The organism is Photobacterium angustum (assembly GCF_003026365.1).
Lineage (GTDB): Bacteria > Pseudomonadota > Gammaproteobacteria > Enterobacterales > Vibrionaceae > Photobacterium > Photobacterium angustum.
Map to the genome: position 1 here is coordinate 57,672 of NZ_PYOM01000001.1, position 57,671 is coordinate 115,342.

At 40.8% G+C, this 57,671-nt stretch carries 50 protein-coding genes and 6 tRNA genes (2 of these 56 cut by a window edge); 40 read left to right on the forward strand and 16 right to left on the reverse strand.

The annotated features are described in order from the left end of the window. The 3 genes in view from CTN01_RS00355 to lolB are tightly spaced (at most 42 nt apart) and all read right to left on the reverse strand, a layout consistent with a single transcriptional unit that may run on beyond the window. Positions 1–804, reverse strand: the 5' portion of a protein-coding gene (locus CTN01_RS00355) for a ribose-phosphate pyrophosphokinase (protein WP_005370023.1). 144 nt of this gene lie to the left of the window's left edge; 804 of the gene's 948 nt are visible here — the first part of the coding sequence; the start codon lies at positions 802–804; its stop codon lies beyond the left edge, outside the window. A 32-nt stretch (positions 805–836) separates the two neighbouring features. Continuing rightward, positions 837–1,715, reverse strand: a complete 879-nt coding sequence (gene ispE, locus CTN01_RS00360; RefSeq protein ID WP_045150541.1) for a 4-(cytidine 5'-diphospho)-2-C-methyl-D-erythritol kinase — start codon at positions 1,713–1,715, stop codon at positions 837–839. A gap of 42 nt (positions 1,716–1,757) precedes the next feature. Further along, a complete protein-coding gene (lolB, locus tag CTN01_RS00365; RefSeq protein WP_045150542.1) occupies positions 1,758–2,348 on the reverse strand; it encodes a lipoprotein insertase outer membrane protein LolB in 591 nt (196 codons plus the stop codon). A 214-nt stretch (positions 2,349–2,562) separates the two neighbouring features. Here lolB and hemA point away from each other — a divergent pair, with 214 nt between their 5' ends. The 7 genes from hemA (at position 2,563) to CTN01_RS00400 (ending at position 9,461) form a co-directional block, all read left to right on the forward strand. Then, positions 2,563–3,825, forward strand: coding sequence for a glutamyl-tRNA reductase (hemA, locus tag CTN01_RS00370; protein ID WP_045150543.1), 1,263 nt, complete (start codon positions 2,563–2,565; stop codon positions 3,823–3,825). 43 nt (positions 3,826–3,868) lie between these two features. Beyond that, positions 3,869–4,957, forward strand: coding sequence for a peptide chain release factor 1 (prfA, locus tag CTN01_RS00375; RefSeq protein ID WP_045084655.1), 1,089 nt, complete (start codon positions 3,869–3,871; stop codon positions 4,955–4,957). After that, positions 4,957–5,811 carry a peptide chain release factor N(5)-glutamine methyltransferase gene (prmC, locus tag CTN01_RS00380; protein WP_045150544.1) on the forward strand — a complete coding sequence of 285 codons (855 nt, stop codon included), beginning with the start codon at positions 4,957–4,959 and terminating at the stop codon, positions 5,809–5,811. Before prfA ends, prmC begins: the two co-directional genes overlap by 1 nt. Positions 5,812–5,813: 2 nt before the next feature. Next, a complete protein-coding gene (locus CTN01_RS00385) occupies positions 5,814–6,194 on the forward strand; it encodes a SirB2 family protein (RefSeq protein ID WP_045150545.1) in 381 nt (126 codons plus the stop codon). A 13-nt stretch (positions 6,195–6,207) separates the two neighbouring features. Then, on the forward strand, positions 6,208–7,017 hold the full coding sequence (locus CTN01_RS00390; protein WP_039872581.1) for a SirB1 family protein: 810 nt from the start codon (positions 6,208–6,210) through the stop codon (positions 7,015–7,017). 15 nt (positions 7,018–7,032) lie between these two features. Next, a complete protein-coding gene (kdsA, locus tag CTN01_RS00395) occupies positions 7,033–7,887 on the forward strand; it encodes a 3-deoxy-8-phosphooctulonate synthase (RefSeq protein ID WP_005369997.1) in 855 nt (284 codons plus the stop codon). A gap of 311 nt (positions 7,888–8,198) precedes the next feature. After that, positions 8,199–9,461 carry an SLC5/6 family protein gene (locus CTN01_RS00400; protein WP_045150552.1) on the forward strand — a complete coding sequence of 421 codons (1,263 nt, stop codon included), beginning with the start codon at positions 8,199–8,201 and terminating at the stop codon, positions 9,459–9,461. An 82-nt stretch (positions 9,462–9,543) separates the two neighbouring features. Here CTN01_RS00400 and CTN01_RS00405 read toward each other — a convergent pair whose 3' ends face one another. Next, positions 9,544–11,427 carry a methyl-accepting chemotaxis protein gene (locus tag CTN01_RS00405; RefSeq protein WP_045084657.1) on the reverse strand — a complete coding sequence of 628 codons (1,884 nt, stop codon included), beginning with the start codon at positions 11,425–11,427 and terminating at the stop codon, positions 9,544–9,546. Between the two features lie 299 nt (positions 11,428–11,726). Between CTN01_RS00405 and CTN01_RS00410 the strand changes: the two genes are divergently transcribed. From CTN01_RS00410 to CTN01_RS00430, 5 genes are all read left to right on the forward strand, one after another. Then, positions 11,727–13,085: a Na+/H+ antiporter NhaC family protein gene (locus tag CTN01_RS00410; protein WP_045150546.1), complete on the forward strand. Its 1,359-nt coding sequence runs from the start codon at positions 11,727–11,729 to the stop codon at positions 13,083–13,085. A gap of 311 nt (positions 13,086–13,396) precedes the next feature. After that, complete coding sequence (gene ushA, locus CTN01_RS00415; RefSeq protein ID WP_045150547.1) at positions 13,397–15,070, forward strand: bifunctional UDP-sugar hydrolase/5'-nucleotidase UshA; 1,674 nt, start codon at positions 13,397–13,399, stop codon at positions 15,068–15,070. A 210-nt stretch (positions 15,071–15,280) separates the two neighbouring features. Then, on the forward strand, positions 15,281–15,760 hold the full coding sequence (ybaK, locus tag CTN01_RS00420; protein WP_045150548.1) for a Cys-tRNA(Pro) deacylase: 480 nt from the start codon (positions 15,281–15,283) through the stop codon (positions 15,758–15,760). Positions 15,761–15,784: 24 nt separating this feature from the next. Continuing rightward, positions 15,785–16,702 (forward strand): LysR family transcriptional regulator, encoded by a 918-nt coding sequence (locus CTN01_RS00425; protein ID WP_045150549.1) that lies wholly within the window; start codon positions 15,785–15,787, stop codon positions 16,700–16,702. Between the two features lie 133 nt (positions 16,703–16,835). Then, the gene (locus CTN01_RS00430; protein ID WP_005369984.1) at positions 16,836–17,450 is read left to right on the forward strand and encodes a LysE family translocator; all 615 of its coding nucleotides are present in this window, start codon (positions 16,836–16,838) and stop codon (positions 17,448–17,450) included. Between the two features lie 52 nt (positions 17,451–17,502). Here CTN01_RS00430 and smrA read toward each other — a convergent pair whose 3' ends face one another. Next, positions 17,503–18,087 carry a DNA endonuclease SmrA gene (gene smrA / locus CTN01_RS00435; RefSeq protein ID WP_045150550.1) on the reverse strand — a complete coding sequence of 195 codons (585 nt, stop codon included), beginning with the start codon at positions 18,085–18,087 and terminating at the stop codon, positions 17,503–17,505. Between the two features lie 144 nt (positions 18,088–18,231). Then, positions 18,232–18,372, reverse strand: a complete 141-nt coding sequence (locus CTN01_RS00440; RefSeq protein ID WP_045150551.1) for a DUF3149 domain-containing protein — start codon at positions 18,370–18,372, stop codon at positions 18,232–18,234. A 268-nt stretch (positions 18,373–18,640) separates the two neighbouring features. Here CTN01_RS00440 and CTN01_RS00445 point away from each other — a divergent pair. The 6 genes from CTN01_RS00445 (at position 18,641) to CTN01_RS00470 (ending at position 19,451) form a co-directional block, all read left to right on the forward strand. Beyond that, positions 18,641–18,717 (forward strand) — tRNA-Pro (locus CTN01_RS00445). Positions 18,718–18,760: 43 nt separating this feature from the next. After that, positions 18,761–18,837: transfer RNA gene (locus CTN01_RS00450), tRNA-Pro, on the forward strand. A 43-nt stretch (positions 18,838–18,880) separates the two neighbouring features. Continuing rightward, positions 18,881–18,957: transfer RNA gene (locus CTN01_RS00455), tRNA-Pro, on the forward strand. A 181-nt stretch (positions 18,958–19,138) separates the two neighbouring features. Then, positions 19,139–19,215 (forward strand) — tRNA-Pro (locus tag CTN01_RS00460). Positions 19,216–19,256: 41 nt separating this feature from the next. Then, positions 19,257–19,333: transfer RNA gene (locus tag CTN01_RS00465), tRNA-Pro, on the forward strand. 41 nt (positions 19,334–19,374) lie between these two features. Beyond that, positions 19,375–19,451: transfer RNA gene (locus CTN01_RS00470), tRNA-Pro, on the forward strand. Between the two features lie 118 nt (positions 19,452–19,569). Here CTN01_RS00470 and CTN01_RS00475 read toward each other — a convergent pair. Together CTN01_RS00475 and CTN01_RS00480 are read right to left on the reverse strand one after the other, a co-directional pair. Beyond that, positions 19,570–20,457, reverse strand: coding sequence for a TraB/GumN family protein (locus CTN01_RS00475; RefSeq protein ID WP_045147964.1), 888 nt, complete (start codon positions 20,455–20,457; stop codon positions 19,570–19,572). A gap of 179 nt (positions 20,458–20,636) precedes the next feature. Next, the gene (locus CTN01_RS00480) at positions 20,637–23,567 is read right to left on the reverse strand and encodes a cation transporter (RefSeq protein ID WP_045147965.1); all 2,931 of its coding nucleotides are present in this window, start codon (positions 23,565–23,567) and stop codon (positions 20,637–20,639) included. A 120-nt stretch (positions 23,568–23,687) separates the two neighbouring features. Between CTN01_RS00480 and cueR the strand changes: the two genes are divergently transcribed. Then, entirely contained in the window at positions 23,688–24,083 is a 396-nt protein-coding gene (gene cueR, locus CTN01_RS00485; RefSeq protein ID WP_105060795.1) for a Cu(I)-responsive transcriptional regulator, read from the forward strand. Between the two features lie 38 nt (positions 24,084–24,121). Here cueR and CTN01_RS00490 read toward each other — a convergent pair whose 3' ends face one another. Then, positions 24,122–24,559: a hypothetical protein gene (locus CTN01_RS00490; protein ID WP_005370038.1), complete on the reverse strand. Its 438-nt coding sequence runs from the start codon at positions 24,557–24,559 to the stop codon at positions 24,122–24,124. After that, the gene (locus CTN01_RS00495; protein ID WP_045147967.1) at positions 24,546–25,220 is read right to left on the reverse strand and encodes a winged helix-turn-helix domain-containing protein; all 675 of its coding nucleotides are present in this window, start codon (positions 25,218–25,220) and stop codon (positions 24,546–24,548) included. Before CTN01_RS00495 ends, CTN01_RS00490 begins: the two co-directional genes overlap by 14 nt. Before the next feature lie 691 nt (positions 25,221–25,911). On the opposite strand from CTN01_RS00495, the gene CTN01_RS00500 reads away from it, so the two are divergent. The 4 genes from CTN01_RS00500 (at position 25,912) to CTN01_RS00515 (ending at position 29,152) form a co-directional block, all read left to right on the forward strand. Next, positions 25,912–26,940, forward strand: coding sequence for an OmpA family protein (locus CTN01_RS00500; RefSeq protein ID WP_045147968.1), 1,029 nt, complete (start codon positions 25,912–25,914; stop codon positions 26,938–26,940). 195 nt (positions 26,941–27,135) lie between these two features. Further along, positions 27,136–27,543 carry an META domain-containing protein gene (locus CTN01_RS00505; RefSeq protein ID WP_045147970.1) on the forward strand — a complete coding sequence of 136 codons (408 nt, stop codon included), beginning with the start codon at positions 27,136–27,138 and terminating at the stop codon, positions 27,541–27,543. Between the two features lie 78 nt (positions 27,544–27,621). Next, positions 27,622–28,497: an alanyl-tRNA editing protein gene (locus CTN01_RS00510; RefSeq protein ID WP_045147971.1), complete on the forward strand. Its 876-nt coding sequence runs from the start codon at positions 27,622–27,624 to the stop codon at positions 28,495–28,497. Positions 28,498–28,906: 409 nt separating this feature from the next. Then, positions 28,907–29,152: a zinc ribbon domain-containing protein gene (locus CTN01_RS00515; RefSeq protein ID WP_045147973.1), complete on the forward strand. Its 246-nt coding sequence runs from the start codon at positions 28,907–28,909 to the stop codon at positions 29,150–29,152. Between the two features lie 57 nt (positions 29,153–29,209). On the opposite strand, the gene xseA is transcribed toward CTN01_RS00515, so the two are convergent. After that, positions 29,210–30,559 (reverse strand): exodeoxyribonuclease VII large subunit, encoded by a 1,350-nt coding sequence (gene xseA / locus CTN01_RS00520; RefSeq protein ID WP_045147975.1) that lies wholly within the window; start codon positions 30,557–30,559, stop codon positions 29,210–29,212. Positions 30,560–30,832: 273 nt separating this feature from the next. Here xseA and guaB point away from each other — a divergent pair, with 273 nt between their 5' ends. From guaB to CTN01_RS00535, 3 genes are all read left to right on the forward strand, one after another. Continuing rightward, complete coding sequence (gene guaB / locus CTN01_RS00525; protein WP_005370051.1) at positions 30,833–32,296, forward strand: IMP dehydrogenase; 1,464 nt, start codon at positions 30,833–30,835, stop codon at positions 32,294–32,296. A 111-nt stretch (positions 32,297–32,407) separates the two neighbouring features. Then, positions 32,408–33,985: a glutamine-hydrolyzing GMP synthase gene (gene guaA / locus CTN01_RS00530; RefSeq protein WP_005370052.1), complete on the forward strand. Its 1,578-nt coding sequence runs from the start codon at positions 32,408–32,410 to the stop codon at positions 33,983–33,985. A 436-nt stretch (positions 33,986–34,421) separates the two neighbouring features. After that, entirely contained in the window at positions 34,422–35,978 is a 1,557-nt protein-coding gene (locus tag CTN01_RS00535) for an AbgT family transporter (RefSeq protein WP_045131024.1), read from the forward strand. Positions 35,979–36,102: 124 nt separating this feature from the next. On the opposite strand, the gene fghA is transcribed toward CTN01_RS00535, so the two are convergent. Together fghA and CTN01_RS00545 are read right to left on the reverse strand one after the other, a co-directional pair. Beyond that, positions 36,103–36,951, reverse strand: a complete 849-nt coding sequence (gene fghA / locus CTN01_RS00540) for an S-formylglutathione hydrolase (RefSeq protein WP_005370057.1) — start codon at positions 36,949–36,951, stop codon at positions 36,103–36,105. An 83-nt stretch (positions 36,952–37,034) separates the two neighbouring features. Next, positions 37,035–38,165: an S-(hydroxymethyl)glutathione dehydrogenase/class III alcohol dehydrogenase gene (locus tag CTN01_RS00545; protein WP_005370059.1), complete on the reverse strand. Its 1,131-nt coding sequence runs from the start codon at positions 38,163–38,165 to the stop codon at positions 37,035–37,037. A gap of 198 nt (positions 38,166–38,363) precedes the next feature. On the opposite strand from CTN01_RS00545, the gene CTN01_RS00550 reads away from it, so the two are divergent. Together CTN01_RS00550 and tadA are read left to right on the forward strand one after the other, a co-directional pair. Beyond that, positions 38,364–39,254 (forward strand): LysR substrate-binding domain-containing protein, encoded by an 891-nt coding sequence (locus tag CTN01_RS00550; RefSeq protein ID WP_045147977.1) that lies wholly within the window; start codon positions 38,364–38,366, stop codon positions 39,252–39,254. A gap of 30 nt (positions 39,255–39,284) precedes the next feature. Beyond that, positions 39,285–39,812 carry a tRNA adenosine(34) deaminase TadA gene (gene tadA / locus CTN01_RS00555; RefSeq protein ID WP_045147978.1) on the forward strand — a complete coding sequence of 176 codons (528 nt, stop codon included), beginning with the start codon at positions 39,285–39,287 and terminating at the stop codon, positions 39,810–39,812. Positions 39,813–39,892: 80 nt separating this feature from the next. On the opposite strand, the gene mltF is transcribed toward tadA, so the two are convergent. Further along, entirely contained in the window at positions 39,893–41,380 is a 1,488-nt protein-coding gene (gene mltF / locus CTN01_RS00560) for a membrane-bound lytic murein transglycosylase MltF (RefSeq protein ID WP_045147980.1), read from the reverse strand. 445 nt (positions 41,381–41,825) lie between these two features. On the opposite strand from mltF, the gene purL reads away from it, so the two are divergent. The 3 genes from purL (at position 41,826) to glnB (ending at position 46,765) form a co-directional block, all read left to right on the forward strand. After that, positions 41,826–45,743 carry a phosphoribosylformylglycinamidine synthase gene (gene purL / locus CTN01_RS00565; RefSeq protein WP_045147981.1) on the forward strand — a complete coding sequence of 1,306 codons (3,918 nt, stop codon included), beginning with the start codon at positions 41,826–41,828 and terminating at the stop codon, positions 45,741–45,743. Between the two features lie 178 nt (positions 45,744–45,921). Next, positions 45,922–46,326: a hypothetical protein gene (locus CTN01_RS00570; RefSeq protein ID WP_107188421.1), complete on the forward strand. Its 405-nt coding sequence runs from the start codon at positions 45,922–45,924 to the stop codon at positions 46,324–46,326. 100 nt (positions 46,327–46,426) lie between these two features. After that, positions 46,427–46,765: a nitrogen regulatory protein P-II gene (gene glnB / locus CTN01_RS00575; RefSeq protein WP_005370068.1), complete on the forward strand. Its 339-nt coding sequence runs from the start codon at positions 46,427–46,429 to the stop codon at positions 46,763–46,765. A gap of 58 nt (positions 46,766–46,823) precedes the next feature. On the opposite strand, the gene CTN01_RS00580 is transcribed toward glnB, so the two are convergent. Continuing rightward, positions 46,824–47,438 carry a YitT family protein gene (locus CTN01_RS00580; RefSeq protein ID WP_045127339.1) on the reverse strand — a complete coding sequence of 205 codons (615 nt, stop codon included), beginning with the start codon at positions 47,436–47,438 and terminating at the stop codon, positions 46,824–46,826. A gap of 393 nt (positions 47,439–47,831) precedes the next feature. Here CTN01_RS00580 and glyA point away from each other — a divergent pair, with 393 nt between their 5' ends. The 9 genes from glyA (at position 47,832) to pgpA (ending at position 55,514) form a co-directional block, all read left to right on the forward strand. Further along, positions 47,832–49,082, forward strand: coding sequence for a serine hydroxymethyltransferase (gene glyA, locus CTN01_RS00585; RefSeq protein ID WP_045082821.1), 1,251 nt, complete (start codon positions 47,832–47,834; stop codon positions 49,080–49,082). 214 nt (positions 49,083–49,296) lie between these two features. Continuing rightward, positions 49,297–49,746 carry a transcriptional regulator NrdR gene (gene nrdR, locus CTN01_RS00590; protein WP_005370071.1) on the forward strand — a complete coding sequence of 150 codons (450 nt, stop codon included), beginning with the start codon at positions 49,297–49,299 and terminating at the stop codon, positions 49,744–49,746. Between the two features lie 10 nt (positions 49,747–49,756). Further along, positions 49,757–50,881, forward strand: a complete 1,125-nt coding sequence (gene ribD, locus CTN01_RS00595) for a bifunctional diaminohydroxyphosphoribosylaminopyrimidine deaminase/5-amino-6-(5-phosphoribosylamino)uracil reductase RibD (RefSeq protein WP_045147982.1) — start codon at positions 49,757–49,759, stop codon at positions 50,879–50,881. Positions 50,882–50,910: 29 nt separating this feature from the next. Beyond that, on the forward strand, positions 50,911–51,567 hold the full coding sequence (locus tag CTN01_RS00600) for a riboflavin synthase (protein WP_005370073.1): 657 nt from the start codon (positions 50,911–50,913) through the stop codon (positions 51,565–51,567). Positions 51,568–51,618: 51 nt separating this feature from the next. Next, a complete protein-coding gene (ribBA, locus tag CTN01_RS00605) occupies positions 51,619–52,722 on the forward strand; it encodes a bifunctional 3,4-dihydroxy-2-butanone-4-phosphate synthase/GTP cyclohydrolase II (protein ID WP_045147983.1) in 1,104 nt (367 codons plus the stop codon). Positions 52,723–52,956: 234 nt separating this feature from the next. Next, a complete protein-coding gene (gene ribH, locus CTN01_RS00610) occupies positions 52,957–53,427 on the forward strand; it encodes a 6,7-dimethyl-8-ribityllumazine synthase (RefSeq protein WP_006646664.1) in 471 nt (156 codons plus the stop codon). 2 nt (positions 53,428–53,429) lie between these two features. Continuing rightward, positions 53,430–53,900, forward strand: coding sequence for a transcription antitermination factor NusB (gene nusB, locus CTN01_RS00615; RefSeq protein WP_005370080.1), 471 nt, complete (start codon positions 53,430–53,432; stop codon positions 53,898–53,900). A 132-nt stretch (positions 53,901–54,032) separates the two neighbouring features. Further along, on the forward strand, positions 54,033–55,016 hold the full coding sequence (thiL, locus tag CTN01_RS00620; protein ID WP_045147984.1) for a thiamine-phosphate kinase: 984 nt from the start codon (positions 54,033–54,035) through the stop codon (positions 55,014–55,016). Between the two features lie 9 nt (positions 55,017–55,025). Continuing rightward, positions 55,026–55,514 (forward strand): phosphatidylglycerophosphatase A, encoded by a 489-nt coding sequence (gene pgpA, locus CTN01_RS00625; RefSeq protein ID WP_005370084.1) that lies wholly within the window; start codon positions 55,026–55,028, stop codon positions 55,512–55,514. Between the two features lie 162 nt (positions 55,515–55,676). Here pgpA and cadA read toward each other — a convergent pair whose 3' ends face one another. Next, positions 55,677–57,671 carry the 3' portion of a lysine decarboxylase gene (gene cadA / locus CTN01_RS00630; RefSeq protein WP_045147986.1) on the reverse strand. 138 nt of this gene lie beyond the right edge of the window, so 1,995 of the gene's 2,133 nt are visible here — the last part of the coding sequence; its start codon lies beyond the right edge, outside the window — the gene reads right to left on this strand; its stop codon occupies positions 55,677–55,679.

Below are 57,671 nucleotides of genomic sequence, written 5' to 3' on the forward strand. Positions count from 1 at the left end.
TTCATCGATAACAGATTCACGGATATTCTCTAGTGCACTACCTGAAAATACTGGGTGAGTTGCGTAAGCAAATACACGTTTAGCACCACGTTCTTTTAGTGCTTCAGCGGCTTTACACAATGTACCACCTGTATCGATCATATCATCAACGATGATACAGTCACGGCCTTCAACATCACCGATTAGATGCATAACCTGAGAAACGTTTGCACGAGGGCGACGCTTATCAATGATAGCAATGTCAGTGTCATCAAGCAGTTTAGCGATTGCACGAGCACGTACAACACCACCGATATCAGGAGAAACAACCACTGGATCTTGTAGATCTTTTGCTAGCATATCTTCAAGTAGGACAGGGCTACCAAATACGTTATCAACAGGTACGTCGAAGAAACCTTGGATTTGTTCTGCGTGTAGGTCAACAGTTAAGACACGGTCAACACCTACGTTAGAAAGGAAATCAGCAACAACTTTAGCAGTAATCGGCACACGAGCAGAGCGAACGCGGCGATCTTGGCGAGCATAACCAAAGTATGGAATTACAGCAGTAATACGGCCCGCTGAAGCGCGGCGTAGTGCATCGATCATAACAACCAGTTCCATTAGGTTGTCGTTCGTTGGTGCACAAGTTGATTGGATAATGAATACGTCGCTACCACGTACGTTTTCATTAATTTGTACACATACTTCACCATCGGAGAAACGGTTAACCGTAGCATCTCCCAAGGAAATATAAAGACGATCAGCGATGCGTTGGGCTAGTTCTGGTGTTGCGTTACCAGCAAACAGCTTCATATCAGGCACGGTGTAAACCTCAGGTTGCGTCCAAGTTGTAATTACTGACAATCCGTAGAATGTGCTGCTAAGGCTGCCATAAGAGGAGACGTGTTGACACCTTTTGCGACAAATCCGTGGAGCCAGTCAGGTAAAATGTTCAGGATTGCGTTGGCTTCTTGTTGAGTGTTAAATTCCGAAAACACACAAGCGCCAGTGCCAGTCAATCTTGACGGCGCGTATTCTAACAGCCACGAAAGCGCCTGATCAACCTCAGGATTAAGACTTCTTACAATTTTTTCGCAATCGTTTTCGTAAACTCCACGTAACAGTGCATCTAGGCTACGTTTTTTAGTATTACGCGGAAGTTCAGGATGGGTGAAAATATCGACAGTTGCAATGCTAATATCAGGCTTTGCGATTAAAAACCATTTTTCTTGTGGCTCTGCAGGTTGCAGTTTTTCACCAATACCTTCGGCAAATGCGCTTGTACCACGGACAAAAACAGGGACATCAGCACCTAATTTAAGACCAATATCTGCTAATTCATCAACCGATAGCTGGGTTTGCCAAAGATGATTGAGGGCGACTAATGCTGTTGCGGCATTAGAGGAACCACCACCAAGACCGCCTCCCATGGGAAGGATCTTATCAATATGAATATCGGCTCCTAAGTCACAATTTGCGGCTTGACGAAGTGCATTTGCAGCACGATAAATCAGGTTATCTTCAGTTTTAACCCCTTCAATTGCTGGCGTTAAATTAATTTGGTTATCACGACGTGGGGTGATGGTTAAAGTATCGCCATAATCGACAAACTGAAACAAGGTTTGTAAGTCATGGTAGCCATTTGGGCGTTGGCCTGTAATGTATAAAAACAAATTCAGTTTTGCTGGCGCAGGCCATTGGCTCGCGACACCAAAAGGGATGTATTGACTCATGCAATGCTCGTCTATTTTGAGTAATCGTAAATGCTTTGCTATTTAATTCGCTAACCAGTTAGAGATTTTAATTTTAATTTTGAGTTTGCCTTGGTTTAGTACCATTTGTGTCGGTAATGCAGGGCTTTGATCATTATACGTGTTGTAGTGCATTTCCCATACTTGACCATCAATCTCTTTGGCAAGATAAGCGACTTGATCATTTCTGTTTAGCTGATAAGTATCAGCAGCTGTCGGTAAACCAATTAGCCAATCACGCATTTGTGATAGGGGTAATTCGATTCCAGTTAGTTGCTTCACTAATTGTGCAGCATCAGCACCATGATAGGTTTTACCATCAGGATCGATTAGTGTGACGTTACCCGGCTTTGCATTGAGATTAAGGACGGTTTTGTACATTTTTGTTAAGATTAACTGGTATTCATCATCATGATTTTTCCAGTTAAAGGTGAGAGATATGCGTTGCTCAGGGCTTAAATAGCCAAACACACCTTTTGCTTGATAATCAGTTAGACGCTTTAATTGTGCTTGGTGCGTGTCCCAATCTACTTTTGCGGTGCTTTTGGGCGTTTGTGCACAGCCAGATAATAAGGCAAATGTAATAGCAATAAAGGCTAAATTACGTAATCTCATGATGAAAGCTCGTAATAAGAATGAGCAAAAACAATAACGATTATTTTAATTAAAGCCAAATATTAAGCAAAAATAAGGGGTAAATTAGGCAAATAAGGCAATAAAAATGCAGTCATTATTGATTGATTACGTCAGCTACCTTTTATTAAGTCAGGGCATCAAGTAAAATCCCTTCCTTAGATTTTTTCACCGGCGAAGTGGGTACACCGTCTCCATGACCTTGCTTGCATTAGGAATCAACCATAAAACAGCTTCTGTTGATTTACGCGAAAAAGTGGCTTTTTCTCCTGAAAAGCTTTCCTTAGCGTTGCAGCTGCTGAAAAACCACCCTGAGGTATTAAGTGGGGTTATAGTATCTACTTGTAACCGTACTGAAGTTTACTGTGAGATTTCACAGTCAGGGCCGGGTGTGATCATTGACTGGTTGACCAAATTTCATCAGATCACAGCCGAAGAACTGATGCCAAGCCTGTACTTTCATGAAGAGCAAGCGGCAGCACGTCATTTAATGCGTGTTGCTTGTGGCCTTGATTCGTTAGTATTGGGCGAGCCGCAAATCCTAGGACAGGTGAAGCAGTCTTATTCGGAATCAAAAGACAACGAAGCAGTAGGTGGCACCTTAGAAAAGCTGTTTCAAAAAACCTTTACAGTAGCGAAACGCGTACGTACTGAAACTGACATTGGCGGTAATGCCGTCTCTGTTGCTTATGCGGCGTGTTCTTTAGCGCGACAAATTTTTGAGTCTTTATCTGGTGCTACTATTTTACTGGTTGGTGCAGGCGAAACGATTGAACTTGTTTCTCGCCATGTCGTTGAACAAGGTTGTAATAGTTTGATTGTTGCTAACCGTACGCGTGAGAGAGCGGAAGGGATTGCACAAGAGTTTGGTGCTGAAGTGATCAGTCTTGAAGAAATTCCTGATCACCTCCATCGCGCTGATATTGTTATAAGTTCAACCGCAAGCCCATTACCGATTGTTGGTAAAGGGATGGTTGAAATGGCATTAAAGCAACGTCGTCATCAACCTATGCTGTTGGTGGATATTGCCGTGCCTCGAGATATAGAACAACAAGTTGGCGAATTGAACGATGCTTACTTATATTCTGTTGATGATCTTCACTCGATTGTAGAGAAGAACCGTGAGCAGCGTAAGGTAGCAGCGATTCAAGCTGAAGCGATTATAAGTGAAGAAAGCGCTGTATTTATGCAGTGGTTACGCTCACTTGAAGCCGTTGATAGTATTCGAGATTATCGTCAATTTGCGGAAGAAATTAAACAGGAGCTACTACAGCGTAGTCTCCAAGCCATTGCTAATGGTACCGAGCCTGAAAAGGCGTTAGCAGAGCTCAGTAATAAACTTACCAATAAGCTTATCCATGCACCAACCAAGGCTATGCAGCAGGTCGCAAAAAATGGCGAATCTGAAAAATTAGCAGTGATTCGTGAAGCACTCGGTCTGGATTCCTATAACGATTAGTAGTTGATCGCCTTTGGCTTTCGCTCAGCACTATTAGAAGATTATGAAGCAATCAATTTTAGTTAAATTAGAAACTCTTGTTGAACGTTACGAAGAAGTTCAACATCTCCTTGGTGATGCAAGTGTTCTTGCGGATCAAAATCGCTTTCGTGCGCTATCAAAAGAATATTCTCAGCTAGAAGAAGTGACGAAGTGTTTTCAAGCTTATCAACAAGCAAAAGAAGATTTAGTCGCTGCAGAAGAAATGGCGCAAGAAGATGACGCAGAAATGCGTGAAATGGCACAAGAAGAAATCAAAGAAGCCAAAGCTGAAATTGAACGCTTAGCTGATGAACTTCAAGTGCTATTGATTCCTAAAGATCCTAATGATGATCGTAACTGTTTTGTCGAAATCCGTGCAGGTGCAGGTGGTGATGAAGCGGGTATCTTTGCTGGTGATCTTTTCCGTATGTATAGCAAATATGCAGAAAGTCGTGGCTGGCGTATTGAGATCATCAATGAAAACCGTTCTGAACAAGGCGGTTATAAAGAGATGATCGCTAAAGTCAATGGTGATGGTGCTTACGGTATTTTGAAATTTGAGTCAGGTGGTCATCGTGTTCAGCGTGTTCCTGCAACTGAATCTCAAGGTCGCGTTCATACCTCTGCTTGTACTGTTGCGGTATTACCTGAAATTCCAGAAGCAGAGATTCCAGAAATCAATGCTGGTGATTTGAAAATTGATACATTCCGTGCCTCTGGTGCGGGTGGCCAGCACGTTAACACCACCGATTCTGCCATTCGTATTACTCACTTACCAACAGGTATTGTTGTTGAGTGTCAGGATGAGCGTTCACAACATAAGAACAAAGCGAAAGCGATGTCAGTCCTTGCTGCTCGTATTATTAAAGCAGAAGAAGAAAAGCGTCATGCTGAAGAAGCGAGCACACGTCGTAACCTACTAGGTTCTGGCGATCGTTCTGACCGTATCCGTACTTATAACTACCCACAAGGTCGTGTTTCTGATCACCGTATTACACTAACACTTTACCGCTTAAATGAAGTGATGGAAGGTGATTTAGATGCATTGATCCAACCTGTATTTACTGAATACCAAGCGGATCAACTAGCTGCGATGTCTGAGCAAAACTAATGCCTCAAAGCATTGAATATTTGCTAAAGCAAACTACTGAACAACTAGCAAGTGCGGGCTCTGAAAGTCCGCAACTTGATAGTGCTGTGTTGTTATGTCATGTGCTTGATAAGCCTCGTAGTTATTTATTAACGTGGCCTGAAAAGCAACTAGATAATGAGCAATATAATATTTTTCAGCAGCTACTTGCACGTCGCCTAAATGGTGAGCCTATTGCATATATTGTTGGTGAGCGTGAATTTTGGTCACTGCCATTAAAAGTCTCACCTTCAACCTTGATCCCTCGTCCTGATACTGAGCGTTTGGTTGAACTTGCATTAGATAAAATCACAAGCGCTACTACCAAAGTATTGGATTTAGGAACCGGAACCGGTGCGATTGCACTGGCGATTGCTTCTGAGTGTCCAAGTGTTCATGTTACCGGCATCGATTTACGTCAAGAAGCGGCTGAGCTTGCGCATGAAAATAGCCAACGTTTATCAATATTAAATACCCGATTTTTAGCGGGAAGCTGGTATTCACCACTACAAAACAATGATGTGTTTGAGCTTATTGTGAGTAACCCGCCTTATATTGATCACGCCGATCCCCATTTAGTTCAAGGTGATGTCCGTTTTGAACCAAAGAGTGCATTAGTTGCTGATGATAATGGCTTAGCTGATATACGTATTATTAGCGCGCAAGGACGTAAACACTTAACAGTAGGTGGTTGGTTGTTAATGGAGCATGGCTTCGAGCAAGGTTTGGCTGTAAGAACAATTTTAGAGCAGCTGGGTTATCAACAAGTATCTACCAGTCAAGACTATGCAGGGCTCGATCGTGTCACGATGGGCTGCTGGCAAGGAGAATTATAATTATGTATGTAGCAATGAAACATCTTCATTTAGTAGCAATCGCACTCAGTGTTTTACTGTTTGTGACTCGCTACATCATGATGATGGCAAACTCATCACTGTTAAATAAAAAGTTTTTCAAGATTACTCCCCATATTGTCGACACTGTGCTTTTAGCTAGTGGTGTAGCATTAATTTTCATTACAGGATTTATGCCTTTTACGGCTGGTAATGGTTGGTTAACTGAAAAGCTAACCTGTGTACTCGCTTACATCGCCCTTGGTTATGTCACGTTACACATGGGTAAAAATAAAGTCTTTAAGACATTTGCCTTTTTAGGCGCATTGGGCTGGGTATTTCTGGCTGCGCAATTGGCGGTAACGAAAACGCCAATTTTAGGTTAAGTTAGGTTAGATCATGATGCTGTTTAATGAAGACGAATTAAATTCGCGGCCATTAGTTTATGGTGCTATTGATATGATGAAGGACATCGTTCCTGAATTTCCAACCCAGTGGGTGGAGTTAAAGTTATCTCAATTAGCGCAGGAAGCTGAGCAAACATTAATGGAAGAAGTTAATCCTCGTTTACGGTTAGAGGGGCTTTTACGCCTTTTTTATCGAGAGTGGGGATTTCAAGGCGATCATCAGCAATACTTTTCGTCAGATAATGCATTCTTAGATAAAGTACTGGAGCGTAGAAAGGGGATTCCTGTAAGCCTTGGTGCTTTATTTCTTTATTTATCTCAGCACCTTGATCTGCCGATTGAAAGCGTAGGCTTTCCTACCCAGTTTTTATTAAAGGCGACATGGTCAGAAAGCGATGTTCAGTATATTAATCCGTTTGATGGTGAGTTTGTTAGCACACATATATTACGTAGCTGGTTGATTGGTCACCGTGGCCCATTTACTGAACTTAAACCTGAATATCTTAAAACGCAGCAGAATCATGAAATTTTAACGCGTTGGTTAACGGTTATGAAAAGTGCACTTCTTCGTGAAGAACATTTTACGGATGCTTTACGTTGTAGTGATCTTGCGCTGGTATTTAGTCCAGGCGATCCCCATGAGATCCGTGACCGAGGCTATATTTATCAACAGCTTGATTGTAATCACGCTGCAGCGATGGATTACTCATACTTTATTGAGCAATGCCCAGAAGATCCAGCCGCTGATTTACTCAAAACTCAAGTAGAGACGCTCTTTGATGAGCCTCTGATTCTACACTAGAAGAGAACAACAAATATGATGGAACAAAAAACTGTTCGCATAGGCGATATTGATGTTGCAAATGATAAGCCATTTGTTTTATTTGGTGGCATGAATGTGCTTGAGTCTCGCGACTTAGCGATGCAAATGTGTGAGCACTACGTGAAGGTCACTGAGAAATTAGGTATTCCTTACGTATTTAAAGCCTCTTTTGATAAAGCTAACCGTTCATCTGTTCATTCATACCGTGGTCCTGGTATGGAAGAAGGTTTAAAAATCTTTCAAGAACTAAAAGACACATTTGGTGTGAAAATCATCACTGATATTCATGAGAAAGAGCAGGCACAACCTGTTGCTGATGTGGTTGATGTGATTCAGCTTCCAGCGTTTCTGGCTCGTCAAACTGATCTTGTTGAAGCAATGGCAAAAACAGGCGCTGTGATTAATGTGAAAAAACCGCAGTTCATGAGCCCTGGCCAAGTGGGTAACATTGTTGAGAAATTCGCTGAATGTGATAATCACAATGTGATCTTATGTGAGCGTGGTGTATTGCACGGTTACGATAACCTAGTAGTTGATATGCTTGGTTTTGATGTAATGAAAAAAGCATCAAAGGGTAGTCCAATTATCTTTGACGTAACACATGCACTGCAGTGTCGTGATCCGCTAGGTGCGGCCTCTGGTGGTCGTCGTGAGCAAACCGTTGATCTCGCTCGCTCTGGTATTGCTACGGGTATTGCAGGCTTGTTTATGGAAGCGCACCCAACACCTGATCTTGCACTATGTGATGGTCCATCTGCGTTCCCATTAGATAAGCTTGAGCCATTCCTTGCGCAAATTAAGCAACTTGATGATCTCATTAAGAGCTTTGCCCCGATTGAAGTAAACTAAGTTTACCTGCTTCTATTTAAAGCCCAGTGATTCATAATCACTGGGCTTTTTTGTGCCAATAGAACGATAAAACGGTTGTTTTGTATAATAAGTGTTCGATTTATTAAAGTTCGAAAGATGTAAAAATACGATACTTTATCCTGTTTTTAATGGTGTTTTTTGAAGTTAAATTTCACTATTTTTCACAGATGTAGTTAGTATGCTTTTTTGGTATCTCTTTCATTGGTGTGATGTTTGTCTCACTAATTTTGAAAATTGTTGGCTGTGGTTTCATACTTGCCGCAGCATTTTATTCGATCAGAGAGTTTCCCGTGTCACTAACAACCACTCAAGAGTATCCCGAACATGCAGTAACAACACGTTTATCTAAATGGACCCAGCATGACACTCGTTGGATGTTGAGCTTATTTGGTACATCTGTTGGTGCGGGTATTTTATTTTTACCAATAAATATTGGCTCAGGTGGATTCTGGTCACTGGTTATAATGGCATTATTAGCTGGGCCTATGACATTTTGGGCTCATCGTGGATTAGCGCGTTTTGTTTTGTCATCATCTTCTTCTAACGCTGATTTTACCGATGTAGTTGAAGAGCATTTTGGTTCCCGTTATGGACGCTTAATTTCAGCTCTCTATTTTCTTTCTATTTTCCCTATTTTACTTATTTATGGTGTCGGCCTAACCAATACCGTTGATAGTTTTATTGTCCATCAATTAGGTTGGCAAGCGCCGTCAAGGGTGTTGTTATCAGGCGGATTAGTCTTCTTGATGATCACTGTGATGCTTGCGGGTGAAAAAGCGATGCTTAAAGCGTTTGAAGTGATTGTCTACCCACTGGCATTTATTTTGGCAGGCATTTCTATTTACTTGATCCCAAGTTGGCACATACCTAATCTTAATTTCTCTCAAAGTATTACTGAATTTAGCTCATCGTTATGGTTATCAATACCGGTTGTTGTTTTTGCTTTTAGTTATACGCCTGTCGTTTCTGGCTTTGTGAATGCTCAACGTCGTCAGTATGGCGATCATGCACATCGAAAATCAGAAACAATCTTAAAGCGTACCTCAATGATGTTGATTACTTTTGTTTTGTTCTTTGTATTCTCTTGCGTGTTAAGTTTATCCCCTGAGCAGTTGCAGCATGCAAAAATGGATAACGTGTCAGTGTTATCTTATTTAGCGAACGTTAAAGACAGTCACTTTATTATGTTGCTAGGCCCTTTAATTGCTTTTATTGCAATTACGTCATCGTTTTTAGGGCACTTTATGGGCGCACGTGAAAGCTTCAATGGCATTGTAGCGAAACAAACATCACTACCATTAAAAACCATCGACAAGATTGGGGTAGTGATCATGTTCTTCTCTATTTGGTTTGCAGCTGTTATGAACCCAAGTATTTTAGGGATGATGGAAGCGTTATCTGGCCCTGTGATTGCGATGATACTTTTTATTATGCCAATGCTTGCGGTATATCGAATTGAAAGCCTGAAAATGTACCGAGGTAAAATCAGTACTTGGTTTATTTTATTGATGGGATGTTTAGCCGTCGCGGCGATTATTTTTAGTTTAGTGTAAACATTTACTTGATAGCTGGTTTAAATTGAACTCTAAAAGAAAGGCTTGCGTTATACGCAAGCCTTTTGTTTATTTAGATATATTATAATTTAAAGCGGTTGATTTCTTGTTGCAGTTCATAAGAGAGCTCTGATAATTCAGCGGCTTGTTTTGCAGCTTCATTAGCTTCAACAGCCAACTCGTTTGAGACATCACGGATCCCTTCGGTATTGCGCGTGATCTCTGATGTCACTGATGATTGCTCTTCGGCAGCAGAGGCTATTTGGGTTGCCATATCATTGATGTTATTAACAGCGTTGGTAATTTGCGCCAAGCTAGCAGAAGCAGAGCTTGCATCATCAACACTGGTTTCAGATAGGTGACGACTATCTTCCATTATCCCAACCGCTTGCCCTGTGGTTTGCTGTAGCGTTTCAATCATTTGTTGAATTTCTTGGGTTGAGGCATGCGTACGTTGACTTAACACTCGCACTTCATCTGCAACGACTGCAAATCCACGACCTTGTTCGCCAGCACGTGCAGCTTCAATCGCAGCATTTAATGCCAGCAAGTTAGTTTGCTCTGCAATGCCTTGGATAGTTGAAAGAATTGTGTTGATGCTCTGGGCATGGCTATTAAGATCGCTGATCACGGTTGTGGCCGTTTCAACTTCTTGCGCCAAACTAGAAATAGATTGCTGGCTTTGATTTACCTGAGCAGCACCATGATTAGATGCCATCACGGTTTCTTCTGCTGTTCGTGCTGTATTTTCAGCGTTAGATGCAATTTCTTTGGTTGCTGCTGCCATTTCGTTGATAGCAGTTGCGACCATATTGATTTCATCTTGTTGATGCTGGATACGGGTACTACGTTCTTCTGCTTGGGTTGCGGTTAAATGTGACTGTTGGCTGAGTGATTGAGAAACATGGTTTAAACGTGCCACCATTTGATGCATATTGCCAACGAACTGGTTGAAGTTATTGGCGAGTTGACCCACTTCATCATTGCTCTTTGGTTCAATACGTTGAGTTAGATCGCCTTCACCACTAGCGATTTCTGCCAGTGCGTTTGATACGCGATCTAAATCGCGGAACAAGAAGTTAACTAACCATGCCACTGTAGTAATGACTAACAGTGCAATAACCGCAGCGGTAAGAAGGAGCTTATAAAGCAATGCTTTATGGCTTGCTTCCTCGGTTTTTTTATCCATGTTGATTGCTAATATCCAGTCAGTATGAGGGATGTTAGCAAAATAAAGTAGCTTAGGCTGATCGTTAATAGTCAGGTTAGTCAGTGCATTATTATGAATTTGCTGCTCAATATAATTGATAGAAAGCGCATTGCTATAACGTGAAATAGGTTGTAGCAATAGCTGCTGATCAGGGTGAGCGATAAACGTGGCGTCTTTTTTATTGATCAACATAGCAAATGCATTTTGACCAACATTCAAATTGACGATGTCGTCGATTAATTGGGTGATCAATATATCAGCGCCGATAACACCGATAAAAGTAGAATTATCATAAACAGGTTTGGCGATGGTCACCATTTTAGCTTTAGTTAAGGTGTCCATATACGGTGACGATATGATGGTCTTATTCGCTTTTTGTGCTTGTTGGTACCAAGGACGGGTTCGTGGATCTACCTGAGATAAATCACGTTCAGCAAAAGAGCTGGTGGCGATACCTGCGGTGCTGCCGAAGTAAATATCTTCAAATTGACCCGCTAAACGGGCTTGCTTTAAAGAGGGGATCATAGCAATGTCAGGATTATTAATTGTTACTGAGTCAATAATATTGGTACGAATATTTACCCAGTCACCCACACTGCTGCTAACAGCCTCGGTTAGGCTACTTGCTCGAGCATAAAGATCACGTTTAGCTTGAGTATCAATTTGATTAGCAGCGAGCCAAGTGAGTGCAGTCGCCATCACTAAAACTGCCGATAAACTCGCGACAATAAGTTTTTGTTTTAATGTTAACTGCATTATATATCCCTAAAATCCAGTAAATGTTAGCAGATTTTAGCGGTTGTTTATCGTAGATGCACCTTAAATAACAGGATTGTTATTAGTGTTACTTAATTGAGTGATGAACGTTCCATTTTTTGTACTTTTACTACAAAATAAGCGTTTTTCTTGTCATAAAACACAAAGATAAATTGGACTGGACTGAATGTGTAATTTAGTTACATTCCTTATGGATGTTTAGACGTCTAGATGTTGACACTGTGAACGCATCCCTTTAGTCTTAGAATGAATTTATCAATAGAACCTCAGTAGTCGCCATGCCAAACACAGATAAAAATAAACAAACCATTTCACCTTCTGCATTAGCACTATTACCCTTGGGTATTTTTTTAGCTTTATTCATTGGTGTTGGTACTTACCTTACTATGCAAGGAGTTGATTTCGCTTTTTATCAATTACCTTCACCTGTTGCAGCTTTGCCTGCTGTTGTTGTTGCGATTTTATTAAGCAAAGAAAAACTAAATAAAGCGATAGCGCAATTTATTAGTGGTGTAGGTCATAGCGATATTATCGCTATGTGTATGATTTACCTATTGGCTGGTGCTTTTGCTTCTGTTGCTAAAGCGTCGGGTGGGGTGGATGCAACGGTCAACCTTGGCTTATCACTTATTCCTGCAAGCATGATCTTACCTGGTATCTTTGTGATTTCTGCTTTTATTGCCACCGCAATGGGAACATCGATGGGGACGATTGCTGCAGTAGCCCCGGTCGCATTAGGCATTGCGCATGCGTCTGGTATGGATGTCGCATTAACTGCAGGTGTTGTTCTTAGCGGTGCAATGTTTGGTGATAACCTTTCTATTATTTCTGACACCACAATTGCCTCAACGCGATCACAAGGCTGTCAGATGAAAGATAAATTCCGTGAAAATATTAAAATCGCTTTACCTGCTGCATTTGCTGCAATTTTATTATTTGCGTTTAATAGCTCGGTTACACAATTACCTGAAACAACACCTATTGAATGGTTAAAAGTCATTCCTTATATCACTATCTTGGTACTCGCAGTATCTGGCGTTAATGTGTTTGTTGTACTGTCTGTTGGTATTCTACTGGCTGGTGGTGTCGGGCTAACATCTGTTGCTGATTATAGTTTTACCAGTTTTGGCAAAGATATTTATGGTGGTTTTAGTAATATGCAGGAAATCTTCCTGCTTTCTATGTTGATTGGTGGTATTAGTGAATTAATGCGCCAACAAGGTGGACTCGCTTTTCTAACTCAAACCATCAGTCGTGTGATTAATGTCTTTAGTAAAAAACATCAGTCGTCTGAAAATTTACGTGCTAGTGAGTTTGGTATTGCTAGTCTTGTGAGTTTGACTAACTTATGTACGGCAAATAATACTGTTGCGATTATTGTGTCAGGCGGGGTTGCACGTGAACTGGCTGATGAAAATGGAGTTACACCGCGTCGTTCCGCAAGTCTGCTCGATATTTTTTCGTGCGTTATTCAAGGTGTTTTGCCATACGGAGCGCAAGCATTACTCCTTGGTTCTGTTTTTGAGTTATCACCATTAGATGTTGTTGCGCACTCTTATTACTGTTTCTTTTTAGCGTTTTCTGCCATTGTTGCGATTATGCTGAAACATCCTAGTCGAAAATTGGCTAAAGTATAATGTGATATAAATCACTATAAAGTAGTGTTAAACATAACTGTTTGATAAAAGCCCAGTATTTACTGGGCTTTTTTGTGCTTTGGCGTGACATAAACAAGAGTTTTGAAAGACGAAAAGTGATCCTGTTAACAAAAATTTAGAATGGAAAAGTCATACGTATTTATTTCGTTACACTGGCGATGTTGGTCACATTGTTTCGCTTTTAATGACATTTTTTTGTGGTTGAAGTGTGACTGATCAATTTGTACCGGTTTTACGAAATATTTTCTTCGTTTGAAACCGCCATTAAAAATACAGTTAAGGTGGATACCATGAAGCAACGCCTATTTGCTAAAACAGCATTAAGCGCCACTATCGTTGCCGTTCTTTCAGGTTGTGCAACTACAGCGGAAAAAGCCTCATCAGCATGGGATGCTGATACTACTTATAGAATCACGATTCTTCATACTAACGATAATCATGGTCGTTTCTGGCACAACCAGAATGGTGAGTACGGTATGGCTGCCCGTAAGACATTAATTGATGAAATTCGTGCAGAAGTAGAAAAACAAGGTGGTACTAGCTTATTACTTTCTGGCGGTGACATTAATACGGGTGTTCCTGAATCTGATCTACAAGATGCAGAGCCAGATTTTAAAGGAATGAATCTACTTGGTTATGATGCAATGGCATTAGGGAATCATGAATTTGATAACCCACTAGATGTGCTACGTAAGCAAGAAGAGTGGGCGAATTTCCCAATGTTGTCGGCTAATATTTACGATAAGACAACAGGTGAGCGTTTATTTCAGCCTTACCAAATTTTTGAAAAGCAGGGGATCAAGATTGCAGTCATCGGTTTGACGACAGAAGACACCGCTAAAATTGGCAATCCTGAATTTATCGGCAATGTAGAGTTTCGCGATCCAAAATCAGAAGCTAAAAAAGTGATCGCCGAGCTAGAAAAAACAGAAAAGCCTGATGTGATCATTGCGGCAACGCACATGGGTCACTACGAAGATGGTCATCGTGGTATTAATGCACCGGGTGATGTTGCGCTTGCACGTTATTTAGATGATGGCGATCTCGATATGATCGTCGGTGGTCACTCGCAAGAGCCTGTTTGTATGGAAGGCCCTAATGTTGCGAAGAAAGATTTTAAACCGGGTGATGAGTGTGTACCTGATCAGCAAAATGGTACGTGGATTGTCCAAGCTCACGAGTGGGGTAAGTATGTTGGCCGTGCTGACTTTGAATTTCAGAACGGTGAACTGTCACTAGTAAGTTACGATCTGATCCCTGTTAACTTGAAGAAAAAAGTTAAACTAGATGATGGCTCAAGTAAGCGTGTCTTTATTCAAGATGAAATTATAAAAGACCAAGAAGTGTATAACTTCCTTAAGCCTTACCAAGAGCATGGACAAGAGCAGTTAAACGTTAAGATTGCCAAGTCGAATGGCAAGCTAGAAGGCGATCGTAATGTGGTTCGATTTGAGCAAACAAACTTAGGTCGTCTTATTGCTGCGTCACACATGCAACGTGCTAAGGCGGACTTTGCTGTAATGAACTCAGGCGGTGTTCGTGATTCGATTGAAGGCGGTGACATTACTTATAAAGATGTACTAACCGTTCAACCGTTTGGCAATATCGTGACATACACCGATATGTCAGGGAAAGAAGTTTTAGATTATTTAAATGTTGTTGCTACTAAGCCGACTGATTCTGGTGCTTATGCGCAGTTCTACGGCATTTCAATGACTATTGAAAATGGCAAAGTAAGTGATGTGAAGTTTGCTGGTAAACCGCTAGATCTGAAAAAGACTTACCGTTTCACTGTGCCAAGCTATAACGCAGCAGGTGGTGATGGCTATCCAAAGATCAATGATCACGCTGGTCATGTAAATACGGGATTTGTTGACGCGGAAGTATTAAAGCAATACTTGGAAACGAATTCACCAATTGATGTAAACAAATTCGCGCCGAAAGGTGAAATTGTTTATAAATAAGCAATATTAATTGCTCTAAAGCGCATCTGATATTTTTATTCGATGCGCTTTTTTGTATTTAAAATCCCTCTTTATTATGGATATAGCCGAAAACTGTCAACTCACGATATAATCATTACAGGTAAACAGATGTTCTTAATTTCTTTAGTTGCTTTGGGCAATAGGGGGAATTAACCACAGCTGTTTGAATAATAAATAGAGTGAAAAATAATGACTCCCGCAATTCAATTAGCAAAGAAACAAAAAATTTCGTATCAAGTTCATCAGTATGAACATGATCCAGCCAATAATAATTTTGGGCATGAAGCGGCAGAAGTTTTAGGGTTAGATCCTAATCGCGTATTTAAGACGCTATTATTTGCATTAAATGGCGATCCTAAAAATTTAGCGGTTGCCGTGGTTCCTGTATCTGGCATGCTAGATTTAAAAGCAGCAGCTAAAGCTGCTGGTGGTAAGAAGGCTGAAATGGCCGATCCAAAGCTTGCTGAAAAAGTAACGGGGTACATTGTGGGTGGTATAAGCCCGTTAGGACAAAAAAAACGGTTACCAACCTTTGTTGATACTAGCGCAGAAACGTTTGATACTATTTGTGTTAGTGCAGGTCGTCGAGGCTTAGAAATAGAACTAGCGGCCAAAGATTTAGTTAGTTTGACTGGCGGTAAATTTGCCCCGATTAGCAAGGAAGACTAATACCAAGGATAGAGAGCAAAGAGTGTGTCAGTACCTAATTTAAACTTACTTCGAACATTACATGTCTTATTGGATGAATGTCATGTAACACGTACGGCAGAGCGCTTACACATTACTCAGTCTGCAGTAAGTCGGCAACTGACACAATTGCGTGAAATTTTTTCAGATCCTTTGTTTGTGCGTGAGGGAAACCGTTTATTACCGACCCCTCGCGCACTTTCACTACAAGATAAAATTACGTCATTGCTTACCGATTGCGATTTGGTGTTTGAACCAGAACAGTTCTCGCCGCATAACTGGCGCGGCAAAATAGTCTTGTCATCTTCTGATTATGTCGCGCAATATATCTTTCCTGATATCGTCGAGTTATTAACATTGCACGCGCCTTTGCTTGATGTGAGCTATCAACTATGGTCACCAAGTTACACTGACCAATTAGCCGATCTTGATATTCAGTTAGTATCGACTATGGCTCCAAATATACCTGCCGGATTATCAGGTATACAGATTGGTTCTGATCGTGCGGTGTGTGTGATGAGTGCGACTCATCCATTAGCAAATACAAAGTTAGATTTAACGGTACAAGACTTTGTTGCCTACAATCATATTTCTGTTAACGGTGGTGGAGATAAAGACAGTTTCGTTGATGTGGAATTACGTACTTTAGGTTGTCGGCGACATATTCAAACAGCAGTGCCATTTTTCGGCTCTGCTTTAAGTATTGTTTCTCGTACTGAAATGTTTCTTGTTATTCCAGAACACATAGCCGTTACGATGCAAGATTTCTATAATATTGTTTATAAGCCATTACCATTTCCAAGTGTGCTGAATCAGTATTGGTTGCTATGGCATCCTAAATATAACAACGAATTATCCCATCAATGGTTGCGAGAACATGTACTAACGTTAATGAAAGGCTCTTTGTATTCAATGGGGAAATAGAATCATTAATGAACAGTGATGTGTTTTTACGATATGGAAGGTAATGATTTTTTATCATGACCGTAATGATTTCTTTTGATTTCTTCTTATAACGCTTACTTGGTATTTTTTCTGCCAATGTAAGGAGAACATCATGACCATCAGTATTTGGCTATCATTATTATTAATTTGTATATTAGGGGCGATGTCACCAGGACCTAGCCTTGCTGTTGTTGCTAAACATAGCTTAACAGGTGGGCGTAAACATGGCTTAGTAACGGCTTGGTCGCATGCTTGTGGGGTAGGTTTATACGCATTATTAACATTATTAGGGCTTGCGGTTGTTTTAAAACAATCACCAACAGTCTTTAATATGATTAGTTATGCAGGAGCTGGCTACTTAGCTTATTTAGGCGTAAATGCGTTGCGATCTAAAGGCGGCGTTGCAGAAAAACTCGCAGCAGGAAAGCCTTCTTCCCTTCTTCATGCGGCAAGAGATGGTTTAATGATCTCATTATTAAACCCTAAATTAGCGTTATATTTTTTGGCTCTATTTAGTCAATTTGTTGCGTTGGGTACAGAAACTGGAAGTAAAATTGTTATTGTGGCGACACCACTATTAGTCGATGGATTATGGTACACCTTAGTTGCTTGTGTCTTGTCATACCCTCGAGTGTTACAAACGTTAAGATCCCGTGCTGTATTGATTGATCGTCTATCTGGTGTTGTGCTTATTGGACTTGCTTGTCGTGTACTTTGGCTAGTGTGATTTTAAAGCCTAAAAGAAAAGAGCGGCAAAACCGCTCTTTATTGTCTTTAAATTATTCGCTGCGACGATTTAGATGACGCTCTCGTGTTTCAGCTTTTTTCTCAGGGCTTTTCTTTAGCATGACATATAGTGCACCAGTGCCACCATGTTGTCGTTGCGCCGAGTGAAAGCAAAGCACATCAGATATTTGCTCTAACCATGTTGTGACATAGCTTTTCATTAATGCAGGTGGATTGGAACGCTCACCTTTACCATGAACTATCATAACGGTGCGAATATCTAAACGTTGTGATTGCTTTAGAAATGCTAATATTTCATCACGCGCTTGTTGTAATGACTTTTTATGAAGATCTAAACGACCGTGAATATCGTACTTACCTTGACGCATTTTTCTAAAGACAGCTTCTTGTACACCATCTCTTTTAAATTCAATCATATCATCAGCTTTTACCATTTTGGCATTATCTAATGATAAATACACAGAATCACTTTCAGCGAGGCTTTGAGCTGCTATTCGACGAGCCAGTTGAGATTCTGATACCTGATATTTTTGCGAAATGGTCACAGTATCTTGTTTGATTGGCGCAACATCGGCCATCATTTCTTTAAAAAGGTCTAATTCATTATTATCTGGCATAGGACTTTCACTTTAAGTAACCGATGCTATTGATTATACAAGTGTTATAAAATCTTGCCTAGTTGATGGTGAAAGGTAAGAAAATGAAAAAGAGGGCTAAGGAGATATAAAGCCCCCATGCAATATGTAAATTGCGAAAGGTTACTAGCGAGGAGAAGTTGCTGTGACTGTTTTATAGATGAAGTAATCATCCAAAAATAGCATTAAGCCAAACGCTGAAAAAATAACGAGCATAGAAGCAAGTTCTATACTATTTCCAAATAAAAGTGCTAACCAACAGTCCATGTAGATCCCTAGCATTTGGATGTGATAGTTGTTATTTGAACAATGTGTATTGTCTGTTGTTATGATCTAGAACAAGAGTAAAAAGGCTGTTTCATTGTTGTGGTTATTTGTGCGTTTGAAATCACTTAAGTTACCGAGAATGCACAAATTTGGTTGCTTGATGAGCAAAAAAATTCGTTACAAAAAAAAATACCGTATAGGGGTTGCTAAAATCAATTTGGCGAGTATTATAAGCGACCTCTACGACGCAGAGCGTTGTTGAATTTGTCGGTGAATAGCGCAGTTTGGTAGCGCATCTGGTTTGGGACCAGAGGGTCGGGGGTTCGAATCCCTCTTCACCGACCACTATTTAAAAGGTAGTGGTTTTAATATAACCATTATTTACAGTCGGTGAATAGCGCAGTTTGGTAGCGCATCTGGTTTGGGACCAGAGGGTCGGGGGTTCGAATCCCTCTTCACCGACCACTATTTAAAAGGTAGTGGTTTTAATAAAACCATTATTAATAGTCGGTGAATAGCGCAGTTTGGTAGCGCATCTGGTTTGGGACCAGAGGGTCGGGGGTTCGAATCCCTCTTCACCGACCACTATTTAAAAGGTAGTGGTTTAATAAACCATTATTTACAGTCGGTGAATGACGTAGCTTGGTAAGCATCCTGTTTTTGGAAATAGCGGACCAGAGGGTCGGAGATTCATTCTCTATATAGACTCAGCTCTTCACTGACTACAATTTAAAGTAGTAGTTTTAATAAAACTATTATTTACAGTCGGTGAATAGCGCAGTTTGGTAGCGCATCTGGTTTGGGACCAGAGGGTCGGGGGTTCGAATCCCTCTTCACCGACCACTATTAAAAAGTAGTGGTTAAATAAAACCATTATTTATAGTCGGTGAATAGCGCAGTTTGGTAGCGCATCTGGTTTGGGACCAGAGGGTCGGGGGTTCGAATCCCTCTTCACCGACCACTATTAAAAGTAGTGGTTTTAATAAAACCATTATTTACAGTCGGTGAATAGCGCAGTTTGGTAGCGCATCTGGTTTGGGACCAGAGGGTCGGGGGTTCGAATCCCTCTTCACCGACCACTTATAAAAAGCCTCGTTGAAAACGGGGCTTTTTTACATCTGATGTTTATAAACTATGTGTGTAAATAATACGATTGAGTCTGTATTAAACTGTTGTTCCACAGCCATGTATTGGTATTTATGACGTTAGCTTTTCCCATCCATCACACTGTGCCGTAACACCTTTGGTGATCCTTTCAACAGTAAATCCTTCTTTTTCCATCAAAGCGGGAAGTCCTTGCTCTCCGATTAAATGAAATGCACCGACAACAATCATAAATCGTCCAGATTGATAATCTTCTGATTCACTAAGAGTTTTAGCCCATTGACGATTCCGAGAAAAAATTAAGGCATCGTTGGTTTCTGGATCAAATTGGGTATCGTTGAATAGTTCGGCAAATTTTTGACTGTCGCCTTGTTTCCATACATTAACTAAACATTTCAGTGCTTGCTCTGTTTGTTGCCAGTTATTGATGGTTTCTAACAACATGTTAGTGCCATTTTCAGGTAAGTTTTGAAGTAGGTTTAATTGATGCTCAACCGTTTCAAACGCCTTAATTGGTAGATCTTGCTGTTGCGCTCTTTTCAATAAAACATAATCGATACCTTGATCGGTTGATAGATTTTGTTGCTTAGCGAGTGCAAGTTGGAGGTAAGTTGCTGTTAACCATGGTGGCTGAGCAATAAGGTGCTCATAAGGAAGCTGTAGCGATGTTGTGATAGTTTGAAGTGTTTTGAGTTGTTTGGAATTGAGTTTTTCATGGGTTAATGGTGGCTGGTATTGTTTTACTGTCGATGTTGATTGAGTGAGTATATTGGCTTCAACAATCAATGCATCAGCATCTTTCCATTGCGTTAAAAAAGCCTTTGGTAATGGAAACATGTCTTCTTCACCCGCATGTATCGAACCTAATACATAGAATTGGCGCTGCGTGTCATAAATTTTCCAAACAATGGGTTCTGCGAATGCATGATGAGAAATAAATGGTAACAGTACGAGCATTTTGGAAAGTAAGGATTTAAACATTCATCGCCTTGAAATAAGAAATTATACGTTTTCTTAGTTATAACAAAATATTCCTAATTAGTAATAAAAAAGGCTACCGAAGTAGCCTTTGATGTTAGTTTGGTTAGCGAAGACTAGGGTGTAGCCAGAACCACCAGATAATTAATGCGATAGCAGCAATGCCTAATAACAAGCACATACTATTTCTCCTGTGCTGATTTAGCTTGGTAGCTAGGTTTAAATAAGCGAAGTCGATTGGCATTGGTAACTACAGTGATGGATGATAACGCCATGGCTGCTCCTGCAATAACTGGGCTGAGTAATGCGCCAGTGAGTGGGTACAAGACACCTGCAGCAACAGGGATTCCTAAGCTATTGTAAATAAAGGCACCAAATAGGTTTTCTTTCATATTTCGCAAAGTTGCTTTAGATAACTCTAAGGCATCAATTACTCCATGAAGAGAGTGACGCATTAATGTAAACTGCGCACTTTCTATTGCAACATCAGTACCACTTCCCATCGCAATACCGACTTCTGCCAATGCAAGAGCAGGAGCATCGTTGATACCATCACCGACCATCGCTACTCGATTACCTTGTTGTTGAAGTTGTTTTATTTGTGCCGCTTTGCCATCGGGTAGTACATCAGCAACTACATCCGTAATGCCTAATTTACTCGCAATCACTTGTGCTGTTTTAAAACTGTCTCCCGTTAGCATCACAACAGTCAGACCCATTTTTTGCATTCGTTTAACCGCACTTAGTGAGTCACTACGTAGAGGATCGCTAATGCCAATAATTCCTATAAGTTGGTTATTTTTCGCTAAGTAAACAGGTGTTGCACCTTGAGAGGCGATATTATCAAAGTCAGTTTGGGCTTGATGGATATCAACATTGTATTGGGTCATTAATTTTTCATTTCCCAGTATCACGCTGGTTGTATCAATAGTGCCTGCGACGCCCATACCCGCAATAGCTTTAAAGTCTGTTACTCGACTGAGAGTCAGATCTTTTTGTTTCGCTGATTCAATAATAGCGTTCGCTAAAGGATGCTCTGAACCTTGTTCTAAGGTAGCGGTTAATTGTAATAGCTGATTTTCAGTAAGAGTGGTATAGCTCTTAATACTTACCACTTGTGGCTTCCCTTCAGTGAGCGTACCTGTTTTATCTAACACAACAGTATTAATGTTAGCTGCTTGCTGCATAGCTTCAGCGTCACGAATTAAAACCCCTAGCTCTGCTGCGCGTCCAACTCCTACAGTCACTGACATTGGTGTAGCGAGACCTAAGGCACAAGGACAAGCAATGATAAGTACGGTCGTTGCAGCGACTAACATATAAACCGATGACGGTGCTGGACCGAAGTAGTACCACACCATCGCAGTAATAATGGCGATGATCATGACACTTGGCACAAAGATGCTTGAAATAGTATCAGCTAAGCGTGCAAGTGCGGGTTTGCTGCTTTGCGCTTGACGAACGAGTTGGATAATTCGAGCGAGCATTGTATCGCTACCAATATGCTCAGCTTTAAAGAGTAATGATCCTTGTTGGTTGATAGTCCCAGCTCTTACTTTGTCACCACTTTGCTTGTGAACCGCAAGAGGCTCACCTGTTAGCATCGATTCATCTATATAGGTATTACCTTCAATGACGACACCATCAACAGCGACTTTAGCCCCAGGACGAAGACGTAACGTCATCCCACTTTTTATTTCATTGAGTGGACGCTCACTTTCCACGTTATTTTCAACCACGATAGCAGTTTGTGGTTGTAGATCGATTAAACGCTCTAATGCTTTAGATGTTTGACTGCGAGCGCGAGCTTCAAGTGCATGTCCTAATGTAATTAAACCGATAATCATGGCTGTTGCTTCAAAGTAAACATGTCGAGCAGATGCAGGAAACATATCTGGTTTTAGCACTACAAGCATTGAAAATAGCCAAGCCGCTCCTGTACCTAAAGCGACTAACGTATCCATTGTTGCACGATGATGTTTGAATGCTTTCCAACTATTGATATAGAAATCTTTACCAACAGTTACGAGCAATAATAGGGTGATTAAGCCAACAAATCCCCATGCTAATTGGCTGGTGGTTGAGTCGATCATCATACTACCGCCAAAGATCCCCCAAGCCATCATAGGAACCCCTAAGCCAAGTGCAATAAATGCATTTCTTAAGTGTGTTTTGAATGTTTGGGTATTTTGTTGTTGTTGACGATGACGACGAGTTTGTTCATCTTCACTGATTTCTGCGCCATAACCGGCTGCAGTAATAGCGGTAATAACGGCTTTTATATCTGGAGTACCTGATATAAGCGCTGTTCGCTCTGCAAGGTTTACACTGACAGTATCAACACCTGTGACTTGTTTAATCGCTTTTTCAACAGAGGCCACACAACTGGCACATGTCATGCCGGATAACAATAACTGTTGAACCTGAGAACTTTCAGATGAGGGAAGAGTATTTAGCGCTTTATCATCTTTGTTCTCTTGCTCATTGATATTTTCTGGTTGAGCTAATCTCTCATCTAAAGTCGTTTGTGTTGCTTGGTAGCCTGCCTCTATAATAATGGAAATGATATCTTTTGCAGCAAGCATTGTTCTAATTTCTGCATGTGTTTTATCTAAAGCAAGGATTTGAATCTGATCATTGGCTTTTAGTTTCTCTGTTAATTTGGCAACGCATTTTCCGCATGAAAGTCCAGAGAGAGTAAATATTAGCGTGTTTTCTTCTAATTCCGACGAAGCAGGTATTACTTGATAACCCAGTGACGTAATAATATCAGTAAGTGTTTGCTTACTTAGAGAGCCCGTTATATCAGCTGTTTCTTTCGTTATACTAGCGCTAAAAATATCATTACGACTTGCTAGTGCAGCTTCTACTTTAGCCACGCATCGACCACACGATAAACCAGCGAGTGCAAGTTGATAGTGGAAACCGACTTGGTAGCCCAATGCATTGATCTTTTCAGACATTGTTTTTAGTGGGCTTTCACTATTTACAGTAATTTGCTTTGTATCAATATCGATAATCTGGCAGGCGGGCAATATTGCTAAAGCTGAACGTATTTTATTTACGCAGCTCATGCAATGGACGTTAGCGAGTGGGAGAGTAATAGTATTCATTTTGAGCCCTTACGCCTTACTATATTTAAATAATGAAGTAAGAATAAACCTTCTAGTTACTGTAAGGTCAAGGTATGTTTGGTGTATTTTAAAGAATAGATAAAAAGTGAAAGGATAAAGATGATTAATATAAGTGAAGTCGCTGAAAAAACAGGGCTAACAGCAAAAACTATTCGGTTTTATGAAGCTAAAGGTGTGATAAGCCCCGCTCCTAGAGGAGCTAATGGCTATCGTTATTATAATCAAAACCATATTTCAGAGTTACTGTTGATCAAACGTTCTCGAATGATTGGATTCTCTCTTGATGAATGCCGTGATTTACTGGCGTTATCAATGGACTCAAGTCGTCAGAGCCGTGATGTAAAAGAGAAGGCAGAAGAAAAGTTAAAAGAGATAGATATTAAGATCAATGAATTACTACAGATGAAGAAAACACTTGAAGCATTAACGAAGCAATGTCCTGGAGATAAAAATTCAAACTGTCCGATATTGGAAGGTTTAGCACAACAAGAATAAACAGGCGCTAGAAAATTAGCCCCTGTTGTTAATTCTGATTATGAATTACTGTCAGTCATCGCAAGTGTGCCATCGTAAGGAATCACTTGTAGCTTTGGTTTTGGATGCTTCGTGAAAATCACAAGTTCATCTTTATTCAGTCTTTGTAGCGAAAGCTGGTACCAAAAACGTTTATTCGCAAAGTTTAAGCTCTCTATCGCAGCATCAGTAATTTTCTTTGTGTGATCTTCATTACTGGTGACTAATACTGCCGCATTGCCAAAAGCGTAAAAATAGAGACCTTTTAATACGGTATAGCCGTTATCTTGTTTAGGATCGGGGTAGTCTATTAAGGTGTATTGACCAAATTTACAACTACCGAACTGTTCATGACCAGGAGTGGTTAATTTATAGTTAAAGTCACAACCCATACCGTTAATTATAGGAAATAACATCAGGGCAACTAATGCCATGATGATGTATTTAATTTTTTTCATACAGTTTACCTGCTGAATCTATATATACAGTGCCTTTCGATGGCAGGTTTTTAGGCAACTCATTTAAGTTAAGAAGCTCTATATTACCACAGATCTGCTGATTATTAACGGATACACAGGGTGGTGTTTGCCAACTACTGATCCAAAGGCCTACCCATGCTAATAACGCAATCATTGATATGCCACAACCAATTTTTGCTATCTTTGATAACGGTTGGTTTGCAATAATGTCTGTTTCTTTCTCATCGTTATTATCTAATGATGTAGTTATGCTCTCTTCTTTATTTAAAGAGGCGGTTGTATTTTGGCTAGTCGTTATATGGTCACTGTCTGATACGATTTCTGGTTGGATTTGATGCTGTATAAAAGTGTTTTTAGCAATCGTAAATCCAGCTCCTTTTATCGTAATGATAATTTCATTTTTTGTTTTAAAAGCTTTGCGTAAATTAGCGATAGCAACATTTAATGAATTAGGTACAACGACTTTATCAGGCCAACCGATCTCAAGTAATTTGTCACGGCTAATAATCTCACCATTATTATCAATTAAGTATTGTAATATTTTTGTCTCACTAGCACTGAGTTTGGTTGTAGTATCAGGTGTAGAATAAGCGCTTTTTTGGGGTTCAAAGCTATCTTTACCCTGCTTATATATAATCATTGATTTACCTATTCACTATCTGCAAAAGACTATAGTTGCCTTCTAACGTATTTATCATTGTTATTATTTATAGTGCTAAATGTATCTTGGCGTAGCGGGATAAACTACGCAATTTTTAGCGATTACCCTGTCTATATTGAATACTTAAGTAACATGTATTGGATGAAAGAAGAACAAAAAATAATGAGGAATCTTTCTTGTCAGCGCTGATGCTAACAAAAAAATTTATTTATGGAAGAGATAATAAAAGTAGTCGATGTTACATAGTGCAGATAAATTAATATTTTTCTATCTCTTGATTATTCTATTCACCTATAAAAAGTAGTGTTTTTTAGTGGCTGAGATTATAAAAATTGATCTTTTAATTATTTGTTATTTAGTGATTTTTGTTTTTTTATGTCTGACTTTTATCTTTTTTTAGAGTTGTTTTTTTCGATAAATTATTTTGTATTTTCCTTTGTCTACTTTTTTTTCTGAAAAAAACATTTTTCAGAAGTCAGTTTTTTTGTTGTAGTGAAAAACGCAAAATAATTGTGAACATCATTTTTTATTACTTGCCATAACCTCGTATTCCTCACAAAATGCATCCTGTTCCTGACAATAACTGCTTTGCGATACACATTAAAAAAATAGTACGCACTATATAAAGCAGACTTGAAAAGTTTTTAAGCATTACTCAATGGAGTTAAACATGAAATTGAAATCTCTATCTCTAGCTGTAGTTGCAGCTTTATCTCTAGGCGTTGCTACATCTGCAATGGCTGCTGATGCACCTGCAACGACTACAAATAACACTGCGGCACTAACTCAATCAGCAGCAACTGGTCACTGGTATGCTGGTCAAGGCCACGGCTTCTGGCTTGGTGGTGCACTAGGTATGGGTTATGTTGGCAGCACAGACTCTAAAATGTTTGGTGGTCAAACTAATGCTCCTAGCGCTAAGCTAGATGCTGGTTACGATTTCAACCAATACGTTGGTGTTTACGGTAGCTACGACTTCATGTACAACCTAGGTAATTCAAACCTAAATCTAGCAACTCTTGGTATTAAAGGTAACCTACCTCTTACACAAAAGTTATCTGCATTTGCTAAAGTGGGTGCAACTTACATCTACGCTGATGACAAAGATGCTGATCAAGTATTCCATATGAAGTCTGATAGCTTCTCGGCAACTGGTGGTCTAGGTCTTTCTTACCAGCTTACAAACGCACTATCTACTCAAGTTGGTGCTGATTACTACCAAAACCTACGTACTTCACACGGTCACGCTGATCTAACTCAAGCGTACTGGGGTATGACATACAAGTTTGGTCAACCAGCTACACCAGTAGTTGTTACTAACAATGTTGAAGTAGTTAAAGAAGTTGCTGTAGAAGCACAAGTACCAACACGTTCTTCTTACGTTCTACCATACCAAAATGGTCAAACTCAGCTAAACGACTACGGCCGTTACAACCTAGGTGAAGTTATTGCAACTATGCAAGCTAACCCAGAAGTTAACGCTCAAATCATCGGTCGTGCAGACAAAGTTGGTTCAGCTAAAGTTAACGAAAAAGTTTCTGCTGAGCGTGCTGCAAACGTTGCTAAATACCTAGAAGCTAACGGCATCGACGCATCTCGTCTAACTGTTTCTTCTGTAGGTTATAACAACCCACTTAAAACTGACGCTGCAACTAAGACTAACTACGTACAGCGTTCAGTTCAGATCATCCTTAAGTAATTAAGACTGATCATATCTATCTAGTATTTTATTGCTAAGATAAATCTATGCCGGTGATATCTTCACCGGCATTATTTTTTTAATCACATTCTCATTAAATCACTTTTGATTTGTCGAGCGTAATGCGGTGGACGATGTACGTTTCACGTAAGCAATTTAATCAGAATGAATTAAGGTATTTTGTAAGGACTAATAATGAAAAAAACAACGCTATGTTTATTAGCAATAATTACCATTTCATTAACTGGTTGTTTTTCTAATCAGCAATTTGATAAATCAGCACAGATGGTCGGTGATTGGAAACTAAAAGGTGGAGTTGAGATCCCTGGTATTACAAAGCATCGACCATCGTTAAATATTGAATCAAACATGAAAGTAACAGGTTTTACCGGTTGTAATCTTTTTAAAGGTAAGGTTGAGCCTGTCGGTGACTTTTCGCTTCCATTCGTAACGCGTAAAATGTGTTTGCCTGAGTTAGTCAAACAAGAAAATAATATGCTAAACGTGTTACGTAGTGCGACAAGTATTGAAGTCATTAACAATAGCCTCATTGTTGATGCTGGCGATAAGTTTTTGGTATTTGAAAAAACTAATGCAAGTTAATTGTCTTATGTGATTTAATTTTATGTAGAGCCCAGCCATTGTGCTGGGCTTTTTTATAAGTAGAACTAAGGATAGATGATGTTAGTTATCGCGCCAACGCAAGTCGTATTTACTCAACAACAATGGTTGCTTGATAGTGCTGTACTAATGATAAGTCATTCAGGTGACGTAAATTATGTTGTTACTCAGTCGACCCCTTTTCATCCTGTTAGCCATATATGGCCTGATCATCCTGCTGATCAAGGGATGATTATTCATGCTGGTAAACAGTATCAGATTAACAATTGTGTCGTTGGTGCTATTGAGCTAACAACAAACAGTCTTTTTATTGCCCAAGACATACCGGTTAAACGGGATACGGAAGGATGGGTGTTTGTTGTTGTTCATATTATTACAGGAACAATAGGCTTTGATATTGGCGATACAGTGACATTGTCTGTTGATAGGGAATATCAACAAAGTTTGAGTCGTGGACATAGTGCGGGGCATTTATCTTCTTTAGCGTTAAATAAAGTTCTTCATAATGACTTCTGGCGAAAAGAGCCGTCTCGTAGAGATGAGCTTGGTTACTATGATTTTCATAGCTATGCCCAAGAAAAAAGTGAAGTGACGCCCGATCTCAGTACTGACACGTATCGTTTGGGTAAAACATTACGTAAGCGTGGGCTCAACAGTGCAGATCTACTAGCAGAACTTAATCTTGTGGCTGAGCGTATTAATCTGCAACTTAGTGATTGGGTAGCATTAAAAACTGCTGTGGTAATGAGGCGAGAAGGCGATCATCTGACAGATTCACGTTATTGGCAGTGTAATTTAGGCTCTGAGGGCGTTATTGAGATCCCTTGCGGTGGAACTCATATTTTATCTTTATCTGAATATCAATCAGTTACCGTTAATTTTAAGGTGAATTCAGAGCAAGAGATTGTGATGTATACCAAGAGTGTGAAAGCGTAATATTAAACGTTTATTTAGATTTTATTCTCTGAGTTATGCTTATAAAGATAAAGATCCTAATTTATATTGTGTATGATCGTTGTGTTTTAATATTAAAGTTTAGTTTTATATCCTGTTTAAAATCCAAATGCAGCACATGTAACTTATGCTTTCGGGAAGTGTATTGATAAATGTTCTTTTGGTACCTGTTAGCTGATCAGGTTTGTTTTAAAAGAAGATCACCACTAAGCATGTTGATCATCGTGTTGATCTAAATTGATTATTTATGATTGTTGAATAATAGAAAAAAACTTATTTATGATAATTATTTGTGAGGAAGGTGAAGTTCTATACGCAAGATAATTGTATTTCTGATTACCGCGCTTAATAATCACTCGAAGATGTAAATTTTGTACAGAGGTCGAAGAGCATGGCTGATAACGTTGAAAATATTTGTCCGCAATGTAGCAGCTTATTAAGTTGGAAAGATCACGGCTATTTTTGCGATTTTTGCCAACAACAAGTTGAGAAGCATGTATTTTGTCCTGATTGCAATGAGCAGTTAGAAAGATTACAAGCTTGTGGTTCTGCAAGTTATTTTTGTAATCATTGCAATGAGTTAAAGTCTAAATCTCGGGTTAAGTTACAATTTGTAATGCGTGCTGAAACACGCTAAATGGAATGAATAAAAAATGGCGCTTAATAGCGCCATTTTTGTTAACAGATTCTATGGTTATTTGATAACACAGGAATGGATATCACCATCTGTTACAGTGGTGATAAGTTTATCACCATGCTTAACTTGTGATGTATTTCTGATTACATCACCTTGCTCATTTCGAGTAATTGAGTAGCCTCGAGCAAGTGTTGCGAGAGGGCTTACTGTTTCTAGTTTTTCTGCTGCCACCGCTAATTTATGCTTCGCATTTAGCAGCTTACGGTCTAAAGCATCATAGAGTCTTCGTTCACTTCGCTCTAAATTTCGTTGTGCATTGCTTACTAACGTAGCGGGGGAGTAAAGTGATATTTTATAGTTATTACTATCGATATGCTGTTGATGCTTTTGTATTTTTTTCTGCATCGCTTGAACTAAGCGTTGGCTAATTTCATCAAGATGTTGCTGCTGTTGATTTAAACGAAGTTGTGGATGCTGACGTTCTAAGCGGTGTTGTAGTTGGGTTGCTTGGCGCAAAGATTGTGATAAATATGACCTGATTACATGGCGTAATTGTTGTTTTTTACGATCGAGCAATTGCGTTTGGTGAGTCATATCTCGACTGATCAACTCAGCGGCAGCAGAAGGTGTTGGTGCACGGACATCGGCAACAAAATCAGCGATAGTGACATCTACCTCATGACCAACAGCACTGACAATGGGGATCTGGCTAGCAGCAATGGTTCGCGCGACAATTTCTTCATTGAACGCCCAAAGATCTTCCAGTGAACCGCCACCTCGACCGACAATTAATACATCACATTCCTGTCTAGCATTGGCTCGACCAATCGCTTGTGCAATAGAAATTGCAGAGCCTTCGCCTTGTACCATCGTTGGATAAATCACAATGGGTAAACTCGGATCACGACGTTGCAATACTTGTAAAATATCGTGTAGAGCTGCGCCTGTTTTTGAGGTAATAATACCTACTCGTTTTGGTTGTTCTGGAAGCGTTTGTTTGAGTGATTGAGCAAATAAACCTTCAGCAGCAAGTGACATTTTTAATTGTTCAAATTGCTGTTGTAAGCGACCATCGCCTTCTGGCTGCATACTTTCAATGATCAGCTGATAATCACCACGTGGTTCATATAATGACAAACGCGCCTTAACTAATACTTGATTACCATTGGCTGGTTTAAAGGTCACATGTCGATTACTGCCTTTAAACATGGCACATTTAACTTGGGCACGTGAATCTTTCAGTGTGAAATACCAATGACCAGAAACGGGCATCGAAAAATTAGATAACTCACCAATAAGCCACACTACACCCATTTCATTTTCAAGTACGAGACGTACTTGTGCATTTAAGCTAGAAACCGTGTAAATACGACTATTTGTTTGGGTTTGAGGGGAAAAAGTGGTCACTAGGAATGGTACCTGCTATCGAATGAAGTAGTAGGCAGGCGGTCAAAATAAAACCGAATAAGACATAAAGTATACAGGCAGATCAATGGACAGATCTTGGCCGTATTTCCTTGACCGCATCACCGGATAGTTAACCGAAATATATTACTTATCAATTAAAATGTGTCAAGAAAAAAAATAAAAAAAATTCTAGCCAAACGTTTGCTTCATACGTATAATTCGACCGCAATATTTTATCCTTCTTTAAACCCCTATTCGGTGTGAGATATTGCAATGTTACGAATTAAACAAGAAGCTTTAACCTTCGACGATGTTTTGCTGGTTCCTGCCCATTCAACCGTTCTACCTAACACTGCCGATCTGCGCACTCAACTGACAAAAGATATTTCTCTTAATATCCCAATGGTGTCAGCGTCAATGGATACAGTGACTGAAGGTCGCTTAGCTATCGGTCTTGCTCAAGAAGGTGGTATCGGTTTCATACACAAAAATATGTCTATCGAACAGCAAGCAAATCAAGTTCGCATGGTGAAACAGTTCGAAGCAGGTGTTGTTTCTGAGCCTGTGACGGTTAAACCTACCGCAACGATTGCAGATGTTAAGCGATTAACAGAGCAAAACGGCTTTGCTGGTTACCCTGTAGTAACTGACAACAATGAGTTGGTTGGTATCATTACAGGTCGTGATGTTCGATTTGTGACTGATCTTTCAAAGACTGTTGAAGAAGTGATGACATCTAAAACGGATTTAGCATCGGCTAAAGAAGGTGCATCTCGTGAAGAAGTTGAAGCTATCATGCAACAACACCGTGTTGAAAAGGTGTTACTTGTTGATGATGAATTCCGCCTTAAAGGTATGATCACCGCAAAAGACTTCCAAAAAGCAGAGCGTAAACCTAATGCTTGTAAAGATGAGCGCGGCCGCTTACGTGTAGGTGCTGCAGTTGGTGCAGGTGCTGGTAATGAAGAGCGTGTAGCTGCATTGGTTGAAGCTGGCGTAGACGTATTACTTATCGATTCTTCACACGGTCACTCTGAAGGTGTACTTCAGCGTATTCGCGAAACGCGTGCTGCATTCCCAAATCTTCCTATTGTTGGCGGTAATGTCGCTACAGCTGAAGGTGCACGTGCTCTGATTGAAGCAGGTGTTAGTGCTGTAAAAGTGGGTATCGGCCCTGGTTCAATTTGTACAACACGTATTGTTACTGGTGTTGGTGTTCCACAAATTACCGCAATTTCAGAAGCGGCATCTGTTGCTGATCAGTACGGTATTCCTGTTATTGCTGATGGCGGTATTCGTTACTCTGGTGATATGTGTAAAGCGATTGCCGCTGGTGCATCATGTGTGATGGTAGGTTCTATGTTTGCTGGTACTGAAGAAGCGCCGGGTGAAGTGGAACTGTACCAAGGTCGTTCATACAAATCATACCGTGGCATGGGTTCACTAGGCGCAATGTCAAAAGGTTCTTCTGACCGTTATTTCCAAACTGATAATGCTGCTGATAAATTGGTACCTGAAGGTATTGAAGGCCGTGTTGCTTATAAAGGTTACCTAAAAGAAATCGTTCACCAACAAATGGGTGGCTTACGCTCAAGCATGGGCCTAACGGGCTCAGCAACGATTGAAGATCTTCGTACTAAAGCTGAATTTGTACGTATTTCAGGGGCTGGCATGAAAGAGTCACACGTTCATGATGTGACTATTACTAAAGAAGCACCTAATTACCGTATGGGTTAATCGTTACCCACTCATCTTAGGGTTTAACTATTACGTCAGTAAGAAATAACATCGGGAGCAGAGTCTTTGCTCCCTATATATAAAATTATTCGAGAACATTCACTAATGACCATGACCACAAATATTCATGAACAACGTATCCTTATTTTGGACTTTGGCTCTCAATATACACAGCTAATCGCCCGTCGTATTCGCGAAATTGGTGTGTACTGTGAACTATGGAGTTGGGATGTTGATGAAGCCGATATCCGTGAATTCGCACCTAACGGTATTATTCTTTCTGGTGGTCCTGAAAGTGTAACGGAAGCCGGTTCTCCTCGTGCGCCACAATATGTTTTTGAGGCGGGTGTTCCTGTATTTGGCGTATGTTACGGCATGCAGACCATGGCAGAGCAACTGGGTGGTAAAGTTGCTGGCTCTAATGAGCGTGAGTTTGGTTACGCACAAGTTAAAATTGTTGAACCAACACATTTCCTTGAAGGTATTCAAGACGCAACAGCCGAAGACGGCACACCATTAATGGATGTGTGGATGAGCCATGGCGATAAAGTGGTAGAAATCCCGTCTGATTTTATCAAAGTTGCAGAAACTGAAACCTGTCCATTTGCTGCAATGGCAAATGAAGAGAAGCGTTTCTACGGTGTTCAGTTCCACCCAGAAGTAACGCATACACGTCAAGGTATGAAGTTAATTGAGAACTTCGTAATGAATATCTGTGGCTGTGAAAAACTATGGACATCAGCAAATATCATCGAAGATGCTGTTGCACGTATTAAAGAGCAAGTGGGTGACGATGAAGTTATACTTGGTCTTTCAGGTGGTGTGGATTCATCTGTTGTTGCTATGCTTATTCACCGTGCGATTGGCGACAAGCTAACGTGTGTATTTGTTGATAATGGCCTGCTTCGTTTAAACGAAGGTCAACAAGTGATGGATATGTTTGGCGACAAGTTCGGTCTAAACATTGTTCATGTACAAGCTGAGGATCGTTTCTTATCAGCACTTGCAGGTATTGATGAGCCAGAAGCGAAGCGTAAGAAAATTGGTCACGTATTCGTTGACGTATTTGATGAAGAATCAAAGAAACTGAAAAATGCGAAGTGGTTAGCACAGGGGACTATTTACCCTGATGTGATTGAATCTGCAGCATCGAAAACAGGTAAAGCACACGTGATTAAATCTCACCATAACGTAGGTGGTCTACCTGACGATATGGAAATGGGTCTAGTTGAGCCATTAAAAGAGTTATTTAAAGATGAAGTGCGTAAGATCGGTCTTGAGTTAGGCCTACCTTACAACATGCTTTACCGCCACCCATTCCCAGGACCTGGTCTAGGTGTACGCGTTTTAGGTGAAGTGAAGAAAGAGTACTGTGATTTACTTCGTCGTGCAGATGCTATCTTTATTGAAGAGCTTCATAAAGCCGATCTTTACAATAAAGTATCACAAGCATTTACCGTATTCCTACCTGTTCGCTCTGTGGGCGTGATGGGTGACGGTCGTAAATATGATTGGGTTGTGTCACTACGTGCAGTAGAAACAATCGACTTTATGACAGCGCATTGGGCACATTTACCTTATGATTTCTTAGGTAAAGTGTCTAACCGTATTATTAACGAAGTCGACGGTATTTCTCGTGTGGTTTACGATATTTCAGGTAAGCCGCCAGCAACGATTGAGTGGGAATAATCTTTCTTTCTGAAAATAGTTAACAAACATCAAACCCTAGTAAGGTGACTTACTAGGGTTTTTTATTGCTCGTATTTTATAGAAATTCATTCAACTGAGGATGAAAAGTAGCGAAAACATACTTTTCGTAAGGTGACTTGTTAGAGGTGATTTTCTAGAGGTATAACCAAGCGGTTGTTAATTGTTTTGTTTTTGTTGGTGTTTGTGTTTTGAATTGTTTACTGAGTTGTTGCTTTGTTGTTTATGGTTAATGCTTGGTTACAATCTTCCATAATGAGGTTTCGTTATTCGTTAGGTGATCTGGCTTTTTTTCTATTGCATTTAGCTACAATCACCCGACCTAAATTCAGCCGTAGTAGCTGAAAGGCAAAACAATGAGACTCACTAAAATAAGTCCACTTTGCAGACGTAACCAATATGGGGGCACGGAGTTGCCATGAACGAGAAAACATTAAATCAAGCGCCGAAGCCATCAAGCGCTATGGATAAGTTTTTAAATGGTATTGAGCGAGCAGGTAATAAAATCCCGGATCCTGCTTTGTTATTCTTTTGGGGATTAATCGCCGTTTGGGTACTTTCTGCGATTATGTCTCAGTTTGACTTTGGTTTAGTTCACCCTGTTACCCAACAAGTTGTACAAGTAAACAATCTTTTAACAGGTGATGCGTTAGCGAGTTTCCTTGCCAATATGGTGAAGAATTTCACTGGCTTTGCCCCATTGGGTATTGTATTGGTGGCAATGTTAGGTGTTGGTGTTGCTGAAGCTTCTGGCTTTATCAATACCGGCCTAAAGAAGATGCTGAATGTGACCCCTGCAAAACTATTAACGCCAATGTTAATTTTAGTTGCGATTGTTTCACATACAGCAGCTGATGCGGGTTATGTTCTGGTTATTCCACTAGGTGGTATTATTTTCCATGCAGCAGGTCGTCACCCATTAGCGGGTATTGCGGCAGCATTTGCTGGTGTATCAGGTGGTTTCTCAGCAAACTTTATTCCGTCTGGTATTGACCCATTACTTGCAGGCTTTACACAAGAAGCTGCACGTATTATGGATCCTAGCTACATTGTAAACCCACTAGCGAACTTAATGTTTACTGGGCTATCTTCGATTATTATCGTTGCTATTGGTTGGTATGTAACAGATAAGATCATTGAACCACGTTTAAGCAAGACAGCGATTGATGCAGACGCTGAAGAAGCACCTGATATGGGCTCTTTCACTGAGCTTGAAAGCAAAGCGTTTTCTTACGCTGGTTGGGCAATGGTTGCTGGTATCGCACTATTAGTTGCAGCGGTATGGCCGGAATCATCACCACTGCGTTCTCCAACGGGTGAAATCGCGGCGTTCAATGCACCGGTAATGCAATCAATCGTACCGTTAATCTTTATCCTGTTCGTGATCCCAGGGATCATTTACGGTCGAGTTGCTGGTACCTTTAAGCAAAGCAGCGATGTAATTAAAGCGATGTCTACCACAATGGCTGGCATGGCAGGCTTTATGGTCATGGTATTTTTCATCGCTCAGTTCCTAGTCGCTTTTACCCAATCTAACTTGGGAACGCTATTGGCACTATCTGGCGCGCAGTTACTGCAAGAAATGAATTTGCCAGGTCAGGTAACAATTGTAGGTATGATTCTATTAACGGCGAGTGTTAACTTGTTAGTTGGTTCAGCATCGGCAAAATGGGCGCTGATTGGTCCAATCATGGTTCCAATGCTAATGGCGGTAGGAATTTCTCCAGAATTAACGCAAGCAGCATACCGAGTTGGTGACTCTGTATCTAACATCATTTCACCAATGATGGTGTTCTTCCCACTGGTTGTTGTTTACATGCAGCGCTATGTGAAGAGCTCTGGTATCGGTACATTAGCGTCAATGATGATGCCATACTCAATTGCGATGTTAGTAGGCTGGACAATTTTCTTACTCGTTTACTGGGCGTTAGGTATTCCTTTAGGTGTACAAGCGCCATACACATACAGCTTATAATTTAGGTGAATGAACATTTAAATTTGAGCAGATAAAAGAAAAGCCTCGCTAAGAATAGTGAGGCTTTTTTCTATTTAGCGTCTGAAGATATTACGTGAATACTTCAGTATGACACGCATACTTATTACTTGTTGAAGTGCTCTACGTGGAAACGTAAGTGATCTTCAATAAATGTTGCCATGAAGTAGTAGCTATGGTCGTAACCATCTTGCATGCGAATTTCTACAGGGTAGTTATTTGCTTTTGCAGCGGCAGCAAGAGTTTCGGTACGAAGTTGACCTTCAATGTAGAAGTTGTCATGAGTACCTTGATCAACCAGCATTGGCAGTTTTTTCTCAGCTTTACGAATTAACTCGCTTGAATCGTATTGCTTCCACGTTTCAGTGTTGCTACCTAAGTAACCAGTGAAGGCTTTTTGACCCCACGGGCAGTTCATTGGATTAGCAATTGGACTAAATGCAGATACTGAAGAAAAACGCTCAGGATTGCGCATCGCAATCATCAATGCGCCATGTCCACCCATTGAGTGACCACTGATTGCACGCTGATCTGATACAGGGAAGTGCGCTTCAACTAATGCTGGTAGCTCATTAACAATGTAATCGTACATGTTGTAATGACGATTCCAAGGTGCTTCTGTTGCGTTCACGTAGAACCCAGCACCTAAACCAAAATCGTAGCTACCTGCTGGATCATCTTCTACACCTTCACCGCGTGGGCTAGTATCGGGTGCAACAATGGCAACACCTAATTCTGCTGCGATACGTTGAGCGCCCGCTTTTTGCATGAAGTTTTCATCAGTACACGTTAAGCCTGATAACCAGTAAAGTACTGGTACTTTTTGTCCTGCAGCCGTTTGTGGTGGTAGGAAAATAGCAAAACGCATATCGCAATTAAGTACTTCTGAGCGGTGTGTATATTGTTTATGCCAACCGCCAGCAGTTTTATTACAGCTAATGTTTTCTAAAGGCATGGGATGCTCTCTCAGTCAGATTAGGCGCAGAGATAGGATACAGAAGATGATCTCTGCGCATTAATTATTATGTAATTATATTCTTATTTATCGAAGTGGATAATAGTACGGATACTTTTACCTTCGTGTAGTAGGTCGAATGCTTCGTTGATTTTGTCTAAGCCCATATTGAATGAGATAAAGTCATCAAGTTGGAATTCACCTGCCATGTAACGATCAACGATACCTGGAAGCTCTGAACGGCCTTTAACACCACCGAATGCAGAACCACGCCATACACGACCTGTTACTAGTTGGAATGGACGAGTAGAGATCTCTTGACCTGCGCCAGCCACACCGATAATTACTGATTCGCCCCAACCTTTATGACAACACTCAAGTGCAGAACGCATAACGTTTACGTTACCAATACACTCGAAAGAGTAATCAACACCGCCGTCAGTCATTTCAACAATCACTTCTTGAATTGGCTTGTCGAACTTCATTGGGTTGATACAGTCAGTTGCACCTAACTTACGTGCTAATTCGAATTTTTCTTCGTTGATATCAACAGCGATGATGCGACTTGCTTTCGCCATAGTTGCACCAATGATAGCCGCTAGACCGATACCACCAAGACCGAATACAGCAACAGTGCTACCTTCTTCAACTTTAGCTGTATTAAGTACCGCACCCATACCTGTTGTTACACCACAGCCTAGTAGACAAACTTCTTCCAGTGGTGCTTCTTTATTGATTTTCGCTAGTGAAATCTCAGGAAGAACAGTGTACTCAGAGAATGTTGAACAACCCATGTAATGGAAGATAGGTTGACCATCTTTGTAGAAACGAGTTGTACCGTCTGGCATTAAGCCTTTACCTTGAGTTTCACGTACAGCCTGGCAAAGGTTTGTTTTGCCAGATAGACAGTATTTACACTTACCACATTCAGCTGTGTAAAGTGGAATAACGTGGTCGCCTACTTGAAGATCGGTAACGCCTTCACCAATCATTTCAACGATACCGCCACCTTCGTGACCAAGAATTGCAGGGAAGATACCTTCTGGATCATCACCTGATAGTGTGAATGCGTCAGTGTGACATACGCCAGTTGCAACGATGCGAACAAGAACTTCACCTGCACGAGGAAGCATTACATCAACTTCTTCAACAGAAAGTGGTTGGTTTGGACCCCATGCAATCGCAGCTTTTGATTTGATAAATTTATCAGTCATTATAATTCTCTTCTATTTGTTCTACGTTGTTATTGATATTCGTAGAGAGTAATTAATTTAAATCGAAATTTCTCTGTCTCGATTCGATGAAGACTATTGTATTTATTTCTGAATAAATGATAATTAGGTTAAAGTGCAAATAACTTTTACCTAACGGTAATAATGATTATTGTTGGTATCAATATATAGGTAAGTAAGATGTTCCTATGGGAAGGCGTAACAGAATTTGTTGCTGTAGCTGAAACTGAAAGCTTTACAGCGGCATCAAAACGATTAGGTATTTCAACAGCGCAAGTGAGCCGACAAGTCAGTGCTTTAGAGAATCGACTTAATACTAAATTATTTTATCGAACTACGCGTAAGGTGTCATTGACCGAAGAAGGGAATGTGTATTACCAGCACTGCCGTCAAGTGATGGACGGTTTGGAAGAAGCTGAACGCGCATTAAGTAATTTACGTGGAACACCGCAAGGCTTAATTAAAATAACGGCTCCTGTCACCTATGGTGAGAAATATATCATGCCGTTAGTGAATGACTTCATGCTGCAATACCCAGAACTTGAAGTGGTTATTGATATGACCAATAGACAGGTTGATCTAGTTGAAGGTAGCTTTGACTTAGCGATCCGTCTTGGTCGATTGACTAGCTCTTCAATGATGGCAAAACGTTTAACTTCTCGTACGATGTATGTTTGTGCGTCTCCTGATTATCTTGCAAAATTTGGTGTACCACATTCACTTTCTGAATTGCGTCACCATAACTGCTTGATCGGAAACTATGATCATTGGCGTTTCCAAGAATCAGGCAAAGAGAAAAGTGTTAGAGTCTCTGGGAATTTAAACTGTAACAGTGGTTACGGTTTACGTGATGCGGTATTAAAAGGGATCGGTATTGCGCAGTTACCTGATTACTATATTGATAGAGATTTAGATTCGGGAGCGATTGTTCCTATCTTGACTAACTACCAAGAGCCGGATGAGGGGATTTGGGCGCTGTATCCACATAACCGTCACCTATCACCTAAAATAAGAATGCTGGTGGACTTTTTAGCTGAGAAGTTACCGCTAATTAGCCATTACGACGTATAAGCTAAATTGTATTTTTGACTGAATATGTAAATGATGACGATGCAAGTAAAACTAAACGACGAACACTTCATGCGCCGTGCGATAGCGCTCGCAGCGAAAGCAGAGGAAGAAGGTGAAGTGCCTGTTGGCGCTGTTGTTGTTTATAATGGACAAGTGGTGGGTGAAGGCTGGAACCGATCAATTGGTCAGCATGATGCAACGGCGCATGCGGAAATCATGGCGTTGCGACAAGCGGGTAAAGTGCTAGAAAATTACCGTTTAATTGATACTACATTGTATGTCACTTTAGAGCCTTGTCCAATGTGTGCAGGAGCTATGGTGCACAGTCGTGTGGGAAAGGTCGTTTACGGTGCTGATGATCTAAAAACGGGCGCGGCTGGAAGTACGATGAATTTACTTAGCTATGATGGCGTCAATCATCATGTAGAGCAAACATCTGGCGTATTAGTCGAGGAATGTCGTGCTCAGCTACAAGCTTTTTTTAAACGTCGGCGAGCAGAAAAAAAAGCGGCAAAGCTATTAGCTAAACAACAGATGACTAATGATCCTTCGCTTTAACTTAGCGCCTAACAACGGAAAAGTAGAAGCTCAGGGATAACCTGAGCTTTTTTGTTTTTAAATTTTATATTGTGGGCGATTTAATTTGAGGTCGAGGAAGTCGCCGATGAGGTTACTGTCGCCTGAGAAGCACTACCTAGTGTATTTATTGCCGCTGATGAGGCTTGTATTAGTTTATTAGGTAAAGTTATGGTCTGTAACCCATTAATAATCTTGACATCATCACCATCATAATTGTGGCTATGCGTCTGCTCAAAACCAATAATACTTTGATAATAACGTCGGATCCCTTCTACATAGTTAACCGCTTCTGTACCACGAGCATAGCCATAACGAGTTTGAGTGTAATACTTTCGCTGCTGTAATAGTGGCAAACGTTGTTTTACATCAGCCCATGTATTGGGATTACCATGTTGTGCTTTCGTTAGACGACGAGCATCCATCATATGACCAAAACCAATATTGTAAGAGGCAAGGGCGAACCAAACTTTCTCGTGCTCATCAATACTGTCAGGCACTCGGGCAACCATCTTTCGCAAATACTCAATACCTCCACGAATACTTTGCTCTGGATTTAGGCGATCAGTAACACCAACAGATTTCGCAGTAGGATTGGTCAACATCATCATGCCACGAACACCTGTTGGAGAAACCGCTTGTGGATTCCAATGCGATTCTTGATAAGAAAGAGCGGCAATTAAACGCCAATCAAACTCGTTAGCATACTTCTTAAATAGCTCTTGCCACTTTGGTAATTTATCATCGAGTGCGCGTAAAAATGCACGAGTATCAACGTAATCAAACTGTTCTACATGGCCGAAGTATTTTTCTTCTAGCTGTGCTAATTCACCGCTTTGTTTTATGTGACCAAAAAACTCAATTAAGAGGGCATATAAGCTGTCATTGTTACTGTCTTTTACAAACCAGCTAATTGGTTGATCTTCAGTAAGTTCAAGTGCGATTGCTAATTCAGGATGTGTACGTTGTAGTAGTGCAACATCAACAGAATCAGCAACGGTGTAATCTAACTCGCCATTAGCGACTTTGCGCAATAGGTCATCGATATCGGTTTCTTTGATCGATTGCCATGTTAGGTTGGGATATTTTTTCTTGAGCTCTTCTAACTGACGTTCATGGCTAGAGCTTGCCACAACAGCTAGTGAACGTTTGGTATTGGCTAACTCTTCAAGATCGCGAGGTCGACGTTTACCTTTTTTATAGACAACCACTTGGCTGGCATAATAGTAAGCGGGAGCGGGGTGGAAACCTTGTAGACGTTGAGGTGTGACGGTTAACCCTGCCGCGACAATATCAACATCGCCATTTTTTAAGGCTGGAAATAAGCCTGATAGGGTAAATATGGTTTGCATTTCCAGTTTTACGCCAAGCTCTTTAGCAAAGCGTTGGGCTAATTCATAATCAAGCCCTGTTGGCCCATCTGCCCCTATATAATAAGACAGCTGATTATTTAACGTACCTACACGTAATACACCGCTTTCACGAATGCGCTCTAAAGGATCAAGTGGCTTTTCTTGCCATTGGCAACCACTTAATAATAAAGCAAGCATTAATGATATGAGTACACGGTATGTGTTGGTAAGAGATTGAAGATGTATCAACAAAGCTGACCTAACTTAAAAATGAGCAGTCATTTATATCAAAGTGAACGGTAGTGGAAAAGCTGAACCCTGTCGTTGGGTGTGTTAATTCACGGATTGAAACAAAAAATTAGTCTCCTTTTGTTTTATCGGTTAGTTTTTGCTCAAAAAATCGGGTCAATGTCAAAATTACTGATAAATTCAGGATGTTTGAAAAAAAAACACGCAAACGGTTGCGTCAAGTGTTACGTCACAAAAAAAAATCGCTTATACTGCGCTGGTGCGAAATCGATTATTCATCTTTTGAGTTAATAAACAGGGATAAGTCAGAGGTGACATTGACGTAATTACCCCAGTTTTTGGGAATTAGGCCAATATTACTTTTCTTTAACCGCTAATCGAGAGACGTTTGCACATGGAAATTTTGCGTGGTTCACCCGCACTGTCTGAGTTTCGCGTTAATAAGCTACTTGAGCGTTGCCGCGAATTCGATCTGCCTGTGTCAGGTATTTATGCTGAGTTTATGCACTTTGCTGATGTATCTGCTGCCCTTACTGCTGATGAGCATAGCAAACTAGCGAGTCTTTTAACTTACGGTCCAACGATTGCAGAGCACGAGCCTTGTGGCACCTTGCTACTTGTTACCCCTCGTCCTGGGACAATTTCTCCTTGGTCATCAAAATCGACCGATATTGCCCGTAATTGTGGCTTAAAATCAATTAAACGCCTTGAACGTGGTACTGCATACTATATTGAATCAACTAGCGAGCTATCAGCATCACAATTAGCGCAAGTCAAAGCGTTAATCCACGATCGCATGATGGAAGTAGTTGTTGGTGATTTTGAAGCCGCGGCTGCTTTATTTAAACAAGCAGAGCCAGCACCGGTAAAAAGCGTTGATATCCTTGCAGGTGGTCGCCAGGCATTAGAGCAAGCCAACCTTACGTTAGGGCTTGCTTTAGCTGAAGATGAAATTGACTACTTAGTTGAGAACTTCACCAAACTAGGTCGAAATCCAAATGACATTGAGTTGATGATGTTTGCTCAGGCGAACTCAGAGCACTGTCGTCATAAAATCTTTAATGCAGATTGGACAATTGATGGTGTTGCTCAAGACAAATCATTGTTCAAGATGATCAAAAATACCTATGAGCAAAACCATGAACACGTATTGTCGGCATATAAAGACAATGCTGCAGTAATGGAAGGCTCAAAAGTAGGGCGATTCTTCCCCGATCCTGAATCTCGTCAATATAACTACCACCATGAAGATACCCATATTTTAATGAAGGTAGAAACGCATAACCACCCAACTGCTATTTCCCCGTGGCCGGGCGCATCAACAGGTTCGGGCGGTGAAATTCGTGATGAAGGTGCAACCGGTATTGGCGGTAAACCTAAAGCAGGTTTAGTTGGTTTTACTGTATCTAACCTTAAAGTTCCGGGGTTTGAACAGCCTTGGGAAACTGATTTTGGTAAACCAGATCGCATAGTTACAGCGCTTGATATTATGCTTGAAGGCCCATTAGGTGGCGCGGCATTTAATAATGAATTTGGACGTCCAAACCTATTGGGTTACTTCCGTACTTACGAAGAAAAAGTGACGTCGCATGCCGGTGAAGAAGTTCGTGGTTACCACAAGCCAATTATGATCGCTGGCGGTATGGGTAATATCCGTGCTGATCACGTACAGAAAAAAGAAATTCCAGTGGGCGCGAAGTTAATTGTTCTTGGCGGCCCTGCAATGAATATCGGTCTTGGCGGTGGTGCAGCTTCATCAATGGCATCAGGTCAATCGGCAGAAGATCTAGATTTTGCTTCTGTACAGCGTGAAAACCCAGAAATGGAACGTCGCTGTCAGGAAGTAATTGATCGTTGTTGGCAGATGGGTGATGCGAACCCAATTGCGTTTATTCACGATGTGGGTGCGGGTGGTATTTCAAACGCGTTACCTGAGTTGGTTGATGATGGCGAGCGTGGTGGTAAATTCCAACTTCGTGATGTTCCTAACGATGAGCCGGGTATGAGCCCGCTTGAGATTTGGTGTAACGAATCTCAAGAGCGTTATGTTATGGCCGTTGCACCAGAACATATGGCGGTTTTCGATGCGATTTGTAAGCGTGAACGTGCGCCGTATGCCGTTGTGGGTGAAGCGACAGAAGAGCGTCATTTAACCTTAGAAGATAGCCATTTCGACGATACGCCAATTGATATGCCAATGGATATTCTATTGGGCAAAGCGCCGAAAATGCACCGTGATGTGAAGTCACAAAAAGTAGAAGGCCAAGCGATTGATCGAAGTGGTATTGACTTAGTTGAAGCGACGCAGCGTATTCTTCGTCTGCCTGCTGTGGCTGAAAAAACCTTCCTTATTACAATTGGCGATCGCACAGTTACCGGCTTGGTTGCACGCGATCAAATGGTAGGTCCATGGCAAGTACCTGTTGCTAACTGTGCAGTTACTGCTGCTAGTTACGATACCTATCATGGTGAAGCGATGTCGATGGGTGAACGTACACCTGTTGCATTACTCGATTTTGGCGCATCAGCACGCTTAGCTGTTGGTGAAGCTGTTACTAATATTGCGTGTAGCGATATTGGTGATATGAAACGTATCAATCTTTCGGCTAACTGGATGTCACCAGCAGGTCACCCTGGCGAAGATGCTGGCTTATATGAAGCAGTAAAAGCGGTGGGTGAAGAGCTTTGTCCGGCATTGGGTCTGACCATTCCTGTCGGTAAAGACTCAATGTCAATGAAGACAAAATGGCAACAAGGTGGCGAAGAGAAGGAAGTAACATCGCCACTTTCTTTAGTCATTACTGCATTTGGTCGCGTTGAAGATGTACGCAAAACCGTGACACCTCAACTACGTACTGATAAAGGCGAAACTAGTCTGTTATTGGTGGATTTAGGTTGTGGTCAAAACCGTTTAGGTGCAACAGCACTAGCACAGGTTTACAAGCAATTAGGTGATAAGCCTGCTGATGTAGATAGTCCTGAGCTATTAAAAGGTTTCTTCTACGCGATGCAATCACTGGTACGTGATGAAAAGCTACTTGCTTACCACGACCGTGGTGATGGTGGCTTATACGTAACGCTAGCGGAAATGGCATTTGCAGGTCACACGGGTATTGAAGTTGATATTAATACTGGCAGCGAAGATGCAGTTGATGATGTATTAGCCTCGCTATTTAACGAAGAGTTAGGTGCGGTTATTCAAGTACGTACAGATGATCTTGATTTAGTTCAGTCGGTACTTGCAGCAAACGGTCTTGAAGCATGTAGCCATATTTTAGGTACTGTGGTTGAAGAAGATGTTGTTCGTATTTGGAATGGCAATGACTTAGTGCTTGAGCAAAATCGAACAGATATTCGTGCTGTATGGGCTGAAACAACCTACCAAATGCAGGCCATGCGTGATAACCCAGCGGGCGCATTGCAAGAATTTGAAGCCAAGAAAGATGTTCAAGATCCGGGGTTAAATGTAAAGCTAACGTTTGACATAAATGAAGACGTCGCCGCGCCATTTATTGCCCCTGCGATTAATCTTGGCGCTAAGCCACAAATGGCTATTTTGCGTGAACAAGGGGTAAACTCTCATGTTGAAATGGCAGCAGCCTTTGATCGTGCAGGCTTTGAAGCTAAAGATGTTCACATGAGTGATATCTTATCTGGCAATGCTAAGCTAGATGGTTTTAATGGTTTGGTTGCTTGTGGTGGTTTCTCTTACGGTGATGTATTAGGTGCGGGTGAGGGTTGGGCGAAGTCAGTATTATTTAACAATATTGCACGAGATCAATTTGAAGCTTTCTTTAACCGTAATGATACGTTGGCATTAGGTGTTTGTAACGGTTGTCAGATGATGTCTAACCTTCGTGACTTAATTCCAGGCGCAGATTTATGGCCACGTTTCGTACGCAATGAATCTGAGCGTTTTGAAGCTCGCTTTAGTTTGGTTGAGGTTCAACAAAGCCCATCGTTATTCTTTAACGAAATGGCAGGATCTCACATGCCAATTGCCGTTTCTCATGGTGAAGGTCGTGTTGAAGTGCGTAATGCTGATCATCTTGCTGCATTAGAGCAAGCCGATATAGTTGCACTACGATACATTGATAACTACGGCAAGCTAACAGAACAGTACCCTGCTAACCCGAATGGTTCACCAAACGGTATTACCAGTGTGACGACAACGGATGGCCGTGTAACCATCATGATGCCGCATCCTGAGCGTGTGTTTAGAACAGTTGCAAACTCATGGCACCCAGATGACTGGAGTGAAAATAGCCCATGGATGCGTATGTTTAGAAATGCGCGTGTTAATCTAGGTTAATAAAGAACAGCGTTGAAAAATCAAAAAACCGCCACTTGTGGCGGTTTTTTATTCTTCTTGTATGAAAATCACCTTTTCAACCCTTTAATTGATAATAATCACATTAAAAATTGAAAATAGACGGTTATAATTGGGAAATAAGATGTAATGGAATTTTTATTGCGATAAAGGATTATATATGGGGAAAGGTATTCCCAGAACTTTGCGTTTATGTATTGCATCCAAAATATTGGCAGTGCTAGTTGCGTTGAGTATTTTTCGTCAAATCGATCGATTTGACCAATTTTTTAGTACCTCTCAAATAGTAATAGTGCCAAATATTATCGCTTTACTTGTCTTATTTTCAGGTGTGTTGGCAATTATTGGTTTGCTAAAAGGTCAAAAATGGGGATTTCTTCCTCTGTACTTTTACATACCTGCTGCTACGATGTTCATTAAAATCAGTATTATTCCGATAGTCCCCGAACTTGTTCCTAGTATTTATCGTAATCAGATGATCTTAGGGCTAAATAGTGTGGTTTTAGTGTATTCAGTTTTTTTATTATTGCGTAGGATGGATCGAAACTTACTGCATGAAGTTTAAATAAATTTAAATTTGGCTGTAGGATCTGCGATAATGAGAGCAATTAAATCAATTGCTTGTAAGTAAAAATATTACTTCTGCTCAGTAAAGGATGATGAGAATGAAAAAAATTGAAGCTATTATCAAGCCGTTTAAGCTTGATGACGTTCGTGAGGCATTAGCGGAAGTAGGTATTACTGGCATGACAGTGTCTGAAGTGAAAGGGTTTGGACGTCAAAAAGGTCATACTGAATTATACCGTGGCGCAGAATACATGGTCGATTTTTTACCTAAAGTGAAAATTGAAATTGTTGTCGCTGATGAAGTAGCAGAACAATGTATTGATACGATTGTTGAAACAGCACAAACAGGTAAGATTGGCGATGGTAAAATCTTCATGTTTGATATCGAACGTGTAGTGCGCATTCGTACTGGAGAAGAAGACGAAGACGCGATTTAGTTGGTATAAGAATGCAAAAAGGGGGCATTACATTAACTGTAATGCCCCCTTTTTATTGCTAATTCACATCAGGAACGACAGGGTTATATCGCCCTGGTTTGTAGTTCATTGCCAGAACAATATTTAGGGTAATGGCTCCAAGAATTGATAGTAATAAAGTGGTTGGACTAACAAAGAAAAAGGATGCAACTAAGATAGAGATATCAATCGACATTTGGATTTTTCCTGCTGAAATCCCAAACTTATCTTGAAGGAATAAAACCAAAACATTAAATCCACCAAGGCTGGTGTGATGACGGAATAATATCAACATGCCAAGTCCCATCAATAAGCCACCAATCACTGCGCAGTAGATTGGATTTAGCCAACTGATAGCCAATACATGGTGTAGGTTATCCACCATAATTGAGACTAATGCGCCAGACAAGACACTGCTAATTGCAAAAGATTTGCCCATTCTAAACCACGCCATTAAATAAAACGGGCAGTTCATTAAGAAATACAGCTTACCAAAAGAGATATCAACAAAATGGGTGAGTAATAACGCGAGTCCTGTAGTGCCTCCCGTTAATAACTGGCTTTGCTGTAGAAAAAATATGCCCTGAGCAACAATAAATGTCCCCGTTAAAATAGCGATCATATTTTCATGAACAGGATGTTTAATTCGACTCAATGGATCAACTCCTTGTAAAGAATAGAGCCATAGTAAGAGGGAATAAGAATTTATAAAAGTTTACGGGTAAAAAGCACCTTTTCGTTCTGTAATATATTCTTTACACTGTTGTAAATAATTTTATTGTAAAAATACTTGCTATCTATATTTGTTTTAATCTTTGTCCCTGAGTCGTTTATTAAGATGAAAATGATTCATGCTCTATTGAAAATAAACCGTGTTAATCATTAAGAAAAAGAACAATTAGGACTACCTGATTTAGATCAATTTATGTAAGATAGGCGATAATTAATAAGCAAGACGAAAACGTTTGCGTCTACGTGGCGCCTAGCATTGCGATTTTTCAGTTTTTGCTCAAAATGGTATTTAACTTAGCTGAGTTAGGAGATACAGATGCTAAAGCGCGATATGAATATTGCTGATTATGATGCGGAACTATTTGCAGCCATTCAGGAAGAAACAGCTCGTCAGGAAGAACACATCGAGTTGATTGCTTCTGAAAACTACACAAGCCCACGCGTAATGGAAGCGCAAGGATCTCAGCTAACTAATAAATATGCTGAAGGTTACCCAGGCAAGCGTTATTACGGTGGTTGTGAGTTTGTTGATAAAGCGGAGCAACTGGCTATCGACCGTGCTTGTCAGCTATTTGGTGCAGAATACGCGAACGTTCAGCCTCACTCAGGCTCACAAGCGAACAATGCTGTTTACATGGCACTTCTGAATGCTGGCGATACCGTATTAGGTATGAGTCTTGCGCACGGCGGTCACTTAACTCACGGTTCACCTGTAAACTTCTCTGGTAAGCTTTACAACGTGATCCCATACGGTATCGATGAAAGCGGTCAAATTGATTACGCTGAAGTTGAAGCTTTAGCGCTTGAGCACAAACCAAAGATGATCATCGGTGGTTTTTCTGCTTACTCTCAAATTGTTGATTGGAAACGCATGCGTGAAATCGCAGACAAAGTTGGCGCGTACTTCTTTGTTGATATGGCGCACGTTGCGGGTCTAATTGCGGCGGGTGTTTATCCTAACCCAGTGCCACATGCACATGTTGTTACAACAACAACGCACAAAACACTAGCAGGTCCTCGTGGTGGTCTTATCCTTTCTAATGAAGGTGAAGATCTTTATAAGAAGTTGAACTCTGCAGTATTCCCTGGTGGTCAAGGTGGCCCTCTAATGCATGTTATTGCGGCAAAAGCAGTAGCATTCAAAGAAGCAATGGAGCCAGAGTTTAAAGATTACCAAGCGCGTGTTGTTGAAAACGCAAAAGTAATGGTAGGTGAATTCCTAGAGCGTGGTTACAAGATTGTTTCTGGTAGCACTGAAAACCACTTATTCCTTGTTGATTTGATCGACAAAGGTATCACTGGTAAAGAAGCTGATGCAGCACTAGGTGCAGCAAACATCACAGTTAACAAAAACAGTGTACCAAATGACCCACGTAGCCCATTTGTAACATCAGGTATTCGTATCGGTACTCCGTCTATTACTCGTCGTGGCTTTACTGCTGATGATGCGCGTCAACTTGCAGGTTGGATGTGTGATGTCTTAGACAATGTTGATAACGAAGAAGTTATTGCAGCAACAAAAGCAAAAGTTTTAGATATTTGTAAGCGTCTACCTGTTTACGCTTAATCTATTAAAATGCATTAAATAACATAACTGTCGGGTTATGATGATAAAGGCTTACCATTAGGTAAGCCTTTTTTAATATTTAGCGCTTTTTCTGAGCGAACAATAAAACAACTATTCGTGGCTTTTTAACCAAAATGAGTAGAAAAAAAGGGCGAATATTCTCATTAACGGTTTGAAATGAGTTACACTGAACCGATTAAATGTAGGAGGCTAAATGCATTGTCCTTTTTGCGGTGCGAATGACACCAAAGTAATCGATTCACGATTGGTTGCAGATGGCCACCAAGTGCGCCGGCGCCGCCAATGTTTAGCTTGTAATGAACGTTATACGACCTTTGAAACGGCCGAATTAGTAATGCCTCGTGTGGTAAAAACCAATGGCAATCGCGATCCATTTAATGAAGAAAAACTTCGTGGTGGTATTCAGCGCGCATTAGAAAAACGTCCAGTGAGTACAGATGACATCGAGCGTGCGATTAATAATATTAAATCTCGTCTTCGTGCAACTGGAGAGCGAGAAGTGCCTTCAGAGATGATCGGTAACTTAGTGATGGAAGCATTAAAAGAGCTCGATAAAGTCGCCTATATTCGCTTTGCGTCGGTTTACCGTAGTTTTGAAGATATTCGTGAGTTTGGTGAAGAAATAGCCAAACTAGAACGTTAAGCTGAGTGTAATGTTTACTAACCTTGATACACGATTGATGCTACGCGCTATTCAGTTAGCTAAACGTGGTTATTTTACAACAGCACCAAACCCGAATTTGGGTTGTGTTATTGCTAATGGCGATGAAATTCTTGGTGAAGGCTTTCATTATCGTGCGGGTGAACCCCATGCGGAGGTGTTTGCATTAAAGCAAGCAGGTGCGCGCGCGAAAGGTGCAACAGCCTATGTTACCTTAGAGCCTTGCTCTCATTACGGGCGCACGCCGCCTTGCGCTGAAGCATTAATTAAATCAGGCGTAACTAGAGTTATTTGCGCCATGGTTGATCCTAATCCGCTGGTGGCTGGACGTGGCGTTGAAATGTTGCAAAAAGCGGGTGTAGATGTACAAGTAGGGCTTCTTAAAGAAGAGGCTCAAGCCATTAATAAAGCGTTCATTAAACAAATGACAACCAAGATGCCATATGTTGAATTAAAACTGGCATCAAGTCTTGATGGTAAAACAGCGTTAGCTAACGGTGATAGTAAGTGGATCACTGGGCCTTATGCTCGCGCTGATGTTCAACGTCATCGTGCACAAGCTGGTGCAATATTATCAACCAGTGCCACTGTTATCGCTGATGATCCATCGCTGAATGTACGTTGGAGTGAGTTGGGTACACAGATTCAAGATGAATATCCACAAGCAGATGTTCGTCAACCTATTCGCGTTATCATTGACAGCCAAAACCGATTAACCCCGGCATATCAGTTATTTCACCTTCCGGGAGAAACGATTTTGGCACGCGCAGAAATGGGGAATGAAGATTGGCCTGACTCTGTGTCTCAGTGGCTCATTCCTACCCGAGAAAATAGCCAACAACTCGATCTCACATTACTCATGCGCAAGTTAGCAGAAAATGGCATAAACCATATTTGGGTTGAAGCTGGCGCTGGGCTTGCGGGTGGGTTACTTGAAGCACAATTAGTTGATTGTTTGATTTTATATCAGGCCCCAAAGTTAATGGGAGCAGATAGTCGCAGTTTAATGAACTTATCGCCATTAACCGCGATGGATCAAGTTATCGATCTGAATATTACAGATATACGTATGGTTGATTGTGATGTGAAAATTACAGCCACCGTTAAACGCTGTTAATTAATAGAATAAAGAAACAAGGATTTTCCATGTTCACCGGTATCATTGAAGCAATTGGAACGATTACCGCTTTAACACCTAAAGGTGCTGATATTTCTGTCACTGTCGACTCAGGCAATCTTGATCTGTCTGATGTTAAGTTGGGTGACAGTATTGCGACAAATGGTGTGTGCTTAACTGTGGTTAAATTGACAGGTAAAGGCTATGTTGCTGATCTGTCATTAGAAACCTTAAAACGTACTGCTTTTGCTCATTATCAAGCTGGTCAGGTCGTCAACTTAGAAAAAGCGATGTTACCAACAACGCGTTTTGGCGGCCATATGGTGTCAGGTCATGTTGATGCTGTTGCTGAGATCATTGAACGTCACCATACGGGGCGTGCTATTGAGTTTTGGGTAAAAGTACCCGCACATTTAGCGAAATATATCTCAGAAAAAGGCTCAGTTGCGGTTGATGGTATTAGCTTAACGGTGAATGAAATAAATGGTGATGAATTTAAGTTAACCATTGTTCCACATACAGCACTAGAAACAACAATGGATACATTCAAACCAGGCCGAATGATAAATCTTGAAGTGGATGTGATTGCCCGCTATTTAGAGCGTTTAATGTTGGGTGATAAAGCTGCAGATAAAAAACCGCAAGTCACAATGGATTTATTAGCGAGAACGGGTTTTCTTGGCTAAATATGATGATTAGCTAGTCAGCTAAGGTACATAAGAATTAAGGGTAGTGTTATGGCTTTAAGCAGCGCAAAAGAAATTATTGATGATATTCGTCAGGGCAAAATGGTTATTCTGATGGATGATGAAGATCGTGAAAATGAAGGCGATCTGATTATTGCATCTGAAAAAATCACACCTGAAGCTATTAATTTTATGGCGACTTATGGTCGTGGTCTGATTTGTTTGACACTGAGCAAAGCCCGTTGTCAAAAATTAAACTTGCCTTTAATGGTTCAAGAAAATACCGAACAGTTTGGTACACCTTTTACTGTTTCTATTGAAGCGGCTGAAGGGGTAACTACAGGTATTTCAGCTGCAGATCGTTCTTGCACAGTACAAGCCGCCGTTGCAGCCAATGCGACTGCAGCTGATATTGTTATGCCTGGTCATATCTTCCCATTAATGGCTCAAGAAGGTGGCGTCTTAACACGTGCAGGTCACACTGAAGCTGGTTGTGATGTTGCGCGTTTGGCTGGCCTTGAGCCATCAAGTGTGATTGTTGAGATCTTAAATGAAGATGGCACGATGGCACGTCGCCCACAGCTTGAAGTGTTTGCGGAAAAACACGGCCTTAAATTAGGTACAATTGCTGATCTGATTGAATACCGTAATAATCACGAAACCACGATTGAGCGTGTTGCTGAATGTCGATTACCAACAGAGTTCGGTGAGTTCGACATGATCACTTACCGTGACAAGATTGATAACGAAGTGCACTATGCACTGCGTAAAGGCGATATCAAAGCGGGTGAAGAAACGCTTGTACGTGTTCACTTGCAAGATACGTTTAAAGATATTCTGCAATCAGGTGCGACTCAATGGACGTTACCTGCAGCAATGAAGCGCATTAGCGAAGAAAATGGTGTACTGGTTATTCTAAGTAAACAAGAATCAACCGATGCCATTATTCATAAAGTGAGAAATATTGCTGCGGAAGAAGCAGGTCAACCTAAGGTGAAAGTGACACAGAAAGATCCGTCTCGCCAAGTTGGTGTCGGCTCACAAATTCTTTCTGATTTAGGCGTTAGTAAAATGCGTTTATTGTCATCAAGTACGCAACGTTATCATTCACTATCAGGTTTTGGCTTAGAAGTCGTAGAGTATATTTGTGATTAAATTCACCAAATGTTAGACGCTAGTGATAAAATAACTGATATCTGCGGCAGCGAAAGACAATTATTATTTTTAACTGCCGCTTTCAATACTGTTTATTGGTCGAATCAAGGACAGATAAGCAATAAATATTAACAAATCTGTTGAAACCGACGGTTGTCCATAGCAGAGATATTGCAAAGTGTGATAGACTCCCGCGGTTTCTCAAACCGGAAAGACATAGTCACAGGAAGGCCCATGAAGGTAATTGAAGGCGCCATCGCGGCACCAAACGCAAAAGTTGCTATCGTAATTGCACGCTTCAACAGCTTTATTAACGAAAGCTTACTTTCAGGTGCATTAGATGCGCTGAAACGTCAAGGACAGGTTAGCGAAGACAACATTACTGTTGTTCGTTGTCCAGGTGCTTACGAGCTACCACTTGTTGCTCAACAGGTTGCTAAAAGCGACCGTTATGATGCAATCGTTGCTCTAGGCTCAGTTATTCGTGGCGGTACACCGCACTTCGATTATGTTGCCGGTGAGTGTAATAAAGGTCTAGCACAAATTGCACTTGAGTATAATACTCCAGTTGCTTTTGGTGTTTTGACTGTAGATTCTATTGAACAAGCCATTGAGCGTGCCGGTACCAAGGCTGGTAATAAAGGGGCAGAGGCTGCACTAAGCGCGCTCGAAATGGTTAATGTCCTGTCCCAAATCGAATCCTAATAATGGGGGTTACTGTGAAACCAGCCGCACGTCGTAATGCACGTCAGTTTGCTGTACAAGCTATTTACTCTTGGCAACTTACGAAAGGTAATGTTGCTGATATTGAGCAACATTTTCTTTCTGGCGATAAGTTTGAAGAAGAAGAACATCAAGCTGATGCGCCAGTTCTTGCTGCACCACATACTGATGTTAGCTACTTCCGTGATCTGTTCACAGGCGTAGTACTAAGCCACCAAGAACTTGATAGCAAGATGCGTCCATACTTATCTCGTCCGCTTCAGGATCTTGATCAGATGGAACTTGCGCTACTTCGTCTTGCAATGTACGAAATGGTTAAGCGTGAAGACGTACCATTTAAAGTTGTTATCAACGAAGCAATCGAATTAGCTAAGCTATTCGGTGCGGAAGATAGCCACAAGTTCGTTAATGGTGTACTTGATAAAGCTGCACCAACACTTCGTAAAGAAAAGTAATTTTCGAAGTAACGAAAGTAGATAAAAGAAGTCAGCCTAGCTGGCTTTTTTTTTATCTATTGTATTGATATGAAGCAATCGTAAAGGTAAGCGCATTATAATGGTGGCTAATAATGGATGAGTTGAACGGTTATGGCACAAGGTGAATTTGATTTAATTGGGCGGTATTTTGAACACCAGAATGTTAAGCGAGAAGATGTTGATCTTGCTATTGGGGATGATTGCGCATTAGTTCGTGTTCCTGAAGGGTGTCAATTGGCGATCAGTACTGATTCGTTAGTTGCAGGCACGCATTTTCTGGAAGATGCTGATCCTAAGTTAGTCGCACATAAAGCATTAGCCTCAAATTTAAGTGATTTAGCAGCAATGGGCGCAACGCCTGCTTGGGTTTCTTTGGCGTTAACATTACCGACGTTTAATGAGCATTGGCTAAATCAGTTTTGTGAGGGTTTCTTCCAATTAGCTGAGCAGTATAATGTTCAACTTATTGGTGGGGATACAACTAAAGGTCCTCTCAGTATTACTTTAACGGTTCAAGGGTTTGTTCCTAACGGGCAAGCATTGACACGTAATGGAGCAAAGGTCGGTGATGCAATATATGTTACCGGTCAATTAGGTGATAGCGCAGCAGGTTTAGCGTTATTATTAGCAGATACATCGTGTCATGATCTTGTTCTGTCTCATGCCTTAAAAGAACGTCATTTTATGATGACACCGCAGGTAGATGCTGGGATTGCATTGCGTGGCATCGCATCTGCTGCGTTAGATATTTCCGATGGTTTAATTGCTGATCTCGGCCATATAGTTAAACGTTCAGGTGTTGGAGCTGAAATTTATATCGAGCAGCTCCCTTTATCTTCTGAGTTAATCGCCTTTTGTTCGACACAAGAGCAAGCACAGCAATTGGCATTAAGCAGCGGTGAAGAATATCAATTGTGTTTTACTGTACCGAAGCATCAATGTATTGAGATTGAATCTTTAATGATGGCAAAAGGTATTCAAGTGTCTCGTATTGGTCAGTTAACTCAATCTAGTGGTATTGTTTTATTACAACAAGGTGAACCTATTGATTGGCAAGTGTCAGGGTGGGATCATTTTGTGAGTTCACATAAGTAAGGTATCAGTGTGTCTACAAATCCTAAAGATTTATTGAAAATGAGTAACCCTTGGCATTTATTAGCAACAGGGTTCGGTAGTGGTTTAGCGAAGTATGTGCCAGGCACGATGGGAACATTAGCTGCTGTTCCACTCTATTTACTGTTAGCACAGTTACCTTTTAGTTGGTATTTAGTTGTCGTGTTTATTGCTGCGTTGATAGGTATAAAAATTTGTACTATTACCTCGAACGATATGCAGGTACATGATCATGGCAGTATTGTGTGGGATGAATTTGTTGGTTTCTGGATCACAATGGCCATCGCCCCAGAAGCTACTTGGCAGTGGGTATTAACAGGCTTTATTTTATTCCGTTTCTTCGACATGGTAAAACCATGGCCAATTAGCTGGCTAGATAAACATGTTGAAGGTGGCTTTGGCATTATGGTTGACGATATTCTTGCCGGTTTTATGGCAATGATTGCGCTATGGGGTGTTGGTTACTGGCTTGGTTTTTAATAACTGACTTCTTGCGTATTAATATTTTCTAAGAGCAGCCCTTTGGGGCTGTTTTATTTTGTAAATGGATATCGCTTAATTATTTTGCTCCCTAATATTGTTCTAAAAAATAAAAAGGCATGTTCTAAATGAACATGCCTTTACTGCTTTTAAGGTATGATCTTATTGTTTGATCACTTTCACTTTGTAAATACCATCAACATTGTAAACACCGTGGATATCTGTTTCAAAGCCAGGGAAGTGATTACCAATTTCACATAGCATTTCAAGGAAATCTAGCACAGGACGAGATTGTTCCGTTACCATTTCACCCGGAAGTACAACAGGTACACCTGGTGGATAAGGTAGGATCATATTGGCACTGATTTCATTTACCATTTCGGATAGTGGAATTTCGCGAACTTCACCACGTAACTCTTGTTGCCATGCATCATGCGGTGTCATCTTCATTTCTGGTAATACATCAAATGCTTTGTACATCAGTTCTGGCAATTGGAATTTCACGGTGAGATCGTGAATACCTTGCGCAAGATCTTGTACTCGCATATTAGCGTAGAACTGAGGATCTTCTTGGTATAGAGATGGTAAGAATGACTTGATAGTCATGTTACGATCGTAGCCACGTTTAAACTCAGTCAATGCACGAAGAAGTTGCATTGCTTTTGGTTTATCAATACCAATTGAGAACAAGAATAATAGGCTGTATGGACCTGTTTTTTCAACAACGATACCGTGTTGGTCAAGGTACTTAGCCACAATAGAAGCCGGAATACCTGTTTCAGATAGTTCGCCTTCTTCGTTCATTCCTGGTGTCAACAACGTGATTTTGATTGGATCAAGGAACATATGATCTTCATCGATGTTCTTGAAACCATGCCATTTTTCATCAGGTTTTAGGTTCCAACATTCTGTTGTTTCAATGTTCTCTGGTTGCCATACATCAAAGAACCAACCATCACATTCAGAACGTAGCTTTTTAATCTCTTTACGGAAACGAATTGCACGATCGATTGAATCTTGAATTAAACGACGACCAGCGTTGCCATGCATCATTGCAGCAGAAATCTCAGCCGACGCCACAATACCGTATTGTGGTGATGTTGAGGTGTGCATCATGAATGCTTCGTTGAAAGATTCTTCTTCAAGTTGACCTTTAACATGGATCATTGAAGCTTGTGAGAATGCAGCCAGTAGTTTGTGTGTTGACTGAGTTTCATAGAACACTTTCCCCGGGATAGCTTCACCACTCATACCGCACTTACCTTCGTAAATAGGGTTAAAGTTAGTGTAAGGCACCCAAGCACTATCAAAGTGGATAAACTTAGTATCCAGTGATTCTTTGATAAATTGAGTATTGTAGAACAAACCATCGTAAGTCGAGTTAGTCACTACCGCATAACCTGGTTTTGTTGCTCCTGGCGTATTTGCTACTTTTTCGGCAATCACTTCATGGCTAAATTCACTCTTAGGAATGCCACCTAAAATACCGTAAGCGTTACGTGTTGGGCGGAAGTAAATTGGAACCACATCGGTCATCATCATCATATGAGTTAATGATTTATGACAGTTACGGTCAACAAGTACTGTGCTGCCTGCTGGTGCTGAGAACATACCTACAATTTTGTTCGCGGTAGAAGTACCGTTAGTAACAATGTATGAACGATCAGCATTGAATGTACGCGCAATGTACTCTTCTGCTTCTTTATGAGGACCTGAGTGATCTAATAGTGAACCAAGTTCTGGCATCGAAATCGAAATGTCTGCTTTGAATGTATTTGCACCATAGAAGTCATAGAAAATACTTCCCACAGGACTCTTGTTAAATGCAGTACCTGACATATGACCTGGAGTACAGAACGTGTATTTTGCCTCATCAACATAGTTAAATAATGCTTTTGTTAGCGGTGGAAGAATACTGTCTTTGTAGTCTTGGTTCGCTTGATCAATCTTGTGTGCAATATCTTTTGCGCTACCAAGGCTGTATTCGAAGAAATAGATATTTAAACGAAGGTCGGCAAGACTAATATCGAGAGTAGAGTGCTCATTGGCAAAAGCGAATAGCGGTAACTTCTCATTCACTTTATTAATTTGCTGGCACAGATCTAGAGAATAGGTATCCCAATCGAAGATAACGCCACTTATACGTGGGTTCATTTC

Coding starts and splice junctions, on each gene's coding strand:
- CTN01_RS00510 (WP_045147971.1), top strand. CDS start 27,622: ATGTTAGTTATCGCGCCAACGCAAGTCGTATTTACTCAACAACAATGG.
- glnB (WP_005370068.1), top strand. CDS start 46,427: ATGAAAAAAATTGAAGCTATTATCAAGCCGTTTAAGCTTGATGACGTT.
- smrA (WP_045150550.1), bottom strand. CDS start 18,087: ATGCCAGATAATAATGAATTAGACCTTTTTAAAGAAATGATGGCCGAT.
- CTN01_RS00570 (WP_107188421.1), top strand. CDS start 45,922: ATGGGGAAAGGTATTCCCAGAACTTTGCGTTTATGTATTGCATCCAAA.
- kdsA (WP_005369997.1), top strand. CDS start 7,033: ATGATGGAACAAAAAACTGTTCGCATAGGCGATATTGATGTTGCAAAT.
- CTN01_RS00475 (WP_045147964.1), bottom strand. CDS start 20,457: ATGTTTAAATCCTTACTTTCCAAAATGCTCGTACTGTTACCATTTATT.
- cueR (WP_105060795.1), top strand. CDS start 23,688: ATGATTAATATAAGTGAAGTCGCTGAAAAAACAGGGCTAACAGCAAAA.
- nusB (WP_005370080.1), top strand. CDS start 53,430: ATGGGGGTTACTGTGAAACCAGCCGCACGTCGTAATGCACGTCAGTTT.
- CTN01_RS00405 (WP_045084657.1), bottom strand. CDS start 11,427: ATGCAGTTAACATTAAAACAAAAACTTATTGTCGCGAGTTTATCGGCA.
- ribBA (WP_045147983.1), top strand. CDS start 51,619: ATGGCTTTAAGCAGCGCAAAAGAAATTATTGATGATATTCGTCAGGGC.
- hemA (WP_045150543.1), top strand. CDS start 2,563: ATGACCTTGCTTGCATTAGGAATCAACCATAAAACAGCTTCTGTTGAT.
- CTN01_RS00495 (WP_045147967.1), bottom strand. CDS start 25,220: ATGATTATATATAAGCAGGGTAAAGATAGCTTTGAACCCCAAAAAAGC.
- CTN01_RS00410 (WP_045150546.1), top strand. CDS start 11,727: ATGCCAAACACAGATAAAAATAAACAAACCATTTCACCTTCTGCATTA.
- CTN01_RS00430 (WP_005369984.1), top strand. CDS start 16,836: ATGACCATCAGTATTTGGCTATCATTATTATTAATTTGTATATTAGGG.
- CTN01_RS00550 (WP_045147977.1), top strand. CDS start 38,364: ATGTTCCTATGGGAAGGCGTAACAGAATTTGTTGCTGTAGCTGAAACT.
- CTN01_RS00390 (WP_039872581.1), top strand. CDS start 6,208: ATGATGCTGTTTAATGAAGACGAATTAAATTCGCGGCCATTAGTTTAT.
- CTN01_RS00385 (WP_045150545.1), top strand. CDS start 5,814: ATGTATGTAGCAATGAAACATCTTCATTTAGTAGCAATCGCACTCAGT.
- CTN01_RS00545 (WP_005370059.1), bottom strand. CDS start 38,165: ATGACTGATAAATTTATCAAATCAAAAGCTGCGATTGCATGGGGTCCA.
- lolB (WP_045150542.1), bottom strand. CDS start 2,348: ATGAGATTACGTAATTTAGCCTTTATTGCTATTACATTTGCCTTATTA.
- CTN01_RS00505 (WP_045147970.1), top strand. CDS start 27,136: ATGAAAAAAACAACGCTATGTTTATTAGCAATAATTACCATTTCATTA.
- prmC (WP_045150544.1), top strand. CDS start 4,957: ATGCCTCAAAGCATTGAATATTTGCTAAAGCAAACTACTGAACAACTA.
- CTN01_RS00515 (WP_045147973.1), top strand. CDS start 28,907: ATGGCTGATAACGTTGAAAATATTTGTCCGCAATGTAGCAGCTTATTA.
- ribD (WP_045147982.1), top strand. CDS start 49,757: ATGTTTACTAACCTTGATACACGATTGATGCTACGCGCTATTCAGTTA.
- guaB (WP_005370051.1), top strand. CDS start 30,833: ATGTTACGAATTAAACAAGAAGCTTTAACCTTCGACGATGTTTTGCTG.
- tadA (WP_045147978.1), top strand. CDS start 39,285: ATGATGACGATGCAAGTAAAACTAAACGACGAACACTTCATGCGCCGT.
- fghA (WP_005370057.1), bottom strand. CDS start 36,951: ATGCCTTTAGAAAACATTAGCTGTAATAAAACTGCTGGCGGTTGGCAT.
- thiL (WP_045147984.1), top strand. CDS start 54,033: ATGGCACAAGGTGAATTTGATTTAATTGGGCGGTATTTTGAACACCAG.
- ybaK (WP_045150548.1), top strand. CDS start 15,281: ATGACTCCCGCAATTCAATTAGCAAAGAAACAAAAAATTTCGTATCAA.
- nrdR (WP_005370071.1), top strand. CDS start 49,297: ATGCATTGTCCTTTTTGCGGTGCGAATGACACCAAAGTAATCGATTCA.
- guaA (WP_005370052.1), top strand. CDS start 32,408: ATGACCACAAATATTCATGAACAACGTATCCTTATTTTGGACTTTGGC.
- CTN01_RS00500 (WP_045147968.1), top strand. CDS start 25,912: ATGAAATTGAAATCTCTATCTCTAGCTGTAGTTGCAGCTTTATCTCTA.
- CTN01_RS00440 (WP_045150551.1), bottom strand. CDS start 18,372: ATGGACTGTTGGTTAGCACTTTTATTTGGAAATAGTATAGAACTTGCT.
- ispE (WP_045150541.1), bottom strand. CDS start 1,715: ATGAGTCAATACATCCCTTTTGGTGTCGCGAGCCAATGGCCTGCGCCA.
- CTN01_RS00600 (WP_005370073.1), top strand. CDS start 50,911: ATGTTCACCGGTATCATTGAAGCAATTGGAACGATTACCGCTTTAACA.
- glyA (WP_045082821.1), top strand. CDS start 47,832: ATGCTAAAGCGCGATATGAATATTGCTGATTATGATGCGGAACTATTT.
- CTN01_RS00535 (WP_045131024.1), top strand. CDS start 34,422: ATGAACGAGAAAACATTAAATCAAGCGCCGAAGCCATCAAGCGCTATG.
- ushA (WP_045150547.1), top strand. CDS start 13,397: ATGAAGCAACGCCTATTTGCTAAAACAGCATTAAGCGCCACTATCGTT.
- CTN01_RS00490 (WP_005370038.1), bottom strand. CDS start 24,559: ATGAAAAAAATTAAATACATCATCATGGCATTAGTTGCCCTGATGTTA.
- mltF (WP_045147980.1), bottom strand. CDS start 41,380: ATGCTTGCTTTATTATTAAGTGGTTGCCAATGGCAAGAAAAGCCACTT.
- ribH (WP_006646664.1), top strand. CDS start 52,957: ATGAAGGTAATTGAAGGCGCCATCGCGGCACCAAACGCAAAAGTTGCT.
- purL (WP_045147981.1), top strand. CDS start 41,826: ATGGAAATTTTGCGTGGTTCACCCGCACTGTCTGAGTTTCGCGTTAAT.
- prfA (WP_045084655.1), top strand. CDS start 3,869: ATGAAGCAATCAATTTTAGTTAAATTAGAAACTCTTGTTGAACGTTAC.
- CTN01_RS00480 (WP_045147965.1), bottom strand. CDS start 23,567: ATGAATACTATTACTCTCCCACTCGCTAACGTCCATTGCATGAGCTGC.